General features: G+C 60.7%; 50 protein-coding genes and 2 pseudogenes (1 of these 52 cut by a window edge). 26 read left to right on the top strand and 26 right to left on the bottom strand.

Going from position 1 to position 54,618, the window contains the following annotated elements; genetic code table 11:
* Positions 1-331 precede the first annotated feature (331 nt).
* Together OOZ51_RS14415 and OOZ51_RS14410 are read right to left on the bottom strand one after the other, a co-directional pair.
* On the bottom strand, positions 332-1,018 hold the full coding sequence (locus OOZ51_RS14415; protein WP_265980408.1) for a hypothetical protein: 687 nt from the start codon (positions 1,016-1,018) through the stop codon (positions 332-334).
* A gap of 311 nt (positions 1,019-1,329) precedes the next feature.
* Positions 1,330-2,184 (bottom strand): Ntn hydrolase family protein, encoded by an 855-nt coding sequence (locus OOZ51_RS14410; protein WP_265980407.1) that lies wholly within the window; start codon positions 2,182-2,184, stop codon positions 1,330-1,332.
* Positions 2,185-2,627: 443 nt separating this feature from the next.
* Between OOZ51_RS14410 and OOZ51_RS14405 the strand changes: the two genes are divergently transcribed.
* The 8 genes from OOZ51_RS14405 to OOZ51_RS14370 all read left to right on the top strand — a co-directional run bounded on the left by OOZ51_RS14405 (position 2,628) and on the right by OOZ51_RS14370 (position 11,828).
* Entirely contained in the window at positions 2,628-2,840 is a 213-nt protein-coding gene (locus tag OOZ51_RS14405) for a hypothetical protein (protein ID WP_265980406.1), read from the top strand.
* A gap of 693 nt (positions 2,841-3,533) precedes the next feature.
* Entirely contained in the window at positions 3,534-4,181 is a 648-nt protein-coding gene (locus OOZ51_RS14400; RefSeq protein ID WP_265980404.1) for a hypothetical protein, read from the top strand.
* A gap of 220 nt (positions 4,182-4,401) precedes the next feature.
* Positions 4,402-5,058 carry a GntR family transcriptional regulator gene (locus OOZ51_RS14395; RefSeq protein ID WP_265980403.1) on the top strand — a complete coding sequence of 219 codons (657 nt, stop codon included), beginning with the start codon at positions 4,402-4,404 and terminating at the stop codon, positions 5,056-5,058.
* A 541-nt stretch (positions 5,059-5,599) separates the two neighbouring features.
* Positions 5,600-7,807: an alpha-ketoacid dehydrogenase subunit alpha/beta gene (locus OOZ51_RS14390; RefSeq protein ID WP_265980402.1), complete on the top strand. Its 2,208-nt coding sequence runs from the start codon at positions 5,600-5,602 to the stop codon at positions 7,805-7,807.
* A gap of 34 nt (positions 7,808-7,841) precedes the next feature.
* Positions 7,842-9,215, top strand: a complete 1,374-nt coding sequence (locus tag OOZ51_RS14385; protein WP_265980400.1) for a dihydrolipoamide acetyltransferase family protein — start codon at positions 7,842-7,844, stop codon at positions 9,213-9,215.
* A gap of 190 nt (positions 9,216-9,405) precedes the next feature.
* Positions 9,406-10,899, top strand: a complete 1,494-nt coding sequence (locus OOZ51_RS14380; protein WP_265980399.1) for an NAD-dependent succinate-semialdehyde dehydrogenase — start codon at positions 9,406-9,408, stop codon at positions 10,897-10,899.
* Between the two features lie 144 nt (positions 10,900-11,043).
* Positions 11,044-11,373, top strand: coding sequence for a muconolactone Delta-isomerase (locus OOZ51_RS14375; protein ID WP_265980398.1), 330 nt, complete (start codon positions 11,044-11,046; stop codon positions 11,371-11,373).
* Between the two features lie 125 nt (positions 11,374-11,498).
* The gene (locus OOZ51_RS14370; protein WP_265980397.1) at positions 11,499-11,828 is read left to right on the top strand and encodes a hypothetical protein; all 330 of its coding nucleotides are present in this window, start codon (positions 11,499-11,501) and stop codon (positions 11,826-11,828) included.
* Between the two features lie 11 nt (positions 11,829-11,839).
* Here OOZ51_RS14370 and OOZ51_RS14365 read toward each other — a convergent pair.
* Positions 11,840-12,987, bottom strand: a protein-coding gene (locus OOZ51_RS14365) for an IS3 family transposase (RefSeq protein ID WP_265980395.1) whose coding sequence is annotated in 2 segments (ribosomal slippage) — positions 11,840-12,714 and positions 12,714-12,987 — 1,149 coding nt in all. Because the reading frame shifts where the segments join, the coding sequence is not laid out codon by codon here.
* Between the two features lie 498 nt (positions 12,988-13,485).
* Here OOZ51_RS14365 and OOZ51_RS14360 point away from each other — a divergent pair.
* Positions 13,486-13,851, top strand: coding sequence for a TfoX/Sxy family protein (locus OOZ51_RS14360; RefSeq protein ID WP_265980393.1), 366 nt, complete (start codon positions 13,486-13,488; stop codon positions 13,849-13,851).
* Positions 13,852-13,923: 72 nt separating this feature from the next.
* On the opposite strand, the gene OOZ51_RS14355 is transcribed toward OOZ51_RS14360, so the two are convergent.
* Positions 13,924-14,106 (bottom strand): YegP family protein, encoded by a 183-nt coding sequence (locus OOZ51_RS14355; RefSeq protein WP_265980392.1) that lies wholly within the window; start codon positions 14,104-14,106, stop codon positions 13,924-13,926.
* A 929-nt stretch (positions 14,107-15,035) separates the two neighbouring features.
* Here OOZ51_RS14355 and OOZ51_RS14350 point away from each other — a divergent pair.
* The 5 genes from OOZ51_RS14350 (at position 15,036) to OOZ51_RS14330 (ending at position 19,354) form a co-directional block, all read left to right on the top strand.
* Positions 15,036-15,506: a hypothetical protein gene (locus OOZ51_RS14350; RefSeq protein WP_265980391.1), complete on the top strand. Its 471-nt coding sequence runs from the start codon at positions 15,036-15,038 to the stop codon at positions 15,504-15,506.
* A gap of 212 nt (positions 15,507-15,718) precedes the next feature.
* Positions 15,719-16,309 carry an HNH endonuclease gene (locus OOZ51_RS14345; protein ID WP_265980390.1) on the top strand — a complete coding sequence of 197 codons (591 nt, stop codon included), beginning with the start codon at positions 15,719-15,721 and terminating at the stop codon, positions 16,307-16,309.
* A 675-nt stretch (positions 16,310-16,984) separates the two neighbouring features.
* Positions 16,985-17,134, top strand: a complete 150-nt coding sequence (locus tag OOZ51_RS14340; protein WP_265980389.1) for a hypothetical protein — start codon at positions 16,985-16,987, stop codon at positions 17,132-17,134.
* Between the two features lie 103 nt (positions 17,135-17,237).
* Positions 17,238-18,164 carry an ABC transporter ATP-binding protein gene (locus tag OOZ51_RS14335; protein WP_265980388.1) on the top strand — a complete coding sequence of 309 codons (927 nt, stop codon included), beginning with the start codon at positions 17,238-17,240 and terminating at the stop codon, positions 18,162-18,164.
* Complete coding sequence (locus OOZ51_RS14330; RefSeq protein ID WP_265980387.1) at positions 18,161-19,354, top strand: ABC transporter permease; 1,194 nt, start codon at positions 18,161-18,163, stop codon at positions 19,352-19,354. Before OOZ51_RS14335 ends, OOZ51_RS14330 begins: the two co-directional genes overlap by 4 nt.
* 123 nt (positions 19,355-19,477) lie before the next feature.
* Here OOZ51_RS14330 and OOZ51_RS22540 read toward each other — a convergent pair whose 3' ends face one another.
* The 3 genes from OOZ51_RS22540 to OOZ51_RS14320 form a co-directional block, all read right to left on the bottom strand.
* Positions 19,478-20,080, bottom strand: a complete 603-nt coding sequence (locus OOZ51_RS22540; RefSeq protein ID WP_416346386.1) for a helicase associated domain-containing protein — start codon at positions 20,078-20,080, stop codon at positions 19,478-19,480.
* A 38-nt stretch (positions 20,081-20,118) separates the two neighbouring features.
* Positions 20,119-20,373 carry a helix-turn-helix domain-containing protein gene (locus OOZ51_RS14325; RefSeq protein ID WP_265980385.1) on the bottom strand — a complete coding sequence of 85 codons (255 nt, stop codon included), beginning with the start codon at positions 20,371-20,373 and terminating at the stop codon, positions 20,119-20,121.
* A 134-nt stretch (positions 20,374-20,507) separates the two neighbouring features.
* A complete protein-coding gene (locus OOZ51_RS14320; RefSeq protein WP_265980384.1) occupies positions 20,508-20,636 on the bottom strand; it encodes a hypothetical protein in 129 nt (42 codons plus the stop codon).
* A 259-nt stretch (positions 20,637-20,895) separates the two neighbouring features.
* Between OOZ51_RS14320 and OOZ51_RS14315 the strand changes: the two genes are divergently transcribed.
* Positions 20,896-22,473: an SIR2 family protein gene (locus OOZ51_RS14315; RefSeq protein WP_265980383.1), complete on the top strand. Its 1,578-nt coding sequence runs from the start codon at positions 20,896-20,898 to the stop codon at positions 22,471-22,473.
* A gap of 141 nt (positions 22,474-22,614) precedes the next feature.
* Here OOZ51_RS14315 and OOZ51_RS22535 read toward each other — a convergent pair.
* From OOZ51_RS22535 to OOZ51_RS14300, 3 genes and pseudogenes are all read right to left on the bottom strand, one after another.
* Positions 22,615-23,013: pseudogene (locus OOZ51_RS22535) on the bottom strand (transposase); the annotation flags it as partial.
* Positions 23,014-23,306: 293 nt separating this feature from the next.
* Positions 23,307-25,967 carry an N-6 DNA methylase gene (locus OOZ51_RS14305; protein WP_265980381.1) on the bottom strand — a complete coding sequence of 887 codons (2,661 nt, stop codon included), beginning with the start codon at positions 25,965-25,967 and terminating at the stop codon, positions 23,307-23,309.
* Between the two features lie 589 nt (positions 25,968-26,556).
* Positions 26,557-26,769 carry a hypothetical protein gene (locus OOZ51_RS14300; protein WP_265980416.1) on the bottom strand — a complete coding sequence of 71 codons (213 nt, stop codon included), beginning with the start codon at positions 26,767-26,769 and terminating at the stop codon, positions 26,557-26,559.
* 170 nt (positions 26,770-26,939) lie between these two features.
* On the opposite strand from OOZ51_RS14300, the gene OOZ51_RS14295 reads away from it, so the two are divergent.
* Entirely contained in the window at positions 26,940-28,133 is a 1,194-nt protein-coding gene (locus OOZ51_RS14295) for an IS110 family RNA-guided transposase (RefSeq protein WP_265980380.1), read from the top strand.
* A gap of 135 nt (positions 28,134-28,268) precedes the next feature.
* On the opposite strand, the gene OOZ51_RS14290 is transcribed toward OOZ51_RS14295, so the two are convergent.
* The 4 genes and pseudogenes from OOZ51_RS14290 to OOZ51_RS14280 all read right to left on the bottom strand — a co-directional run bounded on the left by OOZ51_RS14290 (position 28,269) and on the right by OOZ51_RS14280 (position 33,984).
* The gene (locus OOZ51_RS14290) at positions 28,269-29,867 is read right to left on the bottom strand and encodes a cutinase family protein (protein ID WP_265980379.1); all 1,599 of its coding nucleotides are present in this window, start codon (positions 29,865-29,867) and stop codon (positions 28,269-28,271) included.
* Positions 29,868-30,548: 681 nt separating this feature from the next.
* Positions 30,549-31,001, bottom strand: a pseudogene (locus OOZ51_RS22530) (8-oxoguanine DNA glycosylase OGG fold protein); the annotation flags it as partial.
* A 310-nt stretch (positions 31,002-31,311) separates the two neighbouring features.
* Complete coding sequence (locus OOZ51_RS14285; protein WP_265980377.1) at positions 31,312-32,904, bottom strand: competence protein CoiA family protein; 1,593 nt, start codon at positions 32,902-32,904, stop codon at positions 31,312-31,314.
* Positions 32,905-33,231: 327 nt separating this feature from the next.
* On the bottom strand, positions 33,232-33,984 hold the full coding sequence (locus OOZ51_RS14280; RefSeq protein WP_265980376.1) for a hypothetical protein: 753 nt from the start codon (positions 33,982-33,984) through the stop codon (positions 33,232-33,234).
* A 385-nt stretch (positions 33,985-34,369) separates the two neighbouring features.
* On the opposite strand from OOZ51_RS14280, the gene OOZ51_RS14275 reads away from it, so the two are divergent.
* Together OOZ51_RS14275 and OOZ51_RS14270 are read left to right on the top strand one after the other, a co-directional pair.
* Complete coding sequence (locus OOZ51_RS14275; protein WP_265980375.1) at positions 34,370-35,143, top strand: hypothetical protein; 774 nt, start codon at positions 34,370-34,372, stop codon at positions 35,141-35,143.
* A gap of 409 nt (positions 35,144-35,552) precedes the next feature.
* On the top strand, positions 35,553-36,167 hold the full coding sequence (locus OOZ51_RS14270; protein ID WP_265980374.1) for a DUF8548 family protein: 615 nt from the start codon (positions 35,553-35,555) through the stop codon (positions 36,165-36,167).
* A gap of 155 nt (positions 36,168-36,322) precedes the next feature.
* Here the strand turns inward: OOZ51_RS14270 and OOZ51_RS14265 are convergent, their stop codons facing one another.
* Positions 36,323-37,114 (bottom strand): glycoside hydrolase family 25 domain-containing protein, encoded by a 792-nt coding sequence (locus OOZ51_RS14265; RefSeq protein WP_265980373.1) that lies wholly within the window; start codon positions 37,112-37,114, stop codon positions 36,323-36,325.
* 247 nt (positions 37,115-37,361) lie between these two features.
* Here OOZ51_RS14265 and OOZ51_RS14260 point away from each other — a divergent pair, with 247 nt between their 5' ends.
* Positions 37,362-37,691 carry a DUF6457 domain-containing protein gene (locus OOZ51_RS14260; protein ID WP_265980372.1) on the top strand — a complete coding sequence of 110 codons (330 nt, stop codon included), beginning with the start codon at positions 37,362-37,364 and terminating at the stop codon, positions 37,689-37,691.
* Positions 37,692-37,800: 109 nt separating this feature from the next.
* Here the strand turns inward: OOZ51_RS14260 and OOZ51_RS14255 are convergent, their stop codons facing one another.
* Positions 37,801-40,104 carry an FdhF/YdeP family oxidoreductase gene (locus OOZ51_RS14255; RefSeq protein WP_265980371.1) on the bottom strand — a complete coding sequence of 768 codons (2,304 nt, stop codon included), beginning with the start codon at positions 40,102-40,104 and terminating at the stop codon, positions 37,801-37,803.
* 36 nt (positions 40,105-40,140) lie between these two features.
* Positions 40,141-40,704 (bottom strand): YceI family protein, encoded by a 564-nt coding sequence (locus OOZ51_RS14250; protein ID WP_265980370.1) that lies wholly within the window; start codon positions 40,702-40,704, stop codon positions 40,141-40,143.
* 208 nt (positions 40,705-40,912) lie between these two features.
* Here OOZ51_RS14250 and OOZ51_RS14245 point away from each other — a divergent pair, with 208 nt between their 5' ends.
* Entirely contained in the window at positions 40,913-41,902 is a 990-nt protein-coding gene (locus OOZ51_RS14245) for a hypothetical protein (protein ID WP_265980369.1), read from the top strand.
* On the top strand, positions 41,899-42,675 hold the full coding sequence (locus OOZ51_RS14240; protein ID WP_265980368.1) for a hypothetical protein: 777 nt from the start codon (positions 41,899-41,901) through the stop codon (positions 42,673-42,675). The genes OOZ51_RS14245 and OOZ51_RS14240 overlap by 4 nt, the downstream gene beginning before the upstream one ends.
* A gap of 121 nt (positions 42,676-42,796) precedes the next feature.
* Here OOZ51_RS14240 and OOZ51_RS14235 read toward each other — a convergent pair whose 3' ends face one another.
* From OOZ51_RS14235 to OOZ51_RS14220, 4 genes are all read right to left on the bottom strand, one after another.
* Entirely contained in the window at positions 42,797-43,213 is a 417-nt protein-coding gene (locus OOZ51_RS14235) for an ester cyclase (protein WP_265980367.1), read from the bottom strand.
* Between the two features lie 211 nt (positions 43,214-43,424).
* Entirely contained in the window at positions 43,425-44,792 is a 1,368-nt protein-coding gene (locus OOZ51_RS14230) for an MFS transporter (RefSeq protein WP_265980366.1), read from the bottom strand.
* Between the two features lie 68 nt (positions 44,793-44,860).
* On the bottom strand, positions 44,861-45,778 hold the full coding sequence (locus OOZ51_RS14225) for a glycoside hydrolase family 25 domain-containing protein (protein ID WP_265980364.1): 918 nt from the start codon (positions 45,776-45,778) through the stop codon (positions 44,861-44,863).
* Positions 45,779-46,015: 237 nt separating this feature from the next.
* Positions 46,016-46,564, bottom strand: coding sequence for a TetR/AcrR family transcriptional regulator (locus tag OOZ51_RS14220; RefSeq protein ID WP_265980363.1), 549 nt, complete (start codon positions 46,562-46,564; stop codon positions 46,016-46,018).
* A gap of 131 nt (positions 46,565-46,695) precedes the next feature.
* On the opposite strand from OOZ51_RS14220, the gene OOZ51_RS14215 reads away from it, so the two are divergent.
* Together OOZ51_RS14215 and OOZ51_RS14210 are read left to right on the top strand one after the other, a co-directional pair.
* Positions 46,696-48,105, top strand: a complete 1,410-nt coding sequence (locus tag OOZ51_RS14215) for an MFS transporter (protein ID WP_265980361.1) — start codon at positions 46,696-46,698, stop codon at positions 48,103-48,105.
* Positions 48,106-48,168: 63 nt separating this feature from the next.
* Complete coding sequence (locus tag OOZ51_RS14210) at positions 48,169-48,423, top strand: hypothetical protein (RefSeq protein WP_265980359.1); 255 nt, start codon at positions 48,169-48,171, stop codon at positions 48,421-48,423.
* Here OOZ51_RS14210 and OOZ51_RS14205 read toward each other — a convergent pair.
* Positions 48,420-48,929, bottom strand: coding sequence for a mycothiol transferase (locus OOZ51_RS14205; protein WP_265980358.1), 510 nt, complete (start codon positions 48,927-48,929; stop codon positions 48,420-48,422). The genes OOZ51_RS14210 and OOZ51_RS14205 overlap by 4 nt on opposite strands.
* 67 nt (positions 48,930-48,996) lie before the next feature.
* Positions 48,997-49,524, bottom strand: coding sequence for an AAA family ATPase (locus tag OOZ51_RS14200; protein ID WP_265980356.1), 528 nt, complete (start codon positions 49,522-49,524; stop codon positions 48,997-48,999).
* Between the two features lie 133 nt (positions 49,525-49,657).
* Between OOZ51_RS14200 and OOZ51_RS14195 the strand changes: the two genes are divergently transcribed.
* The 3 genes from OOZ51_RS14195 (at position 49,658) to OOZ51_RS14185 (ending at position 52,624) form a co-directional block, all read left to right on the top strand.
* A complete protein-coding gene (locus OOZ51_RS14195) occupies positions 49,658-49,978 on the top strand; it encodes a hypothetical protein (RefSeq protein ID WP_265980354.1) in 321 nt (106 codons plus the stop codon).
* A 93-nt stretch (positions 49,979-50,071) separates the two neighbouring features.
* A complete protein-coding gene (locus tag OOZ51_RS14190) occupies positions 50,072-51,793 on the top strand; it encodes an HNH endonuclease signature motif containing protein (RefSeq protein ID WP_265980351.1) in 1,722 nt (573 codons plus the stop codon).
* A gap of 75 nt (positions 51,794-51,868) precedes the next feature.
* Positions 51,869-52,624 (top strand): ArsR/SmtB family transcription factor, encoded by a 756-nt coding sequence (locus OOZ51_RS14185; RefSeq protein ID WP_265980415.1) that lies wholly within the window; start codon positions 51,869-51,871, stop codon positions 52,622-52,624.
* A gap of 31 nt (positions 52,625-52,655) precedes the next feature.
* On the opposite strand, the gene OOZ51_RS14180 is transcribed toward OOZ51_RS14185, so the two are convergent.
* From OOZ51_RS14180 to OOZ51_RS14170, 3 genes are all read right to left on the bottom strand, one after another.
* The gene (locus tag OOZ51_RS14180) at positions 52,656-53,009 is read right to left on the bottom strand and encodes a GNAT family N-acetyltransferase (protein WP_265980349.1); all 354 of its coding nucleotides are present in this window, start codon (positions 53,007-53,009) and stop codon (positions 52,656-52,658) included.
* A 115-nt stretch (positions 53,010-53,124) separates the two neighbouring features.
* Positions 53,125-53,949, bottom strand: coding sequence for a pullulanase X25 domain-containing protein (locus tag OOZ51_RS14175; RefSeq protein ID WP_265980347.1), 825 nt, complete (start codon positions 53,947-53,949; stop codon positions 53,125-53,127).
* Positions 53,950-54,124: 175 nt separating this feature from the next.
* Positions 54,125-54,618: the 3' end of an adenosine deaminase gene (locus tag OOZ51_RS14170; RefSeq protein ID WP_265980345.1), read on the bottom strand. 532 nt of this gene lie beyond the right edge of the window; 494 of the gene's 1,026 nt are visible here — the last part of the coding sequence; its start codon lies beyond the right edge, outside the window; its stop codon occupies positions 54,125-54,127.

The following is a 54,618-nucleotide window of genomic DNA, read 5'->3' as shown; positions in this document are numbered from 1 at the left end:
TCGTGAATTTCCTCCTGCGTCCATTCTCGGACACGAAACTCACACAAACACTGGACTCCTACTCGGGGACCCAACCACTCCTACCCGGGGACCCAACCATGGCCTCTTGTCGTGTGGGTTCGAAGAATTGCGAAGCCTTGTGGAGTTCTCGGAGCCTCTTCTGTAGACGGCGGGTTCGCTGTAGCGAAGCTACTCCACTAAGCAGTGAGGCGAGCCCTCCCGTCCCGATTAGAACGCCAACGAGAGCGAGGAGCTCATTCAATGATTCTCGTCCCTTCATGAGTGGACAACGGAAGTGACCTTCTGTGGGTGGCCCCGTGAGTTTCAGTAACTATGCGTGGTCAGGCATTCCCTCGGGGATCGGCCACGCGGGCTCGCTGAGCGGGCGCCGCAAGTCCGGTACCGTGACCCCGGCGGGGAGTGCTTCACCGAGGAGCGCGCACTCCAAGTTCCAACGCAACCACTTGAAGTACCACTGCGTCTCCAGCATTGCACGCGAGTACTCTTCGTTTGTCACATGATGCTGGCCCGCCGCCCGGAGGTTGTACGCAGCGTTTACCACCACTTGCACGGATTCCAGGCGGCTCTTCAATTCGAGGTCGTGAATATAAGGCAGAGCCCGCAACATATCGGCACGGGTCTCAAGGTCCAGCGCGCCAAGGAGTTGCAGAGCCTTGTCGTCTGAGCTGACTGGGCTATCCGTCAGGTTGGTGCGGGCAAGGTGTAGCGCGTCGCAGAGGCGTCGCTCCTTGGCCCACAGCACGTCTAGAAGAATCCCGACTGCGCGCGTTAGAAGCTCCCGGCGGTGCTGCGCCTCCTGCAACGCTAGGCGCTCACGATTCGCTTCATCCTGGCGCCGCCATTCTGCCCGCTGAGCCTTCAGGGCTTGGCGGGCCGCGGACTTTGTCGTCCTAGAAGCCGCGATCAGAGTGAAGAATCCGCCTACTGCGGCTCCCACAAGAGCAGCCAGCGCCGGCACCAAGACGCTTGCCCATTGGAATTCGACTGTCGCATCCATCTCTTAAGCATCCTCAAACGTGCACGCCTCCTCGTTCCTCGGAGCGGCGCCTCCGGTTGCCATGCTGGGTGTTACCCGCTTGCGCCGCCCGCGTAGTCGCTTACGAGTGGCAGGCTACTTCTGTTTCTTAACTTTCGGGCTCGCCGCGCTAGCCCGCGAGTTGGCTTTCAGAATTCGTGCAAGGTCCCGTGGTGCCAAGGCAGCCTGGCCCCTGTCAACCACCGTCGATCCGTACGAGCGTCGAGACGCACCCGCTGCATCGCCTGTGGCACCTGCTCGATAGACATTCGCACCAGGGTAGTTCTGCATGGTCATACTGTCTCCGACGCTGGATTGAGCCCTGCTTGGAAGTAATGCTTTCGTGCTACCCACTTGAAGCCTTCGTGCTTTGTGATCGTAGCAATCTCAATGGGGCCGCCGACCGTCGCCCCGCCGGGCGAGAATCGGACGTATTGAATCGTCGAATGCACTAGGAATTCCGCAAGATCGATGGCGTCCTGTATCGGCATTGCTGCCACGACCAGTTGAGTCTGCACCTGCTGCTGGATCGCGGCGGCCGTCTGCTGAGCCTGAGGCGCGGGAACGCCGAGGTTGGTCAATGCCACAGCGGTATCGAGGCTCACGCCCGTCAAGATGCGTGTGATGGCTTCAGGCTGGCCCCACCAGAACGCGCCTGTATCTCCCGCCAGCACCTCAACAGGCTTGCCAGCGCTCGGCCCGGTCGTACTGATGACGAAAACGCGAGGATCGTCGGAGTCGCTTGAGTATCCGCCGACGAGGTACCCGAGATCCGGCTTGTGCTCGTCGTCCGCCTGTTCATATAGCGGGACAAAATGATCATCGTGCAAGAACTTCGCCGCCCGCGAAGCTACCTCTTCAATTTCGTAGGCCTTCGGGTCGAGCACCCAGGGGTCGGAACCCATTCCATGGAATTTGTCGCGGAGGTCCTTGCTCAGCCTCGAGATCGACGCTGGGCCAATGTTGCCGAGGCCCCAGGTCATTGCACCGATGGGGAGCTTCTTATGGAGATTGAACACCTTGTTGGCGTTGTTGTAGATGTTCACGATGGCAGTCGAGCCGTCTGGTTGGGCCGCGGTGAGCGTCGTTGCACTGTCCGCAGCGAGTACGACTCCGTCGTGCACCTTTATGAGGAGGGCAATTGTCACAGCACAACAGTTGCACGAGCTGGGGCCTGTTAGTCAATTCTTCGGCTTCTATCTGGAAGACGGATTGAAAGTGCCCGTTAGCCGGTCGTCCATCGAACGTCCCGGCGCTGCCCTTCGGCCTTCTTCACATCCGCGTGTTTCCGCCCTTGCCGCTGGGCATATACCCTGCCCGAATTAATGCCCGGTGAAGCCGCCTTATTCGCTACAGTCCGAAGCCTGCTTATCGGCTACGCACGCTGCTCGACCGACGTCGGCGAAAGTGTTCCAGTCCCAAGGAACGGGACACTGGGGAATGGTTGTGTCAAGTATTTCAGGCCCCGGAAGGACCGTCCTACCGGGGCCATTCCAACCTGTCATAGCCCCCCCTATCTGGTGTTTTCCCCGTATGTCCTATTACCGGGCTATTCCGGCTCGTGAGAACCAGCCAAGGAGTTACGCCAATCATGAATTGGAAAGATAAAGCAAAGCAGGTGGGCGCTGCGGCGGCCATCATCACCACCCTTTCGACGGCACCGGGGCAGCAGCCCTCCAATACCGCCACTACTTGGGACCAGGCCAAGGCGTTGGCAAAGCGTGAAGAGGCTGAGAGGGCTTCCAGAATGCGCTCTGAAACGGGCGCCGCCGGCGCCCGGAAGGGCGGCTCCGGCCAGAAGTAAGGCAACCGGAAAGGGGCCGTACCCGCCATGGGTGCGGCCCCTTTTCCGTGCGGTTTTTCCGTATGTCCTGTTACCGGGCTATTCCGGCACGGCAGAAATCAGCAAGGAGCACCCCCAATCATGAAAAGTTCCTCAGCACATCGTTGGCCTGTTTGTCTGCAGACGGGCAAACAGCGCCTCCGCGAACGCAAAGATGTCCGATTGTCCCTGAACCATGCCCGGCAGCGGCGATCACTGGCCTCGACCAACGGGCTGGAATGCGGATGGCAGGTCATCCGCGGATACAAATGTGAACACTGCCGCGGATGGCATCTTACGAGCCAGACAAAGATATCCGAGGCGAACGGAGCTGGTCATCATGCCTAGCCGAAACGCCGTCAGGAAGAACACTGATCCCCTGGACTCCTTCTATCTACGGCGACTGCCGGAGAAAGCACAGGCGACGCTGCGTCGTTCGGTTCCACTTCGAACGAAGAATTCGCGTCCATATGCCCGCTTGCGGCAACACGCCGGCATCCCCGGCTGCGGCCAGCGCCCAGCGGTACCAGGGCCGTTTCCATTTAGCCTTGCGTCCACTTGACCCGTTAAGTGAGCTGACCGCTGAATCCGTCCGCTCCCACAACGTTGCACCCCGCCGCCCCAAAGCCCGTATTACCAACTACCCCCAAAAACCTCAGCAACGGAGACCAAATCATGAACACTCCCTTTTTTCTAAGAAGGCGCTTATCTTCCCGCCCACGGCCTGACGGAACCAATCTGACTCGACAGGGGTTGAGCGGGGCGGATCTGACTGATCCGACGTTCGTTGCCTCGCGTATTTCGCACCCGGACACGCTTACACCGAGCCCGTACTCATCGACGGCTCCGCTTCCGAATACAGACGAGAAACGGGCAGGATTTGAAAATGAGCTGATCCGGATCCTAGTTGAAGCCCACAAGCGGGGAACCCTGGATGAAGACTCATACGATTTCGCCGACGGAATAGTTTCTTCCTGGCTAGGGTCTTGGCTTCAACAGCTTCAGGCCGAGAATGATGGGCGGCGGCAGGCGGCGGCAGGACTGATTGCCACGCATCTGGACTACCAGACGCAGTTGATGATGAGGCTTGAACAGACCGAACGCGAGCTTGGACAACTCGTCGCACTCAATTCGGACCATGTAGCCAAGCTACAGGGCGAGTTCTATCCCGATCCCTCCGTGCCGGACGAGGAAAAGACGGTTCCCATTGGGAAGTCCGCGCCGCGTCCGGTTCCAATTCAACTTTCAGGACTCGGATTGAAAGAACAGGATGCGGGGCCTGCATCCCCAACTGCGGGCGAGACAGATCGTGGGCAGATTTAGCCGCGCGTATCGGAACCCTTTCTCGGGCATCAGTGGCAACTGTCCTCCCCTCTCGTTATTATGGATCCAATCACTGCTGTACGTTAGGAAGTACTCTATCCTGCAGCAGCTGATGGGGAGCAGCGGGCAGTTGCAACGTCAAGGCGGGCAGTTCGTACCGCTCTGATCGCGGTGGCGGCGATGTCGTCCACATGATTGATTTGCGGAGGAGAATCTCGAAATGGTTAGTCGAGGCAAAGTCGCAAGCCGGAGAATTGCAGACAGCATTCACAGCGCCGTGCTGACGGGTGAACTGGCTCCTGGCCAGCGGATCCGTCAGGAAGAGATAGCGGAGCAATTTGGCGCTAGTCGCTTGCCTGTGCGCGAAGCTTTGCGGATCTTGGAGTCCGAGGGGCTCGTCACGCTCAAGGCAAACTCAGGGGCCTGGGTTTCGAAACTGAACCTGGAAGAATGCGTGGAGATCTATAAGATCCGGGAGTGCATCGAACCGTTGCTACTGGCGGAGAGCATACCGAACCTCACCGACGAAACCGTTTCACGGCTAGAGACGTTAATGCACTCCATCGAGGCCGACGACGACATCGAAAAATTCCTTAGGCTCGACCGCGAGTTCCACCTGCTTACATATGAGGGTGCGAGCATGCCGTCCATGCACAGCATGGTTGTCAGATTCTGGAACACCACCCAGCAATATCGCCGCGCCTTTACTGGGTTGATGGGGCGTGAACGGCGGTGGATCATCGAGAGCGAACACAGATTGCTGGTCGAAGCGATCTGGCGGCGCGACGTCGAAGAAGCGCAGCGGGTTCTGCTTGGCCACATCCGGAGGACCCGGTTGGAGCTCGCAAACCACCCGCATATCTTCAGCTCCCCATGAGCGGAAGATGATGCTCGGCCGCTTCCGTCATGATCCGCTACTAGGCCCACCTTCGGCTTCTCGGCATGCGTCACGAGAATGGATGTTATCCACTCGGGGCCAAGGAGCTGGCACTTGTCCATGACGACCTACTCGAATGCGCGTCCTGATGCGCCCGGCCCAAGGCAGGGCTCCTTCTTGAGAAACCATCGGTGAGCCTAGCTATCCGGGTTGGCGAGGAACCCATTTCGCTCCCCGGCGTAGCGGAAGCCATACTCAGTTGCAGGCGTCCGGGAACGTAACAACTGGTGATGCGGATCTCCTCTCGGACGACAAAAAAACCGGCGCCTCCAGGCCATTCGCCCCGCAAACCCGCCAACCGCCGTCAATTCCCATCTTCGAGTAATGGATCCATGGTCTCTCATATGGCGCCCAAAGGTACCCTTGAGCAAGCACATTTGTCGCTTTTGGAGCTTTAATTGGATCCAATGGTTGGGCTAGTCTAGATGCAAGTGACCGGAATCACGTCGCACAGCAGCGACATCAATCTGAGGACATACCAATGACCCGCCAAACACCGCTGACCCCCAATGTTGACTGGGTCGAGCTGAGCACTACTGACCAAGACTGGAAAAAGGCAGACCCTGCTCTCCTGAAAACCATGCTCGTCCAAATGCAGATCATCCGCTCCTTCGAGGAATCCGTACTCGAACTTGCAGCAGAAGGCCTCGTCCACGGCCCCGCGCACTCCAGCATCGGACAGGAAGGCGGGGCAGTAGGGTCCATTGTGAACCTGCGCACGACAGACGGCGTTAACGGCTCCCACCGAGGGCATCACCAATTTCTTGCCAAAGGCTTGGCTCACCTGGCCCGCGGCAACGGCGGTCGCATCGACCCCGTCAACCCCGTTTCCCCGGACGTACAGGCGTATCTGCAACGGACGCTCGCGGAAATTCTCGGCCTCGACCAGGGCTTCAGCCACGGCCGCGGCGGCTCCATGCATTTGCAATGGATGGAGGCCGGCGCGTTGGGCACCAACGCCATCGTCGGGGGCGGTGTCCCATTGGCAGCCGGTAACGCCTGGGCGCAACAGCATTCCGCCACAGCCGACGCAGGGACCGACGTCACCGTTTCCTACTTCGGCGATGGTGCAACCAACATTGGATCCGTCCTGGAAACCATGAACCTGGCGGCCGCCTGGAAGCTGCCCCTTTGTTTCTTTATTGAAAACAACCTCTATGCCGTTTCCACCCACGTCTCCGAGGTGACGGGTGAACCGCGCCTCTCGGGCCGCGGCCCCGGTTTCGGAATCCGATCCTGGCGGGTCGACGGCATGGATCCACTCGCGGTGCACCTGGCCATGGAACAGGCCACCGAGCACATGCGAAGCGGCGGTGGCCCGGCAGTCATCGAAGCGGAGGTCTACCGCTACTTCCACCAGAACGGGCCTTTTCCCGGCAGCGCCTTCGGTTACCGCAGCAAAGAAGAAGAGAAGGCATGGCGTGAGCGTGACCCGATTCTCCGGGTTGCCAGTGAGCTGAAGAAACTCGGCCACCTGGACGAGAAAGTTATCGCTGAGATGACGGACCGGATCAAGGCCGCATGCAGCCTCGCTGTAGCCGAGCTCACGGAACAGGATCCTGAGGGCAAGGCCGGCAAACGCCGTATCCGCCCGGCCCTGTGGCCGGACCCGTCTTTCGTCGACGTGGGTATCCGCGGGGACCTCACAGAACTGGATTCCGTCAGGACGGAAGAGGAGTCATCCTTCTCGGGAACCTTGAAGCACGGAAAATTCATCGATGCCGTCGCTGACGTCATGCAGGCCCGCATGGATGCGGACAAGTCCATCGTCGTCATGGGCGAAGACGTCCACCGGCTCAAGGGTGGAACGAACGGTGCCACCCGCGGACTAAAAGACGCGCACCCTGAGCGCGTCCTGGGCACGCCCATCAGCGAAAACGCCTTTGCCGGCCTGGCAGGCGGCATGGCCATGGACGGCCGCTTCACTTCCGTCATTGAATTCATGTACGCCGATTTCATGTGGGTTGCCGGGGACCAAATCTTCAACCAAATAGCCAAGGCGCGGCACATGTTCGGCGGCACCGGCGAAATGCCCCTAGTCCTCCGGTCCAAAGTCGCCATGGGCACCGGTTACGGCTCACAACACTCCATGGACCCGGCCGGCATGTTCGCCACCTCGCCCGGATGGCGGATTGTCGCGCCCTCGACACCATTCGACTACGTCGGACTGATGAACGCCGCACTGACACTGAAGGACCCCGTCGTCGTTATCGAGCACGTTGACCTGTACACGAGCACGGGCCAGTTGCCCGTCGACGACTTCGACTACCAGATCCCTTTCGGCAAAGCCGCCATTCGCCGCACTGGCAATGACCTCACTGTCCTCACCTACGGTGCCATGACCTTGCCGTCCCTGGAAGCGGTCAATGAAGCCGGAGTCGACGCTGACGTCGTTGATCTGCGCTGGCTTGACCGCGCCAGCATCGACTGGGATGCCATCGGGGAGAGCATCAAGAAAACCAACAATGTCCTCATTGTCGAGCAGGGCGCCCTAGGCACCTCTTATGGGGGCTGGCTCAGCGATGAAATCCAGCGCCGGTACTTTGACTACCTCGACCAGCCAATCCAGAGGGTCACCGGCGGGGAAGCCTCTCCCAGCATCTCCAAGGTCCTGGAACGTGCAGCGTTCGCCGGGAAGCCCGAAGTCTCAGCAGCGCTGCAGTCCATGAAAGACGGCCAGGGCCTCTAGGTCCGGCGTCCAAGACATAACTGGGAGATAAGAAATGCCCGCATTGATGAACATGCCCGAAGTTATGGCGAATGCCATGGAAGCGACGCTGTCCACGTGGCTCAAAAAGGAAGGGGACACAGTAGCCGCCGGCGACGCGATAGCCGAAGTTGAAACCGAAAAAGCCACAATCGAAATCGAGGCCGAAGCCGACGGGGTCATAGCCAGGCTGCTCGTAGGTGAAGGGACCAGCGTCGACGTCGGCACCCCGATCCTCATCATCCAAGGATCCGGCGAAACCGACGCACAGGTTGCCTCGCTCCTTGAAAGCGTCGGGACGGATGCAGGCACCGCTGCGGCAACCCCCGGATTAGCCGTCCCGGCCGAGACCACACCCGCAGAGTCCGTGGAAACCAACACCCCCGTCGTGGAAGCCCCCGGCAGTCGCGAACGCGCCGACGCCCCGCCCTCGGTGCTCGCCCCCGTTCACACCAGCAGCGACCACAACGGCCGCATCTTCAGCTCCCCCTTGGCCCGCCGAATGGCCCAGGAGAACCAGTTGGATGTAAGCGTCCTCACCGGTACCGGCCCGGGCGGGAGGATCATCCGCCGCGACGTAGAGCAAGCAATCACCGCCCAATCCCGGCAACCCCAGACCCCGGCTGCCCCGGGCGTCGCCATGCCGTCATCCACGCAGCAGGCGGAGCCCCAAGCAACGCCGGCTCCGCCCGTGCAGCAGGCCACAGCTGCCGGAACATCCAGCATCCCGCACACAAAAATGCGCCGCGCCATTGCACGGCGCCTGACCGAATCCAAGAGCACGGTGCCGCATTTCTACTTGACGGCAGACGTCCGGATGGATGATCTCATGACACTGCGCAAGCAGATCAATGAGTCTTCAAGCCGGAAAATCACCGTCAACGATCTCGTCGTCAAGGCAGGGGGGCTTGCCCTTCGCGACGTCCCGCAGGCCAACGTAGTCTGGACCGATGAAGCGCAGCTTCAATTCAGTTCCGCGGACATTTCGGTAGCCATCGCCGTCGATGGAGGGCTGCTCACACCCGTGGTGAGGAACGTCGATTCCAGTTCACTTAGCAGCGTCAGCGTCACCATCGGGGACTTCGTCGAGCGGGCGAAGACCGGCAAGATCCGCCAGGACGAACTCACGGGCGGCAGCTTCTCCGTCACCAATCTTGGCATGTTCGGAACCAAGCAGTTCTCGGCCATATTGAACCCACCGCAGTCAGCGATCCTGGCCGTTGGTGCCGCCGAGCCCCGGGCAGTCGTCACGGACGGGAAACTTGCAGTCGCGACCATGATGACCTGCACCCTGTCCGCCGACCACCGGGTCATTGACGGTGCAGTAGCCGCCCAATGGATGAATGCCTTCAAGACCTGCATGGAAAATCCGCTGGCCATCCTTATTTGATCCGGCACCGCCCGGAGAAGCAGCAGCACATACGCTGCGCCCCCGCTGTTCGGTCCGAGCCGGAAAGGAAGTTGCGTGCCTGGTCGTCGGCTTGACCCACGCCGAGGACCAACAAAAAGCAGCCGGCGGCGTCGATGCCGCCAGCTATTGACACCTCTGATCACGAAAAGTTTTTTAAGGAGACCTTGATATGACGACGTCCACAGTCCTCTCTCCCGCACGGGAGGCGTCCCTGCTCGCGTCCGTGCCCACCGGCCTGCTCATCAATGGTGAGTGGCGGGACGCGTCCGACGGCGGTACGTTCGAGGTGCATGATCCCGCTACGGGCGAGGTTCTCGCCACCCTCGCCTCGGCTACCAGCGGGGACGCGGTTGCCGCCCTCGACGCGGCCGACGCCGTGCAGGCGTCGTGGGCGCGGACCGCGCCGAGGGTGCGGGCCGAGATCCTGCGCCGCGCCTTTGACCTGGTGACCGCCCGGGCGGAGGACTTCGCCCTGCTCATGACCCTGGAAATGGGCAAACCGCTGGCCGAAGCCCGCGGCGAGGTCGCCTACGGGGCCGAGTTCCTGCGCTGGTTCTCCGAAGAAACAGTCCGCGACTACGGCCGCTACCTCACCACCCCCGAAGGCAAAAACAAGATCCTCGTCCAGCACAAACCCGTCGGCCCCTGCCTGCTCATCACCCCCTGGAACTTCCCGCTGGCCATGGCCACCCGCAAAGTAGCCCCCGCCATCGCAGCCGGCTGCACCATGGTCCTCAAACCCGCCAAACTCACACCCCTCACGGCTCAGTACTTCGCCCAGACCATGCTCGACGCCGGCCTGCCCGCCGGGGTCCTCAACGTCGTCGCCTCCTCGTCAGCGTCTGGCATCTCCGGACCGCTCTTGAAGGACTCCCGGTTGCGGAAGGTCTCCTTCACCGGCTCCACCCCGGTCGGCAAACGCCTCATGGCGGACGCCGCCCAGAACGTCCTGCGGACCTCCATGGAACTCGGCGGCAACGCACCCTTCATCGTCTTCGAGGACGCAGACCTGGACAAGGCCGTCGAAGGTGCCATGGCCGCCAAAATGCGGAACATGGGCGAAGCCTGCACTGCCGCGAACCGGTTCCTGGTCCAGAAATCCGTTGCAGCAGAGTTCACGGCCAAGTTCGCTGCAGCCATGGGTGCCCTGGCCACCGGCCGGGGCACCGACCCCGACACGCAGGTGGGCCCACTGATCGACGCCGGGGCCCGCGACGACGTGCACGCCCTGGTGGCCGCGGCGGTCGACGCTGGAGCCACCGCGCTCACCGGCGGCGCACCCGTGGACGGCCCCGGCTACTTCTACCAGCCCACCGTTCTGGGAAACGTACCGAACGACGCCGCGATCCTGGGCGAGGAAATCTTCGGGCCGGTCGCACCCGTCACCACCTTCGCTACGGAGGAAGACGCCATCCGCCTGGCCAACGCCTCCGAATACGGCCTCGCTTCCTACGTGTACAGCCGCGACTTCAACCGGCTCCTGCGCGTGGCCGAACAAATCGAATTCGGCATGGTCGGCTTCAACGCCGGCGTCATTTCCAACGCGGCAGCGCCCTTCGGCGGCGTCAAGCAGTCCGGCCTTGGCCGCGAAGGCGGCTCTGAAGGCATCGCCGAATACACCACCACCCAGTACATCAGCATCGCAGACCCCTACGCAGATTAACCGCCCTGAATCCGGGTCGCCGCGCAGGCAAATGTGGCGGCCCGAGACTCCCTTTCACACGGCACCCGACCGGTCGTGGTCAGAAGCTGTCAGAGTTCGTCTGCGCAACACGTCAAAAGGCCGTCAAGGGATCAGAAGTGCCACATGCTCATCGAGAACTTTAAGGAGACCATGGAGTTTCTAACTACTGCTGTCATCTCGATTCCAGAACACATTGACCGAGATAGTCTGGATGCGCTTGTCCGGGCCGAACGCGCCCGATCCAAAGAACTTGCCGGTTCAGGCGAACTGCTGCGAGCGTGGCGAACACCAGGTTACTGGGGCAACTGGTGCCTCTGGCGTGAACCCAATGTTGCCGCGCTCGTTACCGCTCTGGACTCGCTCCCACTCTCCCAATTCATGGAGATAACAATCCACAGCCTCGAACCCCACCCGGGTGATCCTGGCCCGACCTCAAGGTTAGACGCTCATTAGAGCATGCCGCGAGGCCGGACGACTTCCTTGCCCTGAGGTCTGCATGGACCAGACTGCTGATGTCAGGAGACGACGCTTCGCCCTTGGCACGGATTTTGGAATCATGGCCCGAATGGATGGTCCGCATGTCCAATGTGTACGTGGTTGCTTGGGAGAAGAAGTCTAAAGATGAGTGGGAATTTTATGACGATCTAAGCCAGCCCATTGATTTGCTTACAGAGCACGTTATTGGCTGGCCCCGAGCGGGAGCCAAAGAACGACAACGCATCCTAGCCCTCTTGGAAGAACAAACACGATTGATGAAGGGGCTCGATGTGGATGCCCGCGAAGCTTGGACTATCAGACCGGATAGCAAGTCAATAACATTCTGGGAACGGGCCCGTGAGTGGCTGACTGTTTGGCCAGCACTTACCGCCTATACCGTGCAATGGTCAATATGGTTGGGCCCCCGTTAGCAGTCCAGCGTTTATGCGATAGCTAATTGGTTTTCTTGCGTCCAGTTCTCCCAGTAGCGTTTCGGCGTCATGCCGTTCAGGGATCCGTGGGGCCGTTCATGATTGTAGATAGCTTTCCATTCCTCCGCCAAATACTTCGCTTCGGCCATGGTGTCCATGATTTCTCCGGAGAGTTGTTCCCTTCTGAATTGGGCGTTGAAGGATTCGATGAAGCCGTTCTGCCAGGGTGATCCCGGGTCGATGAATGCGGTGTCGACGCCGGCGGTGTTGCACCAGTCGATCAGCGCCCGGGCGGTGAATTCCGGGCCGTTGTCGCACCTGACGTAGGTCGGGACGCTGCCGGTTTCGGCGATGATGTTCTCCAGCACCGCGACCACGTCCGCGGCCTTGAAGGACCGGCGCGGGATGATGGCCAGGGCGGTGCGGGTGTATTCGTCGATGACGTTGAAGAACCTGATGTGCCGCCCGCAGGAGGTCACATCGGACTGGAAGTCGAAGCTGACCACATGCATTGGATACTGCGCCGTGAGGCGCTTCTGCTCCCCGGCGCCGGGCCCGGTGCGGCGCTTCTTCCGCGCCCTGGGTTTACAGACCAGGCCCTCGACGCGCCAGAGCCGGCGGATCCGCTTCCGGTTCAGCGCCACGCCGTCCCACTCCGGCTGGGCCAGCAGGTGCCAACGGGCCTTCCGCCAGCCCCAGGAGGGGTGTTTCGCGGCGATGGCGCGCAAAGCTGCGCGGAGCTGCATTTCCTCGAAGCCCATGTCGGGCTTCTTCTTACGGAACGCTGACCGGTTCTGCCCGATGAGCTTGCACGCGAAGCGTTCGGACGCCCCGAACTTCTCCACCGCCATGCGCACGGCACGGCGGCGGGGTTCGGGGCTCAGAATTTTCCCTTCGCCACCTCGTTGAGGATGTCGATGGCCAGTTCTTTCTCGGCCAGCAGCCGCTTGAGCCGTGCATTCTCCTTCTCAAGCTCCCTGGTCCGTTTGGACGCCTCGGCGTTCTTCTCGGACCCGTACTGGTTCAGCCACCGGTACCAGGTCGCCTCGGTGACCTGGAGCTCCTTGATGACCTCGACCATCGGGCGCCCGTCGTTGAGCATTTTCTGGCCCTGCCGGACTTTGGCGATGACCTGTTCGGGGGTGTGTCTGCGTGCCATGATTCGTGAATTTCCTCCTGTGTCCATTCTCGGACACGAAACTCACACAAACACTGGACTTCTACCCGGGGACCCAACCAGTAGGTCTGCGCTGCATCGCCACCCCAGCTTCTACGTGCAGATTGGAGTCTGACCAGTTGTCTACCAAACACAAGTTGTTAACCCCAAGGACCGTGCGGGGACGGCTGTACCTTCTCGCGGCCTCGGTGGGCGCCGAGTTGGCACTGCAGTCGCTGCTTTCCTGGGTCACAGCAGGTTGGATACGGACGCCGTCACCATCTAGCGTTGCGATGTTCAGCATCACGTTCCTCATCTTCGTCCTTGGCCTCAAACCTGGAGTTCCTTGGTTCCCACGGAGAAACAGGCAGGACTAAACGGGCGTCGACCGCTTCCTGGATGAAACGCGCCGGGCACAATGCCTTGACGCTGGGAGCCCGCACCCTCGCGTCGTATGCTTCAGGAGTCCTAGGCTTTCGATCCCTACCCCGGAGCAGGCAAATGCAGATACCCAAACCGTCCGACGCCGACAAGGACCGTTTCCGCGCGGTCCTGCCAGACAACCCGGATGTGGTCGTCAAGCCGATGTTCGGCAACCTGGGTGCCTTCGTGAACGGCAACATGTTTGCCGGGCTGTTCGGCCCGATGATCGGCGTCAGGCTTTCCGACGCCGACAAGGCGTCCATCGAGGCTGACAACGAGACCCTTCCGTTCGGCCCGGAAGGCCGCGCTATGGGCGGCTACGTCGGCCTGCCCGTAGCTTGGAGCGGCGACGAAGAGCAAACGGCGGATTGGGTCGAGAAGGCTTTCACATACGTTGCAACTCTTCCGCCGAAAGCTGCGAAACCGCGCTCGTCGAAGAAGTGATCGACACGGCCCGTCACTTGGTTGGCGTGGATGCTGATTACGTTGCGGGGTTTGTCGCGGGGCGGTGAGCCACTAGCAAGTGTGGTCTTCAATGAGCCCGCTCGCCGCGATCTCACGGAGGGCATAAATTCCGCGGGCTGCGGCGTCCTTGTCGCCGAAAGGGGCGGAGACGGCAAGCTCTTTCCCGAACTGGTCAACCAGCCTGACCCTGCAGGTGCCTCCGTTGTCAGTGAACACTTCGAAGTGTCCGGCCATCAGAGAAGTTCTCCCCGCCGGCGTCCGGGAACGAGCTTCGGCATTCCCCGCGCTCCGGCGGCTGGGCTACCGCCGAATGGCTGATGATTTCCTGCTTCGCGCCGACGCTCTAGTTCGCCCGTGACGAGGTCCAGCAACACCTGGGCCGGTTCAGAGAGCTTGTGAGCTGAGTCCGAATGGGAAATTTCATCGCAGTGAAGAAGCACACCGCGGATGCGTTCCAGTTCGCGCGAAGGCACAGATGGCCACCGCCGAAACAGTTCTTGAACCGCGCTTGGCCTGGGTAGGCAGCCACGCCAAAGTTCGCTGGAGGAGCCTCGTGTCCAACTTGCACCTCGTAGTGCCGCGCGAACGTCGGGGTGGCCAACCTTTTGACCACGGAGATGGGTGTGACTGGGTTGAATCGATACCATGACTGACCTACTCGTGCGAAATCGAGAACGCCAGCTGCATGACCCCCTTACCAGCATAAGTGACCCACGTCATATCAACCAATTTTGGCTAAGGCGCAATTTATGACGGGATTCAGCCCACAGCGCCTACCCAATTTGTGAGTCGGGTTGTGTGGCGGGCGGAGCAGCCGACGACGGCGAACTCCCCTTCAGGGACGACCTCGCCGAATGCTTGGCGACGGTGTCGAGGCCCGGTTCGCCTAGCGTGTGCAGCGCGGAGCCATGTTCGCGATGTCATCGATTGTCGGCGGGCTGGGTGTGGATGCTGCGTGTCTGGCGGGGCGGTGAGTGTCTGAGGACAAATACACCTAGATCAAGCGCCGGGTACACACAGATTGGGCCCTTGTGACACCTAGTTCAGCCTTTTCAGCACTCATTTTGAGGTTTCGTCCACCTAGTTGCCGATCTGGGCCATAGCCTTTCTCGCACGGAGATAGCAAGACTCGCTGCCGAGTGCGGGCGGATTGGGGACAAGACATGGTGATATCTGAGGCCCGGCTTGCGCGTGATTCCAAAGGCTTGATCTGGGGAATTGTCGGCGCATCCACAATCGTCATTGTCATCTCTGCCCAAGTCGGGGGCATCCTACTGCCGGGGCTCCTGATCGCCGCCGGCATCGCGGCTCTGGCCTGGCTGATCCTTCGAATGACCGTCTCCGTCGCCGTCACGGAGGAGAATATCGTCCTACGTTGTAAGCCCTTCTATTCAACAGCAATTCCGCTCTCAGACCTTTCAGTAGTAACCAGAGCCCCGGATACGTCCCTTTCTGAGGGCTATGGCCTCCGCATCTTGAGTAAGAACACCCGAGGTCTGCTGGTGGGAGGGCCTGCGGTCGCCTTGGAAACAGCCAGCCGCCGATGGATCATCTCCGCAGCCGATCCCGAAGGGGCTGTGGTAAGAATCCGGGTTCAAACAACAAATAAGTCAACGACATCACTATCCGAATAAGAACAAATGGGGGAATCATGAAGAAAGTACGCAGCACTCGCTAGGGAAGAAGTAGGCGGGAACCGCCATGGCCTGCAAACGAGGCGGCGCCCTGCCTCCCCCGAGACGTTTCCGATGCGGACCTGCCGTGTAGCTGAGGCCTTAACGCTACGATCTATCTGACCAGGCACCTCGAATGCGGCACCAAATGGGCCGCGTTATTTGGGGGCACGATGTTGGAACTCAGGCGCATCTATTGGACACGGTGGGCGCTCCGCCTCGTTATGTTCGGCACAGTCATATGGCTCTTTGCCGCCGGCATCCTTGCTGTCCCGCACTCTGTCCGTAGCCAGCGACCCGGCTCGCTTATCGACATCCTGCGACCAAGGTTCGACGCGGCCCTTGCCGCGGTCGCAGTGCCTGGCCTGATCTTCGTCGCCCTGGTTGTGGTTTCCGCCGTCATTCGCGGCAGCGATGTCCGCCGCCGCGACCCTCTACGTCGCTTCACGCGGCAGCAACGCCGGGAAGGCATGGCACGAGCCGACGGGCAGTGCGAAATGGAGGCCGGCCTTCACCGGCGGTGTTCGCGCCGTGCTGAACACGGCGATCATTTCTATCCCTGGTCAAAGGGTGGCGCAACTTCACTGCAGAATTTCGTTGCCGCGTGCAGCCGATGCAACCACGCGAAAGGCGTCCGGATCCCGTCGCCGGGCATACAGAAGAGACTTGGACGGCGGCGGCTTGAGTATTTCGGCGCCCAGGAACTCGTGCGCGTGGGCGAACGCAGGGAAGTGAGTCCGCCCATTCAAACCATTCGGCCCTGAGAGGCCGACCCCGAGCCAGACGTGACACGCAGAAACCGATCGACGAACTGGATGGTGCTTGGATCTCTGCAGCGATCCATCACCAGGCGGTCATGTGGCCGGTCTGCCGGGATTGACGGCCATGCTCGTCCGGAGTCGGCGCGGCGGGCGTGGACGCGGAGCATATTGCGGCGTGGGTGGCGGGGCGATTAGGTGCTGACGACGGTTAGCTGTGCAGTGCGCTCCTACTGCGACCCTTTGCGCGGACGGCAGCCGTAATCTTCAACACCGCCTCGGTCAAGCAGGGCGCAGACCTCCACCTAGAAGCAAGCAACTCTCCACCTATTTTACCGATGTCACACCTAGATCGGCCCCATTTCAGCCCCAAAACACACCTAGACGTGATCGAGTCCACACCTAGATGGCATTCGTGGCCGTATTTTCCTTTTAGGACGGAGCCGTCAGTATTTCAACGGCTGACTGATCCGTCCCAACCAAGAAATAAGTCAACCTAACCCTTTGGGGGGATTATGAACTGGCAACAATTTAACTGCATCCTGGGATTCCTTGGACACATCATCACGACAGGTGCGCTGATCGCGGCCGCATTTACCGGTGGCGCAACACTCGTCATTGCTGGGATCTCATACACACTTAGCGGCCTGTCGTTGGCCTTGGGATGTGGGTAACCGATCCATGAAAGTTCTAACCCTGTCTGCGGCCGTCATTTTCTTGATCGTTGCCATCATTGCGTTCTCTAGCAACCAGATCATGGGGATCCTATCCCTAGCCGCGGCGGGGGCAAGTCTCGCGACGTGGTTCGTCTACAAGAAGCAAGCAAAGTAAGTCTGTACTGCGTCTCTATGTGGCTGTGTCTGGAGCCGACCAAGGTCGGCTCCAGACACGGCTAACTAATTGAGCCACAGACACAGCCAACCAACGAGGGCACATGGCACTGGTAAAAGTTAGGGAGCTGTCAAAGCACTACGGCTCAGTTACGGGAATTGAAGGAATCCAATTCAATATCGACGCAGGAGAATCGATGGCCATAGTGGGGCCCAACGGATCCGGCAAGACGACTCTGGTCCGGTGTTTGCTCGGCTTGGTCGAAGCGAGCGAAGGGATCGTGCATATTGCCGGGAACTCGTATCAGCCTGGCGACCCGACCCGGATCGGCTACTTGCCAGAGGATCGAGGGCATTTCCAGCGTGATCGGGTGATTGACGTCCTGCGGCTTTTCGGCACTTTGCGGGGTCTCGACTCTAGAGCGGCCGATGGCCAGGCTCACGAATACCTTGAAGAGATGGGGTTGGGATCGCTGGCCTTCAGGCCGATCCAGGCCCTATCGAACGGCCAGCAGCAAAAGGTTCATCTGGGAATCACCTTCATGGGGGATCCTGACCTTTTGGTGCTGGATGAGCCCACGCGAGGGTTTGATCCGGTCAACAAAGCCTTCTTTAACAAGTATGTGGCAGAACGCACTAGCCGAGGGGTGACACTGATCCTGGTCACTCACCAGATGCAGGAGGTCGACGACCTGACTGAGCGCATCCTCTTCCTAGACGATGGAGCTCAGCATTACTTGGGAACGGTCCACGACGCCAAAAGAGATCTCGGGGAGATCCGAACGGAATTCACATTTCTGGGAGACCTTCCATCCCTCATAAATGACTGGCCATTAGAGCTCCAGGGAAGAGGGCGTGCTGCCCTGATTCACAGGGATGGTGAGGACCGGATGCCGGAGCGTCTGCTCTCGGATTTGATGAACGCCGGGGTCCGGGTGACTGGATTTCAGACTCGATCCTCAACCCTGGATGAAGTGTTTGTACACACGTATGGAGAATCGATGCAAGCGGAGGATGAGATCAGCAGATGACAGGCCCAAACCGACAGCTTGTTGCTTTTGACGTCAGGCGCCATCTGAGAAGGAAGAGTTTCTGGATTGCGTCACTAATGGTGCCGGCATTCATGATTCTCTTGGCCTTTCTAGTGCAGTCCAGCGAAAGTGCCATCCGGAAGAGTTCGGACGTATCTGGGCTGACAACGTTTGCGTTTCACTACCTCGACCACTCCGGCTTGATCGACGCTGATCTGGCCAGACGGGCTGGTGGAAGTCTCGCTACGGACGTGGACAAAGCTAAAGAAGACGTGAAGACTGGCAAAATACGGACACTGATCGTATACCCAAGCGACGTGGCTCGCAGCAAGATTCAAATTTTTGAAAACAATGTGGGCCTTGTCGCGGATCAAAAGTCAACAGCTCTTGCCCGACAACTTCTGCAGATGTCGGTCGCAAGAACTGTCGACTCGCCCCAGATTCTGAAATCGCTAACTGCCAGTGTCGAAGTAGACAGAGCCGGTTATCGAAACGGAGTTCCGGATCTGGGGTTGGCCGCCGTAGCGGTTCCGATGTTGTTCTTGTTTCTGTACTTCACCATGACGATCTTCCTTGGCAACCAAATAATCGGAGGTTTTGCCGAGGAACGCGAACAGAAGATACGCGAGGTGCTGTTCGTCGATGTGACCGCGTCCAGCGTCTTTCTTGCAAGGATGGTCGCAACCACTGTGTTGGGAGCCCTTCAACTTGCCATCATGGTCATTCCGATCGTAGTCGCCTACTTTGCCATCGGACCCAGTCTTGGACTGCCACTCCCGGCATTTAGCACTTGGGTCCTTGACAGTTCAAAGATGCTTGTGGGTTTCGGGACGCTACTGCTCGGAGTCGCCATGATGATCGCGGTTCATGCGGCTGTTGGCGCGAAAATCAAGAGCGTGCGTGAAGGATCAGCATTCGCAACCCTGTTTATTATTGCGATGTTCTCGCCGAGCTACATTCTGGGCGTGATCTCGGAGAATCCCGGATCGATCGCAGTTCAGACAATGACTTATTTCCCACTCACTGCACCCAGCACATTGCTCTTCCGGAATGCACTCGGAAACATCAGCTTGGTGGAACTCGTCATCAGCACAACGATCGTCGTGATAACCACCGTGGTCACCACTTTGGCTGCAGTCCGCGTGTACAGGGGCGGGCAAGCTCTGCCGCGCAAGGCGCCAAAGTCTTGATCGCAAAGAACAACGGGCATCAGTAACCCGAATCGAGTCTACGACCCAATACTTAGCCTCAATCTCGCCAGGCGTGGGGTGTCCTTCTGCGACCGCACTTCCGCCAATGGGCCGGCCGGTACTTTACCGCAAACGAGGCCGCCACGTGTTCCATGTGGAGACATGCTTGTCCAATAGCCGACGTCGGTTCGCTGGGAGCCAACCGTTGATTTGCTTCTGGCGTTGCATGTGGAGCCAGATCCCGAGTTTACGTTCGGTGTCGTCTTCAGGCTTCTTGAAGTTCGGTAGCCTGGCGCGCATTGCGACGAACTCCGCGAGTGCGTCAAGCCTTTGCGACCAGACTTTGTCCTGCTGAATGGATCGCATCGGAGCGCGCCAAGAGCCCACCTCGTCCAAGGCTGCGGTTTTCTCGGCGCCCAAGGAGCCTAGGGCCGCAGCTTTACGCTGCGCTCTAACCCATCGGGCGAGACGGCGCTCCGCCGGGTTGGTTTGAGTCGACCGCGGAGGGACATCATGTCCCTCCATGAACTCGGCAAACTCCTGCAGCCTGGCGAGCCATTGAGGGCTAAGGGTGATCTCCGGCGGTTTGGTCGGAGCGTTCCGTTGGTGTTCGGCTTTCAACAAGGGGTCGGAGCGTGACCTCCTGCCGATTGTCCAGTTAACCGTTGTCAGCTCGACATTGCACAGCTCGGCTATTTTCGGCGTGCTCAATCCTCGCCGGTACATGAGTTCCCACTCGTCCTGACTTTTGTACGAGGGTTCGCTCACTGCTCGGTAGCGTAGTTCATATCGTCGGTGCTACCGGCCGCAACGGATTCCGCAGCACGCCGGTATGCCTCTTGAATATACGCTTCCAGGTCATCGCGCCCGATTCGCCACATCCCCCGGCCTCCGAGTTGAAAACCCCTCAATTGCCCTGACTTGAGCAAACTCCGAATCTGAATAATACTTGTCGCGAGATCCTCTGCAACCTGTTCGATAGTCAGAAAACGCGGGCCTGGTGTGGTCTCTTTCTGCATGAAGTCACGTTATCAATTGAACGGTCCCGCTGCCGCCGCCTGAGTGGCTGATCTAGCGCATCCACCACTACCCCCCCCGTTGCGGGACCCTTCTTGGCGAGCGCGGATTTCGCTGGCTTCTTAGCGGGTGTCGCCTAACGGGCGCCGTTCGCTTCGGCTTCGAGTTCGGCGATAGCCTCGGCAACTTCGTCGGCGGGGGCCTCAACGGCAAGGGCAATCGACTCAGAAACGGTGGCTTCGTTGGCGAGTGCCTCAGACGCCACTCAACCATTTCCCGGACAGCTTGATGGCGGATGGCGGGCTTGCACGCGGAAGTCCTACGTGCGGTCATGTTGATCAGTCCTTCGTTTGTCGTTTCGTCGTTCCTGGCGGACCGACGAGATGACGCTAAAAGACTTTGATCCGCAGTCCCAAGGAGAAACGTGTCCCTTGGATGAGAGACGGAGGGTTTCACCAACCGTAGGCTAGGGTCGGGGTGGCACGCGCCGCCTGCTATCGGAGAAATCAAGCGGGGGAACGTCAATGTCACTAACGGAAGAACTGCACGCACATCTTTCTACGTTTGAGACGGCTCCATTCCTCTTTGTGGGTAGTGGAATGTCACGTAGATATATTCAGTCCGAGACTTGGGCGGGCTTGCTTTCTCGATTCGCTACAAAGCTGGATAAGCCTTATGCCCAATATGCCTCAGCGGCGAACGGCGACTTCCCGACTATCGCTACTGAACTGGCAAATGACTTCCATCCACACTGGTTCGCGTCAGATGACTACGAGCTCACAAGGATTACCCATCCAGACCCTCAGTTCGTAAGTACACCGCTTAAGATCGAGATTTCTGAGTATGTGAAGGAACTTATGGGCAACCTTCCGGTGGAAGGTCGTGAGTTTAACGAGCTTGAGAGTCTTAAGAAGTCGGTTATCCAAGGAATCATCACCACCAACTATGATCCGTTGCTGGAGCACCTATTCCCTGAGTTGGAAGTATACGTTGGACAAGAAGACCTACTCTTTAGTAATCCAGAAGGCGTCGGAGAGCTCTACAAGATCCACGGTAGTTACACCAATCCCGACTCGCTGGTGCTGACTCAAAAGGACTACGAGAACTTTGGTAGCCGCAATGCCTACCTTGCCGCGAAACTGCTGACTATCTTTGTGGAACACCCAGTCGTCTTTCTGGGTTACTCTCTATCTGACAATAATGTTCGTGAGATCCTCATGAGCATCGCAAAGGTACTCACAAAGGACAATATCGGCCTGCTTCAAAATCGCCTCATCTTCGTGCAATGGAATGAGAACGCGACCGATCCTCGAATCAACAAGACGGTTATACCGATGGACGCCCTAACTCTGCCCATCCTGGAAATCACCGTGTCCGAGTACGAGGACATTTTTCTGGCTCTCTCCACGCTAAAGGAGCGACTTCCCCTAAGTCTCCTGCGAAGGGTCAAGAAGCAGGTTACCGAGCTCGTTTTGACGAGTGCTCCCAAAAACAAGACTTACGTGATGTCGATTGATGAGGCTTTCAAGAGTGACGATGTGGACGTTGTGATCGGTATTGGTGTTCACAACAAGCTGACAATGACGGGTCAAGGGATAGTGGGTCGCGATCGATACGATCTCCTGCGCGACATCATTAACCCGACTCTCCCTACCGACGTTGAGTCGATGAAGTTGGTTGTCTCCTCCGTCCTGCCAAAAAACCTCCCCGCGCGGACGAACACGCCGATCTACAAGTACTTGAGGCTATCGGAGTATCTGAACCCCGATGGGACCCTGGCGTCTAATGGAGTTCCAACCAGGGCTCAGCTTCGGGTAACGCAAGGTATGAAATTCTTCGAGTCCAAGCACGCCAAGGAGCAGAATCAGCTTAGGGCCTGGGCGACTAAAATCACCGATTTTTCAGCCTTCATGCAAGGAAACTACTGGCATGACGTGGCACGAGTGCTGCCCTATATGGACAGATCCAAGATCGACATGGAGGTGCTTCACGCTGCCCTGAAGAAAGAAATAGAGAGCCCAGGCCACGTGATGTACACGCCAATCGCCAAGGTCATCTGCATTTACGACCTCCTGCTCCACCAGAAGGAGGAGGAGGCGTAAACCGGCTTTTCGTGGTTGGTGGGGAAAGGGATTCCCGGGATGAGTGCATGCCGCCGTCCGGGCGGCACTTCTCAAGAGAATATCCGATTTGTAGTTGGCTGGATTGCGGTAACCGCGGGCGGTGCGTTTGCTGTTCGTTATGGCGGTGTTGTTGGCTTCGAACTTGCCGTTGGTGGAGCCGGTAATGATCAGGACCTCGATTTCTTTCCACAACCGGCAGATGGTGCAGTAGAGCCTGTTCGTTTCCGGTCGTGCGGCTGCCGTGATCAGTTCCTCGAGTTCTTTCTTGGCCGTGGCCGCGTGCTCCAGGGAGCCGGTGCGCAGCAAGACCCGGCGCTGTTCCTTGACCTTCCTGACTGACTGGAGTGTGCCGGTCGGATCGCCGGCGGCGAACACTTCTGCTAGCCGGTGGGCTGCCCTCTCCGTGAGGGTGTCGCCAGCGCGCAGGAGAAGCGTCCGGTGCGCCCAGGCCTTGTCGACGGCCCTTCCTCGGCGGCCCTTGTTGACCTGTTGGGAGAGGTTCTGCCGTGCCTCGGTCACGGCCTGGTGTGATCAGGTGGAAGTGATCTACGGCGACAGCGGTCCGGGGAAACCACATCCGTAGCGCTTTCTGGAACGCGGCCGACGGTCGATCGCGAGGACCTGCACGGCCAGACGCCATGTCAGGGGCCGTGCGAAGAGCCCCCGCCGACGGGCTGTGGTCCCGGCGCGTCGACCACACCCAGGACCTGGCCGCTGTCCAGGTCTTTCGAACCGCGCCCAGACCTTGGATTCGGGGTCCTGGAAGTAGCGCACGGACCGGAACCGGTGCGCATCGAATCCCCCTCCAGGCTTCAGCCAAGCACTGTCTCACCTGTAACGACGGATGAGGCGTCAGCAGTCGCAGCTTCACGGAGGAACAGGTCGGCCGTCAAAGACTCGAAACCAGAGCGCATGCTGGATTGCTTCTGGTCCAGGACCTCTTTTGCGGCGAAGAACGACTTCGCCGCCGTGATGATATCCGAAACTACGGACCAATCGTCCGGCATTGGAATTCTCAAGTCAGACACGTGGGCAGGCTCAAGGTGCTGCTGCACCGCGCCATACTCATTAATCATCAATTGATCCTGGGAAGCTTTCACCTGCAAGAACGCGTAAACATAGGCTCTAAGATCCGTATTCTTAATCCTGATTCGGATCGCATCATCGGAAACGATGGCGCCGTCCAGGGCTCCTGTTATGTAGGCCACTCTGCCTATAGAGCCCGACCTGGTTACGAGCAGGTCACCCTTGTAGACCCGAACGGCATCAAATGCTTTGAGCTGGCGAGACGATGCTTTGCCCATGTCCAGCCACTTAACGCTGTCACGTTTGTCTTGAAGTATGGCCGACGGTGTGAAGTATGGTTCCACGTTTTTCAGGCCTGAACAGGCTGGGGGGACGATGATGTTGTCCGTCCTAAGTCGTGGACCCTTGAATACCCTTACACCCGGTTCGATCTGACCAATCGAAGTGACGGACCATCCTTCCAACTCGTCCACTCGCTCAACTTGTCGAAGCGTTTCGTTTAGATCAGGAAGATAAAACTGCGGGTTGACATTCAGCGTCTCTTCGCTGATCGAACTTCTGTCAACACTGAACCGGTATTCAGAGGGCACTAGGTTGCCCTCCCTGTGGTGGAGATAGTCAGCTAGGATTTCGTCCAGATCATGGTCAACGGTATCCGTGGGGTTTCCGTTAACATCTGAGACAAATATCTGCCGGCCTTCGCTGTCTTGGCCGATCTTCTGCGAAATGGCCATGTAGATCGGATAGGCCGAAGACGGACTCTCTTTCGGGTCGAGCTTCCGAATGAAGAGAATGCAGGTCCTAACGCCCGTATCGGGCTGGAAGGTGTTCTTGTGCAGCGTTACGACGCCCAAAAGTTCTGCCTGCTTGAATAGGAACTCTCGAGAAGCCCGGTATGTGGCGGTGTCCAGAAAAGACTTGGGCATTACAATTCCGAGGTGGCCACCAGGTTTGAGCCAGTCCAGGGCTCGCTCGAAAAAGAGCATTTCGGGAGGGCAACTGTCCAGCATTTCCCCCGTCGGAGCAAAGTTGCCATCCCCATCCAGTGCCCACCTATTCGCCGTCTTGTATTGGGCGAGGACGGACTTGTCCGAGACCCGGGCATCCCCTGTGCCCGCGAACGGCGGATTAGTAAGGATTAGGGAAGGTACACCCCTCCCAGCCTTTGCCTTTATCCAGTCGTCCATTTCGTCATATGGGCCGAGACTATCTCCGCGCGTCATTCCGGAGTGCCCGTCCCCGTTGAGCAACATGGCGGTCTTGGCGATCTTGACGAGTCGCGGAGTGATCTCGACCAAGTACAGGTGCTGGCGAAGGTTTGAGAGCTGATGTTCCCGAGATGCGGATCCAGGCTGCGTCTCGGCAAGGATTCTTCGCCGAACATGACGCAGGACGCCAGTCATGAAGCCACCAGATCCCCCGGCAGGGTCAAGGGCCTTCGTCCCACTGGCCGGATCGAAGAACCGCACCATCATGTCCACAACTAGGCGGTTTGTGAAGAACTGTCCCCTGGATTTCTTGAGGTGACCGTGCGTGTACTCCTCGTAGGCCGCCCCCATGATGTCCCAATCATCAGCTTCGTCAAGACGCGTCATGAGCTGCCACTGCTGCAACACAGACACGACGTCAACTATCGCCCGATCGGACACGTTTATTTTTTCGTGAGTTGAAAACACGCCGGCATTGTCGTCCGCGAAGCTCCGGAAAAGTCGCTGAACGCGAGCAGCGACAACAATGTGGCCCGCCGGGGACTGGTATTCCTCCGGTGTGACGTAGAAGTTCGGCATGTCGCCAGGCTCGATTTCGTCGCGAGCTTTCGCAAGGATGATACGAACCATATCCATGGTCAGATCTTCATCGTCACTGTCCATGCCTCTGCCGTGAAGCTTGTTGTTGCAGGTCTTCATCAGACCGCGAACGTCTCGCGGCTTCTGAAGTTCCGACTTCGGCCGCCGCCCAACGGCGTCCCACTCCTCAACGCTATGAGGGATCCCGACCGCAGGTTCCAAGGCGTTGGCGGGCTGCGATGCCCGCCTATAGGACTGGAAGTCCAGATCGCCGTTGGTCCATACGGCACCGCTTGCACTCGTATTGAAAACGTAGGAGACGAGCTGGTTGTATCCATCAGACAGTGTTGGTCGCTTGCACTCGACAACGAACTTTATGTTCCCCTGGTCGGACGCGGCAGCGGCCGCCCGGGTCCGATAAACGACTATGTCCGCTCGAATTGGAGCACCCTCGTCGTCAGTCACAGGGTTGGCCCCAGACATGATGACGACCTCGCGCTTCATCACATTCAGCGGATACCCGTAGTCGAAGTGCAGGACCTTCAAGAACCGCTGACGTACGCGCTCCTCCGGTCTATCTTCGAGAATCGCCCCACTGAGGAAATCTCGGATGCGTCCGTCCGGTTCAAAGTCTGGGTCAAAGTCAATCTCAGTAAGCACGAACCGACTCTACCGAACGCTAATGCAAAACCTTCTACGCAGCCCGAAATCCACGGCTTGACTCTCGGGATGTGCGTCGTCGGCGAACGGTTTGGAACCACCACCGGAAATAGTGGAAAGTCCACACCATGGGTTCCATGACGAGAACCACCGACCTCGGTCCAGCCTCTGGGGCTGTCCCGGTCCAACCACGTCTACCCCCAGAGTAGCCGCGCCTAGTAGCAATAACCCCCCAGCGCTGCGCATGCGGGCAGACTTCACCTCGGATTCATAGAGGGCCATCGTCCCCAGCGTGCACGCGATCAGCCGACCCGTAGCAGAAGCAAGGGCAAGCTAGCCGACCTTTTCGCCCGGGTCCTGACCCCGTAAGGTTCGCAGATGTCGATGTAGGCCTCAAACTCCTTCAGGCTGCGGTGCAGCCTGGCAGTGGGCGCCGAGCATCTCCGAGCAACCAGGGCGCTTCCTGCCCGAGTACGCGCTGATGTCGTTGTCCACATGCACCCGGCGACGGTGAGCCCGCGCTCTGCCGCCAGCTTGCGGCAGTCTTCCTCCTGCCGCGACACACCCAGCCCTGCGACACCTGAGTCCGCTACCCGGCAACCGCTTCTTTACCCAGCACCACGTTCACCGGTGCCTCGCCGGCTTGCAGCAACGAAATCTGCTTCTTGATCAGCCGGACCATCCGGGGGAACATCGCCGAGCTCGCCCCGCCCACGTGCACAGCAAAAGCAATCTCCTTACGGTGATTGAGGCTGGATTGGGAGCGTTGTAGGCTCTCGACCAACCCAGGGGTGCCGGGCATGGCTAAAAGCTAAACGCCGGACTTTGAGTGATGGCTCCGAAGGAATGGCCACCCGGCATCCCGCGATGGCTCGACCGCTAATTGAGAGAAGCGACCCGATCGCAAGGTAAGGACACGACGGCGCGGCCATCCGCTTGGGCCCATAACTGGACAACGCGATGGAGGGATACATGCCTGAACTCTGGGCCGGCATCGACGCCGGAAAAGCTCATCACCACTGCGTGCTCATCGACAACGAAGGCAACCGACTGCTTTCCCGCAGAGTAGCCAACGACGAAACCGCGCTCACTGAACTTCTCACCGACGTCCAGACCCTCGCCGCCGGCAAGGAAATCCTCTGGGCCACCGACCTGAACCGCGGAGGAGCCGCGCTCCTCATTGGAGTACTTGAAGCCCACCACCAGACCCTCGTCTACATCCCTGGAAGGTCCGTTTACCACGCCGCCCGCACGTACCGCGGAGACGGAAAATCAGACGCTAAAGACGCAGCCATCATTGCCGACCAGGCACGAATGCGCCGGGACCTCCACGCCATCCGAAGCAACGATCAGATCAGTACCGACCTACGACTGCTCATCTCCCGGCGCACTGACCTCGTTTGCGACCGCACCCGCGCGATCAACAGACTCTGTGCCATCCTGCTCGAATACTTCCCCGCCCTGGAAGCAGCCTTCGACTACGCCATGATCAAGGCCGCAGTAGTCCTCCTCACCAAGTACACGACCCCGGCCGGCATCCGCCGGGCAGGCGAAACCCGCATCGCCTCCTGGCTCCGCAACCAAGGCTGCTACAACGCCAAGACCATCGCTTCTAGAGCAGTTGCAGCTGCCCGTGCCCAGGACACCACAGTGCAAGCCCAAGAAGTAGGCGCCGAGCTCGTAGCAGCTCTCGCACGCACCATTCTCGACCTCCACGGACAAGTCGCAGAGACAGAGAAGCGAATCGAAGCCCGATTCCGGGAACACCCACATGCAGAGATCCTCCTCAGCATGCCAGGCTTCGGCACGCTGCTCGCGTCGGAGTTCCTCGCTGCCACTGGCGGCGACATCACCGCCTACGACAGCGTCGCCCGCTTGGCCGGCGTCGCCGGGCTGGCGCCAGTTCCCCGCGACTCAGGACGCATCAGCGGCAACTTCCACCGCCCCAAACGCTACGACCGTCGGCTGCTCAACGCCTTCTACCTCGCAGCCCAATCCGCAGCACGCTACTGCCCCCAAAGCCGCACCTACTACCAACGCAAACGAAGCGAAGGGAAAAACCACAAGCAGGCGGTCTTATCGCTTGCCAGACGGCGCCTCAACGTTCTCTGGGCCATGCTCCGCGACGGCACTCCGTATCGACAACCTTCCCCAGTCGGCTTCTGACCAGAAGAAGGCCGTCGAGCCATGAGGTCAGACAAGACCGCACGCAACTTCCTTGCCGCCGTTCAACTCGCAGCATCGCTCGCGTGGCTAGAAGCGAGTTTTAGCAACACACCCTAGGGCCTCTCCTGGGCATTACTACCCCGACCAGACACCGGACGCCAGAAGGTTAGTCAGGGCCTGGGATGGGTAAACCCAACCAGCGCCCCAGCCACGCCGGTACGTGACATACAGGTTCTTGTCAGGAAAACCGTAGGCGAGGTACGTTTGGCCGGCTGGCAGGCCGGGCTCCTGGAAACGGCCCTGCCATGTTGATGTCACTCCTCCGATCGTGATCGGAGGCACCATCTCCAGGGAGGGCCCACCACTCCAACTCACGACGTCGGATTCCGACAAGGAATATGGAACGACTTGAAGTTCGGCATGAACCATTGGACTACAACCCACACAATCATTCGGACCAAGGGTGACACGAGTCGTGTCATTTGTCAGATCCTGAGCATCGCTGTCATTGCCCATCGGCTGCCCTACATTGGCCCACTGTGATGAGGGGTAATCCAGAGTCAAAGAGCCGACCGTGATCCGCGTGGACGTCGAACCGCCGACGAAGATGTTGTATGTGATCGTGGCGGACATCTCCTGACTGTCGACCACTGTAACGACGACTGTGGCCTGGCCGGTCGTTGAAAACGTTCCGGCCAGAATGCCGTTCTGCGACAACGAAAGACCGGGGGCGCTGGCTGATTCCAGGGTCCACCGGTACGGGGCGGAACCCGACTCGATAGAGGTGTTCAGATCGACCTGATACGGACTAGCAAGGTCACCGTTCGGTAATGCAGTGCTTCTCGTAGTCACTCGGGGGAGAGCCAGCTTAGTCGTCTTTGAGATGTTAGTTGCTGCCGAATCCACGAAGGCCACTCCAGCACCGCCAGGTACGTAGTCATAGGAGTGGATCCGTAGCCCGTCGGTCAGGCTCAAATGGTTGAAATCGCAGACAAGATCACCTGCGTCGCAAACGGAGTGGAATCGTGAGGGTGACCATGTCGAGCTAGGCGCGCCAACAGTGGCTACGGGAGGGTATGTGTACCTGATTCCCTTTGCCAGAGGCGCCCAAGACACACCGGATGCATCGGCCGTGGCCGTGCCGTAGGTCGAGCCGTTCTGATTGGAGTACCGATCTCCGTCAGCAATGGCCAGGACCCCATCGATACGCGGTGTCACTGAGCGACCCATCGCAGTGTCGGTGCCGCTAGCCGTGAGTACCTGTTGCAGAGTGCGGTGCATGACCATGGCACCTTGGGAGTAACCCGCTAAGACATAACGCTCATGGGGGCACATCGAATAACGGGCTCGGAGAAATGTCAGAGTCTCTTTCACCCCAGAGTCGACTGAGGCGAAATATTGTTTGCGAATGGACCCATTGAGCAGCAGCAAGTCCGCATCAGGAACGGCCATCGCCGGGTACGGCACGGGGTAGTACCCGATGGTGTATCCGTCCATGTGCGACGCGTACGCATCGAGTCCTTCGCGCACCTCGTCGCCGAGTCCGTTCCACTGAGAGTACGTCTGACCGGAGCCTTCGGCACCGATCCATACGACGTTCTTGCACGGCGATGTGGATCCGATGAGAGTGGGTATCAGAGAATAGGCGGTGGCCGACGCATGGCCGACGCCTACCAGGACCCCGGCAAGGGTCAGGGACAGCATTAGTGCGAGTCGCTTGGCGGACCTGATCATGGCGTCAGTATCCTTTGAGCAGATCACGAAATCTGTCAGCGACACGATTCGCAATCCCATTGCCCACCTGCCGCGAGGTAAGGATGGTCTGGACGCCTACTGAGATGCTCCCCCAAGCCGAAGAACCGCACCGAAGTGAGAAGCGTGAGAAGGCATATGTGGAACACATTGCCGAACGTAAGGCATGGCAGCCGATCTTCCTGGCACTCGAGTTCCTAACACTAGAACTCACGCACAAGGTCAGTCTGGTATCCATCGCCCAACCGGACTGGTTCCAGGACCTGTCTGACGAGGAACGACTAGCTATTCATTAAAGCCCCATGCTCAACGTGTAGCCCGCTCTCCCCCAGCGTGTCCTTGACAATCCCTATTGAGATTCCTTCGGGCTTTTCCTGCACACATGATGGAGGACAGGAACCAGCTGACCGCCTGTACACAACCGCCAGGTCACCACGCGCGGGAACCTCACCCCAACCAACCGGCGGATGTGCACAGGCTCGTTGGCGCTTCCCCATCCCGGCCTCTGATTATCACTGCGCCCAGCGAGCCATCACGAGCGCTCCGCGTCACTTCGTGATGAGCCCATAGCTCACCTTTGACCGCTCCAACCTGCGAAGAGGACTTGGCCTTTATCGGGATGGCGGAATTGCGGGTTTGGACAAATACGGGTCCGCCTAGGACCTAGGTGCTCGACCGATGGCGCCGAAAAATGGTTAGCTCAATCTCGTCTGCTCGGACATGCCGTGTCCCCTGGAGCCTTTTATTTGCTTGATCGGCCCAGCCTCCGAGCAATGTACAGTACCGTTCGTATGTCTCTGGCCACCAACCTGCCGTTGGCGCTTTCGGCCATGCGTCCTGGCGCAGGTTCCTGGAAACAACTTGGTCCAAGATCAGGTGTCGCGGGGTGCCCGCTCTTCCTTGGGCGAAGTAGAGGAACTTGCTAGAGAACGCCGGCCCAAACCACGGAATTCGTCCAGAACCGCGATCGGTAGTCAACGTACTATAGGCCTCACGGGTGGACGCTCCCTCTCCAACCAATGTCCAGGCCGCCAATAGAAGCTGACCTGCCCTTTCCTGGTGGGCGGCTAGGCCGTCCAACCGCTGATGGAGCCGCGGCGCCCGCGTACCCAAACCCCAGGCAAGGGAGTACTAGAACAGCTGGAGGGCGTTCTACGACTCCCGGGGTCTGATCCGCGAGGCCAAATACTTCCTTGCGGGTCACAGAGGTTCTCCCTGGACCTGCGAGTTTCCCCTGAATCGGTGGGAACCGGCGAACGCTAAGAGCGCGTTTCCAGCGCTCAGTATCCACTGACACTTTCTCGTCGGTGACAGCGGAGGAACCGGGCAGATTCGCGAAAATGTCTTCGGGCAGAGTCCATCTTCGTTGATCATGAGCTGACTCTACGGTCGTCGGTCGGCTCCGGCGTGCTGGACGCTCTCGTTGTTACCACGGCCCAAGGCTGCGGGTGTCGCGAATGAGGCAGCCCCCGTCCGCGTGTCTGCCTTCTTTGTCGTCCTCAAACATTCCACCGCAGTCCGTACAGTCAAATCGGAACCCGTCGGGCCTGGCACGGTAGCGGGGGTTGTCTCGGATCGCGTGCATTCGCTCTGCCATCGCGTCCTTGGATGCTTGATGTTCTGCTATCTCCCTGCCGCTTTGGGCATCCTGAATCCAGTACGGCCTGCGCTTTGGTCCGGTGAACCGGAAATCACCCTCGGAAATGTTCGAGGTCCGCACCACGGCTTGCGGCTTCATCTCTGTCGACGTCGGCCCGGTCTGCGGTCGCTGGTACAGCACGTCGCGGGCCTCAGCACTGGCAACGCTCGCTTCCGCAATTACCGACCACTTCTCCGGCGGGAGCGCGGCCACCCAACGTCCCTTAATTAGATCCTTGCATTCGGGGCAGGCGTACGCCCTGCGGTCGCCCAACCCCTGAAGCCGATGAATACCGGCCTTGGCTACACCGATCGCAGCCGCAGCCAACCAGGCGTCAACGCTTCCGCGTATGTTCGCGAAGTTCTCCGACCTAGGCATCCACCGATGAGCAGCATCGCCAAAAGATGGAGTGGGCTGAGTCAGCCGCCAGATCAACATCGGATGGCCCGCCCCCATGCAGCGGACCTCACTGGCCCAGATGCGCCTGTATGCCAGCACCGGACGCACACCGGCGGCCGTTGGAGCTGTGGCCGATTCAGTGAACCGAGCCTGCACTTTCGCCGCCTCAACAGCTGCCTTCTCTTCAGCCAAGCGCTTCGCCTCCGCCAACTGCACCGCCTCAACAGCTGCCTTCTCTTCAGCCAAGCGCTTCGCCTCCGCCAGCTGCGCCGCCCGCGCCTGATTTTTAGCCGCGGCCTTCGCCTTCATTTGCTCCAGGCTGGCGATCGCCTCCAACTGGTGCTTTGGCGTTCCATAGGGCCAATGGAAGGCCGGATGCAGGACCGCGTCCACTGCTGCCCCCACCGTCACCCTCTTGCTGAACATCGGCTGGTAGTGTGCCGGGTCCATAAGCCATCCCGGCGCCCCGGCCAAGTCGCTGGTCTTGCCAAAGCCCGTCACGATCATCGGCACCCGAACCCGGGACCATTCAGGGCTGCCCGGGACCACCCACACCGCTCCGACTCCGTCATCCGCGTAGAGCTGCGACCGGCGAATGTACTCGTCTTCGTTCTGCGGCGACAGCTGCACCTCGAACGCGAGCCGCTTGCCGCTGGAATGGATGGCCATGACGTCGGCGATCCATGCCCTCCTCGGATGAGCGTGCTCCACCTCGGCGCGCCAGTCAGGTGCCAGGTTGATCCTGTCCTTTAAGGCCTGCTTCATTGCCAGGTGCTGATCCGACTCAGACTTGTGCTCAACCGAGCATGCAACCCCGGGATAGTGCTTGAAGAACTGCCGTCCCCTACGTGTGACCCGGCTCGCGCGCAACCCACACTCCAGCAGTACAAGGCTTTCATAAAGGGGATGGTTCACCAGAGCCCGCCAAGGGTCGTGAGTTGTCTCCGTTGCGTCGACCCGCTCACCTTCCAGATACGCCACTAACTGCATAGAAGCCCCCAATTTCAGCTGCAGATCCCCGGGCGGTCAATCTACCGCCCGGCCCACGGTACTGCCTACCAGCAGACACCGTCGTCTATTCATAGGCACCCAGAGCGGGCTCAAATTTCGACTCGCCTGTGGGTTGAAGAAGCGGATGAATACGCGGGCGTGAGCGACTCCATCGTGAGGAACCTTGCGTCGGTCGGTATGACGGCGTTCCCTTGCCCTCTTTGGGAGCTGGTGAACGCAAGCAGGGAGACCATGGCTCCCCTGGCACGGCAAAGCCCCCGTTGATGTGCCGGGGGCTTTGCAAGTTTCCTGTATGTGTTACTTAACGGCGACGAAAATCTTGTCGCCGAGCATGCCCGGCCTGACGGCGAGGACCCCTTGGCCAGCCGCGACGGTCGGCACTTCAATGGCCTTATTCCCTGTTGCCGTCGCATTTTTGTAGAGCGTGCTCATGGTGTCGATGGATTGTGGTGCGACGGCGAAGTTGCCGTTGACCGTGTTGCCGTTTGGTGTGACGTATTCGATGGACACGAACGCAGGCGTTTGCCCTTTAGGGTCATCGCCGATGTAGGTAGCCGAGTAGTTCACGAGGATGTACTGCGACCCGTCAGCCGGCGGCTTGTTGAATTGGTTGGCCGCGACAACGGCATCCGTGGCAGCGAGGGTGACCGAGTTGATCACGACGCGCCAGTCCTTTGACGTGATAGTCGAGCCGATCGGGTATGGGTTCTCGCGGGTCCCGGATTGGGCGGCCGGCTTATTCTCTGCTGCTGCATTACTGGCAGCTGCTCCGACGGATGGTTTGACGACTGTGGTGTTGCCGCTGCCGAAGGAGTTATTGAATGACGTCGCAACGACGGCAAAGAAGACGACAACGCCGATGATCGTTCCGACGATCGAGGTGATCAGGGCGGTGATGCCCATCCACTTGGCCTTGTCCTTGAGGAAGAGAGAAACGATCGAAAGTACGAATGCGATTGGCAGTAGTATCCAGCCGACGATGAGGGCGCCAGGGATACATGCGAAGATGAACCCGAGCGCCGCTGTGATGAGCGCAATGAGTCCGAGCACGTTCAACTGCTTTTTTGGCTTCATCGGCTGAGGCGGGAGCGTCTGCGTTGGCGCCCCAGGACCCGGCGGCACGAGATATGGTTGCTGTGGCTGGTGGGGCGGCGTCTGCTGTGAGCCCGCCTCCGGAAGCTCTGGCGTTGTCATGGACTTAACTATGACCGAATGAGAGCTCTCCCACGTCTCGCGACACGATGCTAGTCCCTCCTCTAGTCCTCCATCTTTTCGGCAGCACTGCGCCACCGATCGGTTCCAAACTACAGGCGCCGGTGGCTTCTCAATCTCCCTCGACGCAAACCGCTAGAACCCTTTGGAAATACCAACTGCCTCCAGTTTGGAGGCCTCGCAGATGAGGGGGTAGGTCGGAGCCCACCGATACGATCTACCCATGACCGAAACCCAGGAGATTGAGTACCAAGGATCCAATTTCACCCAGGCTCTCGCCGCTGCGGCGAAGCTGCCGGGCGTGAGGATCAGCAGGGCCGCCTACCTGCGAACAGCGCTCAAGCGACACTGCACAGAGGAACAGATCGAGAGGGCAATCGCCGGCAGTCCAGCCCTCAAGGTCATCGCTGAGGCAGCAAACACCTCGATCGCTTATGAGACGAGCAAAGTCACCGGCCTCTCAACCCTCGCAGGCATCCCCGGCGGTCTGGCAATGATCGGCACTGTGCCAGCCGACCTCGCTCAGTACATGGGCCACATGCTTCGGATTGCCCAGAAGCTGGCCTACATCTACAGTTGGCCCGACCTATTCGCCGATGATGGCGAAGCGATCGATGAGGCAACCGAGAGCATGCTGATCCTGTTCGTGGGTGTGATGTTCGGCGTGCAGATCGCCCAAGGTGGAGTGGCAAAAGTCGCGAGCATGATCGCCGCCAATGTAGCCAAGAAACTCCCGCAGCAGGCACTCATCAAGGGGGTCATCTTCCCGATCGTGAAAAAGGTCGCTGGCTATCTCGGTGTGAATATGACCAAGAAACTCTTCGCCAGCGGAGTCGCGAAGGCCATCCCCGTCGTCGGTGCAGTCCTCTCTGGAGGCCTCACGCTGGGCACATTCCTCCCCATGTCCAAGCGGCTGCAAAGGCACCTCGTTAGCCTGGAACTGACCAAGCCGGGACACCGGACCGGAGAGACCGAGACGGTAATCAGCTCAACCTGACGCCCCTCACCAGGTTACTCTTTTGCCCCTTCGGAGCGGCGGTTCCACGTTGTGGCGAAGCGCTGGATACGCAGCCACTGAGGCATATTTTCGGAGCGGCTGTGGAACGTGCAGGCGTCCACGCTATCTTCGGTCGAATGTTGGATTCGGCATTCGACGTAAGCGGGCGCTGCCATTGGGGCTGCGACAACTTCACTCACTACAGAGCTGGCCATCGCGCCGCCAAGTGTCCTCACAATGTCCCTGGCGACAGCTTTGACGCCGCTGGGCGGGAAGCAAATCTTGAATGCCGTTGTCATCAGCCGCATGGAAATTCCCCTACTATTGGTCTCCGGAATAGCCTAGCCGGGCTTGGACATTTGCTGCGTATCTGTACGAGCGCGCTAAGGCCTCGTGCGACTATTCACTTATGACAATCGATAGCGATGCTGAAAAGCTCCTGGCACACATGGATTCCTTGGGAATTGACGCGTCGACCGAGCGGACACGCGGTTGGCAAAGTATTGGGGCGATCATCGTGGACGCTGCGCTGCAAAGGCGGCAAAACTATACAAGAACCGTAAGACCCAGAGTTGCTGCACTTGTGGCCGCATGGCCTGACGCGGACACCACGACCGGATTTCGTCGGCGCCTGGACAGCGGAGAACTCTCAAAAACCATCAGCTGGCGGACCCCAGGCCGACTTACTCAGATAGACCACATCACCAGGGTCCTTGAGCGTCCCGACATCGCCATCGATACAGTGCATCAGCTTCGAGACCACCTCAAGCACCCTGCCAAGAGAATCGAGCTTCGGACGGCTCTACGGGCCGTGCTGCATGTTGGACCGAAAACCCTCGACTACTTCGACATTCTCAGCGGAATCCCTACCGGGGTTGCGATCGACGTACGGATTCGCAGGGTTGCGGAAGCGGCCGGCATCAATAACAAGTCCTACGACCACCTTTCCGCCGTTATACGCGAAGCAGCACACCGCAGAGGCTGGCGTCCCGGCGATCTGGACGGAACCCTTTGGGACGTCTGAACGTCAGACTGCGGATGTTCGGCGCGCAGGCACACCCGCAGCGGGGCCGTCACCGCGCAACCACCAGATTGACGTTCGCGGCACGCAGCGCGGTTTCGCTCATTCTTTTCCCGTTTCCCTTAACTCCGGCGAAGCGCCAGCCCGAGCGAGCCTGCTCAGGGGCAGGAATAGTCGTAGTCGAGTCCGGAAGACACGTACTGGGTCACAGACACCCGGCTTCCAGATGTAAGGCCAGGCAAAGAACAATTGGACTTCGCCCCGCGCATGGTGTTGGCACCCGGAAGCCAACTCGACAGCCCAGCGAGCGGACTGCTGGTGGGCACGGTCCCGGCGATAGTTCCCCACTGACTTGCCGTCGAATAGATCCCGACACCTGCGCCCGAAGTGATGCCCTTGAAGTAGGTGACCATTCCTTCAAGGTCGGCCCTATTCAGTGCCGTGTTGGTCTGCCAACTGTTGCCGGTTTCCACATCGAGCCACCAGAAATAGTTCCCGGGGTTGTTCACCCCGCGGACGGTGGCATCGTCATTGGCCTTTGCGTAGCCGTACATGTAGGAACAGGCAAGATCGACCCCACCGCCGCACGTCCCGTAAGGATTAGAAACTTGGGTGCCCGCGTAGGTGTTCGACGACGGCCACCACGAGCCCGCGAGTCCCGGGTTGGCGGTGTTCACGTACAGGGCGACCTTGGGCTGCGCTGTTCCCCCCGTTGAGCCAGCCGCCCAAGCCAGCTGCTGAGCCAAGCAAGGGTTGGTGTTATTGGCCAGGCCGCCGGTCACGCCCACGATCGCGAACGCTTGTCCCGCGGGGAGGGTTTTACCGCACTGTGGCCAGGAAACATCGTTGCCGACCAAACCCTGAGTCCGGGGAGGTGGGGCCGCTGCTGCCGGGGCCATCCCCGCCAACGACAGTCCAAGAAGAGCCAGGAACGTGCATGCCATCTTCATTCCAAAACGCGCCATGCCCCATGGTATGCCCACCACTCGGAAGGAAACGCCGGTAAGGCGCCTGCCCGTTGTTACCCCTGCGAGAACGTGGTTATAGTGGCGTTCATCGCGCCCCCTCTGAGCACCGTCCCGCTGTCCAGCACGTCTGCCACCTACAAGTTCGAACCCCAGCCGGCGCGCGCTACCCCAACATCGCAAGCAACGATGCCTGAGTCCGAAAAATTGCACCCAACCCAAGGAGAAAGCCATGACGCTCAGCGACGACGAAGCCAAGATCCTGAAGAAATGGAGCCACCGGCTGGCGCACGCCCTGCAGATCCTCGACCTGGACCTGGATGAGCCACTTGTCCTGGACCTCGCCGAAGAATCGTCACGGGCAGTGAGTCCCTCGGCTGGAACCATCAGCGCGCTCATGGTGGGTTACGCCGCCGGGCTGGCAGCAGGCAACGGCAGCGCCGGGTCCAAAGCCGCCTCGGACGCCGCTATCCGGAAAGCCATAGACATCGCCTCGAGGCTCTGCGAAGACGCCGCAGACAGCGAGGAATCGATCAAAGGCTGGGCGGACTCCGCGCAGTAAAGTCACGGCACCGTAAAAGTCACGGCACCGTAAAGTCACAGCGCAGCAAGTCACCACCGGTAAGTACCAGGAAAAATGGGCGGCGCCCCAAAGGCGCCGCCCAACTGGCTTAAGCAGCCGTACTCGGCTCCAGCCTGACAATCACTGCCTTCGAAACCGGTGTCTGGCTGCCCTCGGCCACACTCTCGAGGGGAACCAGCACGTTGGCTTCCGGATAGTAGGCAGCTGCGCAGCCGCGCGCCGTCGGATACGACACCACTTGGATGTTCCGCATGACCCGCTCGGAGCCGTCCTCATAGACGCCGTGGACGTCCACGCGCTGGCCGTCGCCAAGACCGAGCTCCGCGAGGTCCTCCGGGCTCACAAACACCACGTCCCGGCCCTTCTTGATGCCCCGGTAGCGGTCGGCATGCCCGTAGATGGTGGTGTTGAACTGGTCATGCGAACGCATGGACTGCAGGATGAGGGTCCGTTCCGGGCGCTCGACATGCTCCAAATGGTTGACCGTCAGCATCGCCTTCCCGGTGGGGGTGGGGAACGTGCGCGAATCCCGCGGTCCGTTGGGCAGGACGAAGCCGCCCTTCCGGCGGATCTTGGTGTTGTAGTCCTCGCAGCCCGCCACCACGTGGGAGATATGCTCGCGGATGAGATCGTAGTCGTGCTCGAACCCGGCCCAGTCGACGTGGACCCTGTCTCCCACCACTGCGGCGGCCATCCTGCTGACGATCGCCACCTCGGAAAGAAGCTTGGGCGCTACCGGTTGAACCGTACCGTGGGAGGCGTGTACAGCACACACAGTGTCCTCGACCGACACGAACTGCGGACCGGATTCCTGCATGTCGATCTCGGTGCGGCCCAGGGTCGGCAGAATCAAGGCTTCCTTTCCGGTCACGGCGTGCGAACGGTTGAGCTTGGTGGAAATCTGGACCGAAAGTTCGGTGTTCGCCATCGCGGCTTCAGCGACGTGGCTGTCCGAAATGGCGCCCACCAGATTGCCTCCCAACCCGACGAAAACCTTGATCCCGCCGTCGCGCATCCTCCGGATACTTTCGACGGCGTCCACGCCGTGTTCGCTGGGCGGCTCGAAATCGAATTCCTTGCCGAGCGCCTCTATGAATGCCGGCGGCATCTGCTCCCAGATGCCCATGGTGCGGTCCCCTTGGACATTGCTGTGTCCGCGGATGGGCGACGCCCCCGCACCGGGTTTCCCGATGTTCCCCCGGAGCAGCAACAGGTTGATGATCTCCTTGATTGTGGCGACACCCTTTTTCTGCTGCGTGATGCCCATTGCCCACGTGATGATGACCTTCTCCGCGCTCAGATATCGCTGCGCCAGCTCATCGATCTCCTCCGAACGCAGTCCAGTGGCCAGGAGCACGGCCTCTTCGTCCAGCTGTGACAGGTGCTCCTTGAGTTCCTCGAGGCCATGGCAATGCTTCTCCAGGAAGTCATGGTCAAGCACGGTTCCGGGGTTCTTCGCCTCGGCATCCAACACCCGCTTCGAAACGGCCTGCAGCAGGGCCATGTCCCCACCAATGCGGATCTGCAGGAACTGGTCCGCTATCTGTGTTCCGTGGCCGATCACTCCCCTGATCCGCTGCGGATTCTTGTAGCGCCGCAGCCCGGCTTCCGGCAGCGGATTGACCGCAACGATGTGGCCGCCGGCATCCTTGGCCTCCTCCAGTGCCGTGAGCATGCGCGGGTGGTTGGTTCCGGGATTCTGGCCCATCACGATGATCAAATCCGCCTTGGCGAAGTCGTCATAGGAAATGGTGGCCTTGCCGATGCCGATGGTCTGCCCCATGCCCCAGCCCGAGGACTCGTGGCACATGTTGGAACAGTCCGGCAAGTTATTGGTGCCATAAGCACGGACGAAAAGCTGGTAGGCGAAAGCAGCCTCGTTGGACGTCCGTCCACTCGTGTAAAAGGTTGCTTGGTCCGGGCTTTCCAGCTCCTTCAGCCTCCCGGCGATGATGGAGAATGCCTCGTCCCATCCGACGGGATGGTAGTGGTCCTCACCGGCCGGTTTGTACACCGGCTCAGTGAGGCGCCCCTGCATCCCCAGCCAGTACTCGGACTTGCCCCGGAGCTCGCTGAGGCTATGCTCCGCCCAAAACCCCGGCTCTACCAGGACCGGCGTGGCCTCCCACGTGACGGCCTTGGCACCGTTCTCGCAAAACTCGAAAGTCTTGCGATGATCCGGGTCCGGCCACGCGCAGCTCATACAGTCGAAGCCGTCTTTCTGGTTCATCGCCAGCAAGGTTTTTCCCGCTCGCTGGACGCCCATCTGCTCAAACGCGGGCTTCATGGAGTGATAAACGCCGGGAATGCCGGCGGCCCAGGATTTCGGACCGCCCTCGACGACGACGACGCTTTCGTCTGCTTCTTCAGCGGGCGGGGTTTTGGGTGACATGCTCTGCAGTTCCTTTCCTACCCGGGCTTCCGTGGCCTATTCAGCGGCCGCAGGCTCGGCCTGCTTGACCAAAGCAGCCTCAAGGTTGATCTTCACCTTGTCGCTCACCAGGAAACCGCCGGTCTCCAAAGCTGCGTTCCAGGTCAGTCCGAAGTCCTTCCGGCTGATCTCGGTTTCGGCGGAGAACCCGGCGCGAGTGGCGCCGAAAGGATCAACAGCGACGCCGGTGAACTCCACTTCCAGCTCCACGGGCTTGGTGATCCCGCGGATGGTGAGATCGCCCGTGAGAGTGTAGTCATCGCCGTCGCCCTCCACACTGGTGGCCCGGAAGGTCATCTCCGGGAACGTCTCGACGTCGAAAAAGTCAGCGCCGCGGACGTGGCCGTCGCGGTTGGCGTCGCCGGAGTCGAAGCTCGCGGTCTTGACGGTTGCGTGGAGGGACGCGTCGGCCAGGGACTCGCGCACCCGGGCCTCCGCATTAGCCTCCGTGAAACGGCCGCGGACCTTGCTGATGCCAGCGTGCCTGACGCTGAAACCAATCTCGCTGTGGGACATGTCCAGCAACCAGACGCCGGAAGTCAGACCTTTGGGAAGAGTCATAGTGGATCTCCTGATTCGAAAGAATTTCGCTTGGATCGATCCCCTCCACCCTTGTTGAGCCTCACCATGAAGTCAAGGATTCCGGCTTGGCCCACGGGGAACTCCCATCGAGTTGTCAGGCGTCCGCTGGCCGACTTATAACCAAAAACAGAATTTTCCGTTTATGGTTATTTGACAGAGAACACAATTAGATTGGAGCACGCACGGCATGCAAGAGGAAACTCTCTCCATCGCGCTCCGGTTGCTGAGGCAGGCGGGCGTCCAAATATCCGGCGGCAACCTCAAGGATCTCTCCCTGACCCTGCCCGACGGCTCGACGCGTGTGGTGAACGTCAAGGTTGCTTCTATTCCCCCGACGCCAAGCATGACAGCCGGTTACCTGGAGCGACAGGAAGGCCGGGAACACTATTTGGTCATCACTCACAGGCCGAGTCGGCACGTTACCGCAGCAGCGGCGCGCGATGCCCTCGACATGATCGCCGTCGAGCCGCCTTCCGTCATGATCGGGGGCAGAGAACTGCTGCTCGGCGGCACTGAGCCGGCCGCCCCAAAGCCAACCCCTTCTCAGGGAAAGCCTGCCTGGGGCCGGTATGCTCTGTTGCGCTCATTGCTTCTCTCCACAGAACCTCAGATCCAGCGCGTGCTGGCACATGAAGCGGGCATCAGCCAACCGGCAGTGACAAAGAACCTCAAACTGTTCGACACATGGGTCGCCAAAAATGAATCCGGCTGGTTCGCCAGAGACAAGACACAGCTCCTGGACTATCTGCTCAAGCTGTACCCAGGTCCGCGCGGGGCAACGAGCTATTGGTACAGCCTGCGCTCGCTGGACGAACAGCTGCGGGAAGCGATTCAGTACGCCGAGGAGATGGGCGCCAAGCCGCTCGTGTCCGGCGACGTGGCGGCCGATATCTATGCCCCCTGGCGTCTGCCCGACCGTGCCACCATCTACCTGCGCGAATTCGTGGATTTCAATGACGCAGGGTTCAGTCCTGCCTCGCGCGATGAGGCGACACTTATCGCAGTAACCCCGGAAGACCTGACGCTGTGGCTCACAGCGTCAGTCGCTGAGCACGAAGGCCTGCCCCTCGCAGATCCGCTTCTGACTCTGTGGGATCTCACCCAGAACGAGGCACCTGACGCACCCGACGCCGTGAAGCATCTGCGCGATGCCATACTCAGCGGTGCCGCGCATTGACGGCCATCAGCGTCATCTCGACGTCCAACGCGGCTGACCTCGGGTACCTTGCCCTCGCTGATGTCGCCGCTTCCGGCCTGGATCCACGGACCTACCGAATCGTTGGCGGACACATGGTTCAGCTGCTCATCCATGTCTACCCGACACCAGAGGCCACAGAACGGAGCACGGCCGACGCCGACGCAGGCATCGACCGCGCCACAGCGGTGGGTCAGGATCTTCACTTGCACCTACTCGGCAGCGGGTACGAGGCCACCTCGGGCAACCGCTATGTCAAGAAGGACCCAGCTGGCGGGGAGAGGGCCGTCGACCTCCTCATCCCGCACGGCACCGTCGGCGAGCCCGAACAAGTGAACGGGCGCGGATTCGATGCCATCCCCGGACTCGGATTCGCGCTCACCGCTTCGCCGCTCCTCGTGGATGCCAAAGTCCTGCTCAGAAACGGCACTGATATGGAATTCACGGTCCCTGTTCCGAACGTGGAATCTGCACTGATCCTGAAGGCACTCGCTTGGAAGTCCCGGGCCTCGGAGAAAGATCTCACCGATATTTCCTCGCTGCTGGAAATCACCCAGCGGCACAAGGTCAATCTCTCCGGGTGGGGTTTCGACGACAGTCGGAGAGCAGAACGCGGCTCCCGCAAGGATGCAGCATTCGCCCTGCACCTGGTGAGGGACAGGCTCGAAAGGGGCTTCATCAAAGCAGGTGCGGCCGTGCGTCAGCCCGCGCGTCTCTCGGCGCTGATCAATGCGCACATCCCTTCGGTGAGGTAGTCGCTGACAGGCGGCAACTAAAAGAGACTCGACTTTCGGGCGCACAAATGGGAGTGGCGCCAGCGAACCAGTGCCACTCCCAGTGCCTCCCGCCCGCTGCTAGGAGCGCGGGCGGGAGACGCTATTGCGGTATGGCGCCGATCTGCTGCATGAGGCTCAGGTTGTTCGTGGTTCCCCAATGCTCAGCCACTTTGCCGTCCTCAACGCGGATAATGTCAGTGCCGTCGAATTCGACGCTGTTGCCCGTTGCTGGAACTCCCGCCATGTCCCCACTGTGAGTGCCCGTCAGAATCACGTGGCAGGCCTCCAGGTTTCCGTCAGCCAACGTCGGCTCGATCGTCTTGATCTTGATATCCGGGAACGCCGCCCGGACGGCGTTGACGAAGTACCGAACGCCATCCTTGCCGGGCGGTTGCCCGGGAAGAGCCTGTTCGTGATCGACGAAGTCGTCCACCGTCAGCTCATCAATGAGATCGAGATTCCCGCCCTCGATGATTTCTTTGTAAAAACGCTCGAGCAGTCCAGTGCCATTAGCCATTTCCAGCTCCTTAATGAATGAGACCGTCCCATTTTTCCCCTGAACCTACATCCCGAGCCCGGGCGCCATCCCCGGCGCAAAGGCGACGGCCACGGCGAACAATCGACTAGCGGAGCTCCCCCAAGGCAGCGCCGAAATCACTAAGAACGAGACCACGAACCTCGATAAGCCAGACCATATTCCGGCGTCATAGGGGTGTCAATATGGTCTGCTAACCCCCCGCATCCGGCTTCCGCCACATCATCGCAAGCACGAACACCACCGCGCTCAGACCCAGCATCACCAGCACCATGAGCCCCCAGTTCGCCTGGTTGACGCCGGGCCCATAAAGCACACCAATGAGGACCGTGGCCGTGATGGCCCCGATGTAGCGGCAGGTCTGGAAGATCCCGGCGGCCACTCCCCTGTCCTGGGGCCGCGCGGACACATACAGGCCCTGGTTCGACGCCGTGCTGACCACGCCATACGGGACACCCATCAGCGCCGTGAGCACCAGCACCAGCGGAGGCCAGAAGGACAAAGTCAGGATCCCCAGCGCCCCGGACGCCAGGGCCAAAAGCACGACGCCGGCGATCATCACGGAACGAACGCCGAACCGCTCAATGAACCGCACCGCAACCGGGGTCACGAAAACTGACATGGCAGCAAGGGGCAGCATCAGCAGGCCCACCACACCGGCGTCGTACTTTCCCGCCTGCTGCAGCAACTGCGGAAGCCCGAAGAACGCAAAGTAATAGACCGCGCTGAACACGGCGAAACCCAGGTACAACAGCAGCAGCGGCCGGTTCCGGCCGAGCAGCCGCAGGTCCAGGAACGGCGGGCTGAACCGCAACTCGCGCCACGCAAACAACCCCGCTATGACAACCGCGACGGCGATGAACCACCAACGGTAGGCCGGCATCACGTTGAGCAGCGCCATCATCGCCAGCGTGAGCGAGGCGAGGAAAGCCAGGATGCCCGGAATGTCGGAATCGCGCAGGAGGACGGAGAGCTTGCCGCTCTCGCGTCCGACGTCGGGCGGCGCCACTCTCCGCACCACAATCAGGGCCAGGAGCGAGATCGGCACGTTGATCGCGAACAGCGCCTGCCAGCCAACAAGACTCACCAAAAGGCCGCCGACGACGGGCCCCACCGCAGCCGCCGACGTGTTCGCCATCTGGATGCGCCCCAGGGGTCGGGTGGAGCTGATGTTCGCCTGCCGGCTCAGTGCCGAAACCATGACGACGGCGCACGGGTACGCCGTCGCGGTCCCCACCGCCATGAGCGCCCGGGCCACGCAGACCAGTGCGAAGTTCGGCGAGAAGGGAGCCAGTGCGCAGGCAATGGCCACCACCGCCATGCCGAAGGTGAACAGTTTCCGCGGACCGAAACGGTCGGCGAGGCGGCCCATCAGCGGCTGGCCGGCCGCCGAGGCGAGGTAGAAGGACGTGATCACCCAGGTGACCGTGGCGACGTCGAGCGCAAAGTCCTCGCGAAGCACCACCAGCGCCACCGCGATCATGGATGAGTTCAGCGGATTCAGCGCCGTCCCCAGACTGAGTGCAGCGATCGCTAGGCCGGGGCGGGGTTTGTTGGTCACGCCCCTAAGTCTGGTCCATGGTTGCCTTGGGTCACGAAACGATGGGCGACACGGGCGTCACGGGGGCCTCAGCCCTGCGCTACAGCTTCCACCGGCTTCCGCTTCCCATTGGCGTCTGTAGTCAGCGTTGGGGTTGGCGGCTTCGGCGGGGCCACTACCGGCGCGGGTGGAGGGGGCGGGGGCGGTGCGGGCGGAATGCACGAGTAGTTGTAGTCGAAGTCTGTGGTGAATTGGGTGAGCGAAACGACTCCGCCGGCAGTCAACGGAGGGGCCGAGCAGAGTTCCACTGCGGACTCCGGTGACGTTGCTCCGGCAAGCCAGCTCTTCAGCCCGTTCAGCCTGCTGCCCGGACCAGGCCGGCCGGCGATGAGCCCGAACTGGTAGGAGGTGGAATAGATGCCAACCTGGGCGCCGAAGGTTTGCAGAAATCCCGTCATGCCCTCGAGGACGGCGGCGTTGGCCACGGTGTCCCAAGACCATGCATTCCCGGTCTCCACGTCCAGCCACCACATGCGCTTGGCGGGGTCGGGTACCCCGTGCCGGATAACGTCGTCGAAGGCCATGCCGTAACCGTAGAGGTAGGAACACGCCGCCGAAGCTGTCCCGTCGCAGCTCCCATACGGGTTGGGACCGCCCAGGCCCACCTCCGCATCGGATGCCGGCCACCACTCGGCTCCGAACGGTCCAGGATTGGCGGTATTCACATACACCGCGGCTGCGGGTTGGCTCGTGCCGCCCGCCGAGCTGCTGGCCCAGCCCAGCAGCTCGGCGAAACAGGGATTCGCGGTGCCGGGCCGTCCGCCGTTCACTCCGACAATCCCGAACGCCTGGCCCGCAGGAACTCCGCCCCCACATTGGGGCCAGGATATGTCGCTGCCCAATACGACGCCCGAAGCCTCCATCGGTGCAGCGTTCGCGGCGGAGAACGGGGTGGCTACCCCTGCAAGAAGGAGGCAAGTGAGGGCCATGAGTTTTGCAGTTTTCATGATGTGCATCCTCGGCAGGGTCAGGACCCAGACGGGTTGGTACTGCCGCACATTGTTTCCCGAAACAATGGCAGTGAGCCTCGTTTTCGGCTCACTTTGGATGCTACGGAGCCGTTTCCGGGCAGCCGTGAGTGATCCCTACTGGACTTAGTTAACGAGATTGCGAGTAAGTGGTGCTTTGCACTTGGAGTACAGGTCAGCCGCCGGGGTACTCAGCGCCGCGCTGGGGCCTGCGCGTCAGGAGGCGAGCAGTCCGTCCGCGACGATCGCGAGCATCGATGCTGCTGCGTCGGCGGGAAGCTCGCTGTTGTCTACGACGGCGGCCACGCCGCCCACGAGCCGACTGATTTGCATTGCCTCGACTCCCGGGCGAAGGGCCGAGTCCAACGCCTCGATCACGCGCTGATTGGCGCCGAGGTAGGTCTGGCACTTCGCTGCAAACGGGGACCCGGAATCGCCCAGCGCAGCAGTGATCCGCGCGGCCGCACCCTTGTGTTCTGTCAGCATGGCCGCATAGTCGGTCAACCAGGTCACCAACTGCTCGCGCGCCGGGGCGTCGAGGGCGAGCGCTCGCTCGACGGCCTCGTTGACTTTCTCCGCCCAAGCCTCCAGCACCGCGTCGTACAGCGACTCTTTGGTCGGAAAGTGGCGGTAAAGCGTGCCGGGGCCAACCTCGGCCGCCTTGGCGATCTCGTCCATCGAAACCGATTCGAAGCCTTTGACACGGAAGAGGGCACGCGCGACCTCCACGATTCGATCGCGGTTACGTTGAGCGTCAGCGCGCACGGAAACCAACCCTTCCAAATACATCCAAACAAAACTGTTGCAAAACGGAGAGTGTCTCCGTATAGTTCTAAACGGAGCATCTCTCCTCTTAGTGTACGTCAGCCCCCCTCGGCTAGAACAGGACACCTCCCATGACACCCACAATCGCCACACGCGCACCCGCCGGGATCGCAAGATCCGGCCGCCGCACCGGCAGCATTGGCCTCTGGCTGGTCATGCTGGCCCAACTCATGCTTGTCCTCGACGCGACAGTCGTGAACGTCGCGCTCCCCCACATCGCCACCGATCTCCACTTCAACCGAGCCGAGCTCAGCTGGGTCTTGAACGGCTACGCCGTCGCCTTTGGCGGCCTCTTGTTGCTCGGCGGACGGATCGGAGACGTCTTCGGCCGTCGTCGCACCTTCCTGGTGGGCGTCGCAGCCTTCACGCTCTTCTCACTGCTCGGCGGCCTGGCCACCTCGCCATTCCTCCTCGTCCTAGCACGCGCACTGCAAGGCCTCGGTGCCGCGTTCGCCGCCCCGAGCGTGCTCGCACTCATCACCACAAGCGCAAAGGACGACGGCGCGCGGAACCGAGCGCTCGCATTGTTTTCCGCGATTGCCTCGATGGGTGGCGCACTCGGACTCATCCTCGGCGGCTTGCTCACCGACACCACCAGCTGGCGGTGGACCCTCTTCATCAACGTGCCGATCGGCGTCGTGGTCCTCATTGCGGTGCCGCGCCTGGTCGCCGAAACTCCCCGGAGGCCCGGCCGTTTCGACATCCTCGGAGCGGTGACGGCCACCGGCGGCGCCGTCGCCATTGTGTGGGCCCTCATTCAAGCGGGCGACGTCGGATGGTCCAGCCCGCGGACCATCGGCGGCCTCGTTGTCGGCGCGGCGCTGATCGCAGTGCTTGCCGTCACCGAACGGAGAGTGGCCCACCCCTTGCTCCGCCCGCAACTGCTACGCAGCCCGAGCCGAGTTGCGGCACTGGCGGCGATGGCGGCCACCTATGGCGGGATGCTGGCGATGTTCTTCCTCATGGTCCAGTACCTCGAAGACGATCTGCACCTCTCGCCCATGGTGACCGGACTGGCGTTCCTGCCGATGCCACTGAGCATCTTCGCGATGTCACGGATCGTTCCGCGACTGCTCGAGCGATTAGGTGCGGTCCGACTGGTCATCCTTGGCGCCGCACTTCGCGTCGTAGCCTTCCTGCCCCTCACGCAGCTAAACGCGGACACCCCCTTCGCTCTTGTCTTGCTTGCCCTTCTGGGTACCGGAATCTCTGCCGGCCTGACGTTCATGCCTCTCACGACGCTCGCGCTCCGCAACGTCGAACCCGAGCACGCAGGATCAGCCTCCGGGCTTTTCCAGACAATGCAGCAGCTTGGCGGTGCCGTCGGCCTGGCCATCGTGGCTTCGACCTACGCGGCCTTCGCCATCCCGGGCGACTTCCTGACCGGCGGGCGCGCCGGGTTCTGGTCCGCGACCGTCCTCTCCGCGCTCGCGCTGGCCGCCGTCGTCGGGCTGGTCTTCAAAGCCCGGAAGGTGGCCTGAGAGGCGCGCCTTCCGCGGCGGACGCCCTTCCTCACCAGACGCCGGACATGGCAGACTTCGGCCATGAGTATCGAGCACTGGTGGCCGAGGCTGAAGCCGTCCACCCAGAAATGGCTGATTGAGAACAATGGCGACACGGTACCCCAGGAAGTGGTGACGGAGATTACCCAGGCTGGCGGGCCGGCCACTTCCGACGCATGGTGGACTGGTCAGAACGAGCCCCCGGGGTTTTATTTCCCGGACGAGGCGGTCGACTGGATCGAGGCGGTAGCGAACGGCGAGGCGCCCGCGAACGGCGAGGAACCCGACCGGCCCTAACCGTCCGGGGACTTCAGTCCCTTGGCGTACGCCGCCTGCCCCGCGTGCTGAAGGCAATCGGCGATCGTGCTGACCAGCCGCACGCCAAGAGTGACGGGCGGGTCCCAGCGGGTGTCGACGATGCGATCAAGGTCGTCGTCGCCGAGAGTTTTCAGGAACGCTAGCGTCTGCCGATGAACGGCGTCGTAATATTCGAGCAACAGCTCCGGCGGGGCCTGAACCGCGTCGACTTTATCGCTCGAATGGCCGTAGCCGGTGTCGCGTTCAGGCAACGGCAGGTTGAAGCGACCAGCAAACCCCTGCGAGGTCCAGACCTGTTCCAGGCCGGCCGCGGCAGCGACTTGGACGTCCTCCACCCTGCTGAGGTGCCAGATCAACCACGCAATCGAGTTTCCGGTGCTGGCGGGCCGACGGACCAAAGACTCGCCGTCGACCTCCTCGAGAGTGGCAGCAACGATGTCACGGATCCGGCCGAAGGCATCCAGCAGCAGTTCGTTGGATTTCATCGCATCCTTTCACTGTGCGTTGTCGGTGGGCTCCATGGCTTCATGGGCCCGCCGGGCTTGACTACTCCTACCACCCAATCAGAGCCCGAACTGCCTGGGCAACCTGGTTTGGGCTTCGTGGTCCCGTAGCCACCACATGTGTTTCGAGTCGAGTGCCGGTCAGGATTTCATCGAGCTCCACGCTCCGGTGCAGGTGCCAGGCCAGCTCCGGGCTCTTCGCTTCGTGTCGGTTCCTGAGCCGCTCGTGGATAGTCTCCATCGATGCCTCCAGCCGGATCACCGTGAGTTTCCCTCCACCGAGGGCTGCACGGTAGCGGTCCACCTCAGTGGATTGCTCAAGCACTCCTGCCAGAATGAATCTCCGTACGCCGACGTCACGATAGTTTCCCGCGACAGCTTGAAGGTTCCTGAGCTCAAGCTCGTGGTTGAACCGGTCCGTTGAAGGCGCAGGCCAGCTCCGCCGCAACTCATCGAGGTCGATCACTGCGTTGCTGATTCCGTCGTCGGCGAGGAGCCAGTGCAGGGCTTCTCCCGTGGTCGTCTTGCCGGCACCAACCGTGCCGTTGAGGAATACACTCTCAAGATCCATAGCCATCCAAGGAGTCTAGGCGGAAGGCCGGACTCACCCACCGTCCCCGTATTCAAGGTGGCCAAAATGGCAGCGACGGGAGGCGATCCGCAGGCATAAGCTACAAGCAGAACGTCTCTTCCGACTCCGGGGAGCTCAAATGGACATTGAATTCGCTGATGTCATCGGTCACGATGTCACGACGATCACTTGCCTCTGCGGAAACACCGTCAGCAAAGAGGGATTGATTCAGGCCAACTCACAAGGCGTCCCGGTGTACAGCGGAGCAAACGAGCCGGTCCCCGCCGGGCTGGCTCCGTGGCCCGACGATGAGGACCTCTACACGTTGTGTCCGTCATGCGGCCGCGCTTACCACGACACCGTTATTGAAGAAACAGGGACCGCCCCCGTAGCCTTCCAGATCGACATCACCGGCCCGATCGCCGAGGCGATCCGGGTTCATTGGGAACTCAACACCTAATATTTGAGACCGGTTTTCCTTGTTTCGCTCTTCGCGACGCCGATTGGAAGCGCGGGGGCCTTAAATGTCAGACCCCCGTGACAGGGTTTATTCATGGAAGGCATCGGTCAACTCGTGGCACGTCGGGCAGCCCCGGCTGACGTCGGAGTTGCGCCCTTGGGACGTCTTTCCCGCCGCCTGAAGCCTGCTGCTTCCTCCCGGCATGCCGACATCAACCGGCTGGAGGTCCGCCCCGGTACCAGGCCTGAATCCGTGCCGTCGCCCGCAAATGACCTTGATCAGGCAGTGGCGGCGATGGATGCGCTGCGCTCAACCGCGCTCTCCGACTCCCGGTTGTTCGGTTTCGCTGAGGCCGCTGAGTTCGCCGGCAGGGTCGAGGAGATCTCGCGGACGGTGGAGTTTTTGCAGATCGTCGCGGCCGGGGCCGTGGAGCGGACCCGGCGCGAAGCCCAGGCGGCACGGCAGCCATCCCCGGCGTCGGGGTGGAGGACCGGCTGGACCGAGTCCACGGCCGCCGCAGCAGACACGGCAATCCCGGACGTCCCGGTGCCGGCTTCTGCCGCCAGCCTCACCGGAGCAGCCGCCACGGTCGACGACGGTTACCGCAACGCGGCCGAATTCCTGCGCGCCAGGCTGCGGATCGGCATCGGCGAGGCCCGGCGCCGGCTCGCACTGGCCTCCGTCGTGCTCCCGCAGGCAGGGATCGCCGGGCAGGAAATACCCGCACGGCACCAGGTCCTCGCCGCGGCCCTCTCCTCGGCAACCGTGCCCTCCCGTTCAGCCACCGTGATCAGCGTGGCCCTGGATCAGGTACGACACATCGCCGATACCGAAACCGCCCTGCAGATGGAGCAAGCACTGACCAACACCGCGGTGCAGAGCGATCCCGATTTCGTGTCCCGGATGGCCAAGCGCTGGGTTGATGCCATCGACCAGGACGGATCCGAACCCAGCGAGGAAGAACTCCGACACCGCCAAGGCGCGTTCATCCGCAAACCCCGCCGCGGCCTGCATTACCTGGAAATCTTCGCCACCGCGGAACAATTTGAAACCCTCGCCACCGTCATGAACACCGCCACCAACCCGCGCCTGCGCCACGACACCGACGAAGCACAGGATACGGATCCAGGCGGCACCACCGGCAAGAACACCACCGGCGGCACCGCAGGGTTCCCGGAGCACGACGGCACTGCTCCCCCGCCGCTGGATCGCCGCTCCCGGGCGCAGAAACTGCTTGACGGGCTCGTCGGGGCCTGCGCGGTGGCCCTGTCCACCGGCGAGCTGCCGTCGAACGGCGGTCTCCGGCCGCAGGTGATGGTCACCATCGACCACCGCGAGCTGCTCGAGCGCGTCGAACACCAAACCACCACCGCAAATCCTCGCCTGAGCACCGGCGCGTCCACATTCCAGGGCCCGATCCACCCCTCGGTCATCCGCAAGATCGCCTGCGACGCGGACATCATCCCCGTCCTGCTCGGCAGCGACAGCCGCGTCCTGGACATCGGCCGCACCACCAGGGTGTTCCCGCCCCACATCCGCAAAGCCATCACCGCCCGCGACCAAGGCTGCGCCTTCCCCGACTGCACCATCCCCGCACCCTGGTGCGAAGCCCACCACATCACCTACTGGTCCCACGGCGGCACCACCGGAACCGACAACGGCATCCTGGCCTGCAGCCACCACCACCACGTCATCCACAAAGAACAATGGACCATCACCATGGACTCCGGCGTGGCATGGTTCAAACCCCCACCCCACATCGATCCCCGCCAAACACCCCGACGCAACCACTACTTCAGACCCACCCGGACATAAACTGCCGGACATGAAGCAGCCGAGTTGAGCCTGGAACCATTGACATGTGACCAAATGGTCACCTATCCTAAATCCATGGACGCCGTCTTCAAGGCACTCTCCGACCCCACCCGCAGGGACCTGCTCGATGAGCTCTTCCGCGAGGACGGGCAGACGCTGAGCGCGCTTGAAGGACGGTTCGATATGACCCGCTTCGGGATCATGAAGCACCTCAAGATCCTTGAGGAGGCCGGGCTGGTTGTGACCCGCCGTCGTGGTCGCGAAAAGCTCCACTACCTGAATCCGGTACCCATCAGGCTCGTCCACGACCGCTGGGTGAGCAAATATGCAGAACCATGGGCCGCTGCGTTGAGCGACCTCAAAACCAGATTGGAAAGTCCCGTGGAAAAGATCTTCGAAATCTACATCAAGACCACTCCGGAACGGCTTTGGGAAGCCATCACGGACAGCGACATCCGCAGCAAATACCAGTTCGGCAACACCCACACCGCGGACTGGACACCTGGCGGCCACTACGAGATGCACAACCCCAAGGCCAACGGAATGGTCCTGGGCGAAGGCGAAAACGTGGAGGTCGATCCACCGCGCCGGCTCGTCCAGACCATGCGCGCACTCTGGGGCGAGGACGTCAAAGCCGAGGGCACCTCGCGCGTCACCTGGGAGATCGAACCGGTGGGCGATTCCTGCCACCTGACCGTGACTCATAGCGAGCTGCGCGAAGGCGGCAACGACCAGATCTACGGCGGTTGGCCGATGATCCTCTCCGGCCTGAAGACCTGGCTGGAAACCGGCGAAGTTCTCACCACGCCGGGCTCGCTGATGTACGCCTAAAAGCGGACGACGGCGGCGCGACCCGCCGCTTTCAGGCTCGGGCGGCCGGAGCGAGGGCCGCGTTGAGGTACTGCAAGTGCGCCGGTGTCGGGACAGTCGCGTTCGCCGCGTATTCCGGGTGCTTGGTGAGAAACTTCTGAATGAAAGGGCACACCGGCACGATCCGGAGCCCCTCGCTCACTGTCTCATTCAGGGCCACTTCGGCGAGCCTGCCCGCAAGCCCTTGTCCGCCGTACTCCTCGTTGATCACGGTGTGGTAGAAAATCCGTTGCGGCGACCCGCCGTCGTCGTACGCTTTGTACGCGGCCTTACCGATCACGTGGCCATCAGCGAGCACTTCAAACCGCTCGCGGTCAATGTTGTGGCGGAAGGTGGCATCGGTCATCGCTAGCTCCTCGGCTTAGGTTCAGTTGACATACCCTAACCTCGGAGCCGGGGCGCTTTGTTCCCAGGTTTTCTCCAAGTCCAAATGTGGACTTGGAGAAAACCTGGATGAACGGCTAAGCCGTGACGATGTCCCGCGTGGCGTGGTCGTACGTGAAGGTGACCTTGCCTCCGTCGTGGTTTAGCTCGTGGTTGGCGCCATCACGCACACCGAACGCACCGTAGTTCTCGTCCCACGAGCGGTTCAGCGCGATCTTGTACGTGTAGAAACCGGCAGGCAGCGTTGCGGCGAGGGTCCAGACCTTGCGGCGGCCATTGAACTTCATCTGCACCTCGTCGTACTGCGGAGCCCAATCTTCCGGAGCGCCCAGGATCGTGTTGAAGTCACCTGCGATCGCGACGGCGGACGGCTGCTCAAGCTTTTCGACGGCGGCAGGCGCTTTGGGTGCGGCAGCTTTCTTGGGCGCTGCTTTTGCGGCCGGGGTCTTCGTCGCGGCAGCTTTGGCGGCAGGTGCCTTTTCAGCGGCGGGCGCCTTCTTGGCGGCCGGCTTCTTGGCAGCAGCCTTCTTGACGGGGGCTGTCGGGAGCGGGGTACCTGCCGGCACGGGGATTCCCTCAACGAGTGCCGTGGCGAACTCGTCCGGCTTGGCGAAAGCGACCGTGGCACGAAGGCCGTTGTCGGTGATGGTCCAGCCCGAACGGCCCTTGACCAGCCAGCCGGCCTTGACCAGCTTCGCGGTCTCAGTGGTCAGGTTCTTGTGGCCGCGCGGAATTCCTCCGCTGAGCAGTTCACTCTCGTGCGTATCCAGCGGGACGCGCACAATCGCCTCAGCCAGGATCTCGCCGGCATTCAACGACTGCTCGGACCACGTTCCCTCTGCCAAGACGTCTAGGACGGTCTTGAGACGGACACTGCTTTTTTCGACGGTGGACTTAGCCACTGGGTCTCCTTCAACGGCGGACATTCCTTCAGCAGTCTGCCAATGTTCTGTAAATTCTGGCGACTATTCTTGGTAAACACCGTGTGTCGTGACCCACTATTACGCCCAAACAGCAACAAGTGACGGAGGGGTCTCGGGTACCGGTCAGTAGCTAACGGTTGGGGTACCCTCTCCCCTACTCTTTGGAGGCCTTCTCCCACGCCGAGACGTCGGCCAACAGTTCAGCCTTCCGGGCCTCGTCCGCGAACGATGAACGGACCGAGTTCGCGGCCAGGCGTGCCCGGTCCGCAACAGACAACCCGTGCACAGCGACAAGTTGCGCGAAGTTGTCGTCCACGTAGCCACCAAAGTATGCGGGATCGTCCGAGTTCACGCTGACGTTCAGCCCGGAGGCCAGCATCGCAGGCAAAGGGTGATCTGCCAGGGTGTCCACTGCACGAAGCCGCACATTTGACAGCGGACACACGGTCAACGGAATCTGCTCAGCCACCAACCTCTCCACGAGGGCCGGATCCTCCATGCAACGGATGCCGTGATCGATCCTCTCGGCGCCAAGCAGATCGAGCGCCTCGTACACATACGAAGAAGGACCTTCCTCGCCGGCGTGGGCGATCCGGCGCAGCCCGGCCTCCGCCGCGCGGCTGTACAGTCGCTCGAACTTCGACGGCG

The organism is Arthrobacter rhizophilus (assembly GCF_026241105.1).
Lineage (GTDB): Bacteria > Actinomycetota > Actinomycetes > Actinomycetales > Micrococcaceae > Arthrobacter.
This window is presented reverse-complemented; position numbering and strand designations above follow the sequence as displayed.

Bases quoted from the DNA above. Each gene is read 5' to 3' on its own strand.
- OOZ51_RS14250 (WP_265980370.1), bottom strand. From the start codon at position 40,704: ATGACTCTTCCCAAAGGTCTGACTTCCGGCGTCTGGTTGCTGGACATG.
- OOZ51_RS14345 (WP_265980390.1), top strand. From the start codon at position 15,719: ATGTTGGAACTCAGGCGCATCTATTGGACACGGTGGGCGCTCCGCCTC.
- OOZ51_RS14255 (WP_265980371.1), bottom strand. From the start codon at position 40,104: ATGTCACCCAAAACCCCGCCCGCTGAAGAAGCAGACGAAAGCGTCGTC.
- OOZ51_RS14295 (WP_265980380.1), top strand. From the start codon at position 26,940: ATGCCTGAACTCTGGGCCGGCATCGACGCCGGAAAAGCTCATCACCAC.
- OOZ51_RS14405 (WP_265980406.1), top strand. From the start codon at position 2,628: ATGAATTGGAAAGATAAAGCAAAGCAGGTGGGCGCTGCGGCGGCCATC.
- OOZ51_RS14290 (WP_265980379.1), bottom strand. From the start codon at position 29,867: ATGATCAGGTCCGCCAAGCGACTCGCACTAATGCTGTCCCTGACCCTT.
- OOZ51_RS14260 (WP_265980372.1), top strand. From the start codon at position 37,362: ATGACGCTCAGCGACGACGAAGCCAAGATCCTGAAGAAATGGAGCCAC.
- OOZ51_RS14190 (WP_265980351.1), top strand. From the start codon at position 50,072: ATGGAAGGCATCGGTCAACTCGTGGCACGTCGGGCAGCCCCGGCTGAC.
- OOZ51_RS14270 (WP_265980374.1), top strand. From the start codon at position 35,553: ATGACAATCGATAGCGATGCTGAAAAGCTCCTGGCACACATGGATTCC.
- OOZ51_RS14395 (WP_265980403.1), top strand. From the start codon at position 4,402: ATGGTTAGTCGAGGCAAAGTCGCAAGCCGGAGAATTGCAGACAGCATT.
- OOZ51_RS14210 (WP_265980359.1), top strand. From the start codon at position 48,169: ATGAGTATCGAGCACTGGTGGCCGAGGCTGAAGCCGTCCACCCAGAAA.
- OOZ51_RS22540 (WP_416346386.1), bottom strand. From the start codon at position 20,080: ATGTACCGGCGAGGATTGAGCACGCCGAAAATAGCCGAGCTGTGCAAT.
- OOZ51_RS14215 (WP_265980361.1), top strand. From the start codon at position 46,696: ATGACACCCACAATCGCCACACGCGCACCCGCCGGGATCGCAAGATCC.
- OOZ51_RS14315 (WP_265980383.1), top strand. From the start codon at position 20,896: ATGTCACTAACGGAAGAACTGCACGCACATCTTTCTACGTTTGAGACG.
- OOZ51_RS14350 (WP_265980391.1), top strand. From the start codon at position 15,036: ATGGTGATATCTGAGGCCCGGCTTGCGCGTGATTCCAAAGGCTTGATC.
- OOZ51_RS14235 (WP_265980367.1), bottom strand. From the start codon at position 43,213: ATGGCTAATGGCACTGGACTGCTCGAGCGTTTTTACAAAGAAATCATC.
- OOZ51_RS14180 (WP_265980349.1), bottom strand. From the start codon at position 53,009: ATGACCGATGCCACCTTCCGCCACAACATTGACCGCGAGCGGTTTGAA.
- OOZ51_RS14370 (WP_265980397.1), top strand. From the start codon at position 11,499: ATGTCCAATGTGTACGTGGTTGCTTGGGAGAAGAAGTCTAAAGATGAG.
- OOZ51_RS14335 (WP_265980388.1), top strand. From the start codon at position 17,238: ATGGCACTGGTAAAAGTTAGGGAGCTGTCAAAGCACTACGGCTCAGTT.
- OOZ51_RS14340 (WP_265980389.1), top strand. From the start codon at position 16,985: ATGAAAGTTCTAACCCTGTCTGCGGCCGTCATTTTCTTGATCGTTGCC.
- OOZ51_RS14275 (WP_265980375.1), top strand. From the start codon at position 34,370: ATGACCGAAACCCAGGAGATTGAGTACCAAGGATCCAATTTCACCCAG.
- OOZ51_RS14300 (WP_265980416.1), bottom strand. From the start codon at position 26,769: ATGCCCGGCACCCCTGGGTTGGTCGAGAGCCTACAACGCTCCCAATCC.
- OOZ51_RS14200 (WP_265980356.1), bottom strand. From the start codon at position 49,524: ATGGCTATGGATCTTGAGAGTGTATTCCTCAACGGCACGGTTGGTGCC.
- OOZ51_RS14385 (WP_265980400.1), top strand. From the start codon at position 7,842: ATGCCCGCATTGATGAACATGCCCGAAGTTATGGCGAATGCCATGGAA.
- OOZ51_RS14375 (WP_265980398.1), top strand. From the start codon at position 11,044: ATGCTCATCGAGAACTTTAAGGAGACCATGGAGTTTCTAACTACTGCT.
- OOZ51_RS14195 (WP_265980354.1), top strand. From the start codon at position 49,658: ATGGACATTGAATTCGCTGATGTCATCGGTCACGATGTCACGACGATC.
- OOZ51_RS14380 (WP_265980399.1), top strand. From the start codon at position 9,406: ATGACGACGTCCACAGTCCTCTCTCCCGCACGGGAGGCGTCCCTGCTC.
- OOZ51_RS14330 (WP_265980387.1), top strand. From the start codon at position 18,161: ATGACAGGCCCAAACCGACAGCTTGTTGCTTTTGACGTCAGGCGCCAT.
- OOZ51_RS14360 (WP_265980393.1), top strand. From the start codon at position 13,486: ATGCAGATACCCAAACCGTCCGACGCCGACAAGGACCGTTTCCGCGCG.
- OOZ51_RS14245 (WP_265980369.1), top strand. From the start codon at position 40,913: ATGCAAGAGGAAACTCTCTCCATCGCGCTCCGGTTGCTGAGGCAGGCG.
- OOZ51_RS14225 (WP_265980364.1), bottom strand. From the start codon at position 45,778: ATGAAAACTGCAAAACTCATGGCCCTCACTTGCCTCCTTCTTGCAGGG.
- OOZ51_RS14325 (WP_265980385.1), bottom strand. From the start codon at position 20,373: ATGCAGAAAGAGACCACACCAGGCCCGCGTTTTCTGACTATCGAACAG.
- OOZ51_RS14390 (WP_265980402.1), top strand. From the start codon at position 5,600: ATGACCCGCCAAACACCGCTGACCCCCAATGTTGACTGGGTCGAGCTG.
- OOZ51_RS14205 (WP_265980358.1), bottom strand. From the start codon at position 48,929: ATGAAATCCAACGAACTGCTGCTGGATGCCTTCGGCCGGATCCGTGAC.
- OOZ51_RS14415 (WP_265980408.1), bottom strand. From the start codon at position 1,018: ATGGATGCGACAGTCGAATTCCAATGGGCAAGCGTCTTGGTGCCGGCG.
- OOZ51_RS14355 (WP_265980392.1), bottom strand. From the start codon at position 14,106: ATGGCCGGACACTTCGAAGTGTTCACTGACAACGGAGGCACCTGCAGG.
- OOZ51_RS14265 (WP_265980373.1), bottom strand. From the start codon at position 37,114: ATGAAGATGGCATGCACGTTCCTGGCTCTTCTTGGACTGTCGTTGGCG.
- OOZ51_RS14400 (WP_265980404.1), top strand. From the start codon at position 3,534: ATGAACACTCCCTTTTTTCTAAGAAGGCGCTTATCTTCCCGCCCACGG.
- OOZ51_RS14185 (WP_265980415.1), top strand. From the start codon at position 51,869: ATGGACGCCGTCTTCAAGGCACTCTCCGACCCCACCCGCAGGGACCTG.